We start from the raw sequence: 57671 nt of genomic DNA on the forward strand, positions 1-57671 counted from the left end.
GGGCGCCCTTGGGGGTTCCGGTGGTACCGGAGGTTGCGACGACCAGACCGACAGTGTCGGCGATCGGTTCGCCGGGGTGCAGTGCGTCGGTGAGGCGGCGGATCTCCCGGTGGTCGCCGGCGGGAACCGGCAGTAGGGGAGGGCCCTGGCCGTCGAGCATGCGCCGTAGCGCGGGGACGATGTCGTGGATGCGGTCGCCGGACGGAACTTCGAGGACCGCGAGGTTCGCGCTCACAGGTCGTGCCCGGTGAGCGGCCAACCACCGGCCTCGAGGTGGACCCGGACCCGGTCGATGTCGTGTCCGAGAGGCATCTCGTTGGTGATCTTGGTGATCAGGACGGCGATGTCGGTCTTGCTGATCGGCAGATCGCCCTCGTCGACGAGGGCGTCGGCGACCTGATCGACTTCGTCGTCGGACAGGCGCCGCTTCAGGAGCGCGAACAGTGGCACGTAGTCCTGCTCGGGCACACCCTCCGGGTAACCGGCGCGCAACCATTCGATGATCGAGGCGAGGAACGGGGGAAGCATCGCCGATGCTCCTCAGTAAGTTCCGGTGTGCTGGTTGGCACCGGTCTCGTCGTCGCTGGCAGCGGTACCGTCCGTCTCGATGTCGCCGGGCTCTTCGTCGATTCCGACCACGGGCCATCCACCCGCGACGAGTTGTTCGGTGACGCGTTCGATGTCTTCGTCTGTCGGCTGCTCATGCAGCACCCCCGCGATGATCTTCCGGAGCGTGTCGTAGTCGACGTGCCGCTGTGGGTGCTCGTGTGCGGTCGCGACCGACAGTTCGAGGATCTCGGCGATGTCCTCGTCCGTCAGCCTGCGCCGCAGGACCGACAGCAAAGCGAAGTGGTCCTTGGGGGGGATTCCTTCGGGATAACCGGCCCGTAGCCAGTCCAGTACCGAGCGAAGGGAATGCCGAGGCAAGGTTATCGTTGGTCCTTCTCTTCGGTGATGATCAGAACAGTTGGATACCGACGCTGCTGGACAGGAAGTCCGCAGTCAACAGCAGTATCCCAGCAATGATCGCGACGACGACAACGGTGAAACATGCGATACCCCCGACGCGGCCCAGCGTCCGCCGACCGGGATCGACCGTGCCTGTGCTGTCGTGCCCGAGCGACCACGACCGCATCCCGAGGGCGAAGACGGTGGGCAGACCGGCTCCCAGAACGAGACCGACCAGCACGACCTGCCACAGGGAATCGAGCGTGGAAACCAACAGATTCACGGACGTCCTTCCTGGGAAACGGGGGTGACGGTCTCGATCTCGGCGTCGCCGTCACCTTCCCACGAGGCGTTGACGTTGGACGCGTCGATCGGCTGCAGGCGGGACCGTAGATACATGACGCCCGCGAGCGCGCAGAGAATCGCGAATACGACGAGAACACCCGGAAGGCCGCCGATCAGGTGGGCGATCAGCCAGCACACGGCACCGACCACGCCGGCGCACGGCAAGGTGATCAGCCACGCCACAGCCATTCGGCCGGCGATGCCCCAGCGAACCTCGGCGCCCTTCGTGCCCAGACCTGTGCCGAGGATCGAGCCGGTGGCCACGTGGGTGGTCGACAGCGGCAGCCCGAAATGGCTCGACGTGAGGATGATCGCAGCCGAGGAGGATTCCGCTGCCATGCCCTGTGGAGGTGTGATCTCGACCAGGCCCTTGCCGAGGGTGCGGATGATCCGCCAGCCTCCGAGATAGGTGCCGAGTGCAATCGCCACGGCGCACGTGAACTTGACCCAGAACGGCATCTCGGTGTCGGGGGTGATGGTTCCGTATGCCACGAGCGCCAGGAAGATCACGCCCATCGTCTTCTGTGCGTCGTTGGTGCCGTGCGCGAGTGAGACGAGTGATGCGGTGCCGATCTGGCCGATCTTGAAGCCCTTACCGCGGGATTCTTCGGGAATGTCGTGGGTCAGGCGATGAACCGCCCAGGTGCCCACTGTTGCGACCAGTGCAGCGACGACGGGTGCGAGCAGAGCGGGGATGATCACTTTGCCCAGGACGCCGTCCCACACCACACCGCTCATACCGAGGGCGGCGATGGCGGCGCCGATCAGGCCGCCGAACAAAGCGTGGGAGGAGCTCGATGGAAGGCCGAACAGCCAGGTCGCAAGGTTCCAGAGGATGCCGCCGACGAGTCCGGCGAACACGATGAGCAACAGAGCCGAGCCGCCGGTGTTGTCGAGATTGACGACCCCCTTGGCGACGGTCGCGGCGACCTCGACCGACAGGAACGCCCCGACGAGGTTGAGAACGGCCGACAGGCCGACGGCCACTTTCGGCTTCAGCGCCCCGGTGGCGATGGATGTGGCCATCGCGTTGCCCGTGTCGTGGAAGCCGTTCGTGAAATCGAATGCGAGGGCAGTGACGACCACTACCAATAGGACAACGAACTCTGCGGTCACGTCTTCCGATTGTGGGGTAAACGTGCGGTGAATGTACAGCTAATGGGACGTTTCCACGGGCCTCCCGAGAGGTATTGGCGCTGGAGCGGGAGGTCGGCGGTTCCACCGAGTGTGCAACGTCACGCCGGCGGCTCAGCGGAGATCGCGGCGGATCGGGTGATCTGCCGGTATCTGGACCAGAACCACGGGGATCCCGTCCGGATCATCGATCCACATCTCGTGCAGCCCCCACGGCTCCTGCTGTGCTGCCCGGGTGATGGGGACACCCGCCAGCGTGAGTTCTGTCTGCGCTGCGTACACGTCCCGGACCTGAAGCCACAGCGCGCCGTGGAAGCGCTGAGTGTCATCTCGTCCACCGTGTGCGGCGATCTCGATCAAGCCCTGGCCTGCGAAGAACACGGTGCCGCCCGGATACTCCCGGGCTATGGCAAGGCCCAGTGTCTCGCCGTAGAACTGCAGTGTGGCGTCGTAGTCGCGGGGACGCAGGATCGTCCGGCTGCTCAGGATCTCCATGTCTGTATCTTCGCCGACTGCATCTTCGCCGCGTCTTATCCGTCCTGCGCGGGGCGAGCCTCGTGCCCACGCCGACCTCGGGTACGGCGTGCCTCCTTCGACTCGGCCTCGAACAGGTGGCGGCGACCGGCGACCAGCATGTCGCGCACCTGCGCGTCGAGGGTGCGCAGCTCCGTCCAGTAGCCGTCGTCGAACTCCTCGACGAGCTGGAAGGTCCATCGTCCCTCGGCGACGTTGCGGCCGATGAGTTCGCGCTCGATCCGGGCCGCGAGATCGGGGTGCCCCGCGGCCCGGAGCATGTGTGCGGCCTGCTCGACCTGAAGATCGGCGTGGCCCATCAGCTGATGGAAGCTGTATAGGTGACCGCGTGCCCGCTCCACGGTTTCGAGTGCCTCCGACAGTTTTCCGACGGCCGCGACCGTCGAATCGGAGACTCCGTCCGGCCGGGTGTGCGAGGAATCGGGACTCTCGCGATCTGTCATGCGTCGAGTGTGCCCGACCCGACGCGCTGCCGGTCCGTCTCGGGCCGGTCGGAATCGTTGCGGGTGAGCAGTTCGAACGATGCCTTCCACAGCCACTCGACCGGACCCTGCCGGAAGCGACGTAGCCACAGTCGAGTTGCGATGACGAGGATCGTGCACACCGTGATGTACACGATGACCGTGAATTGTGTTCGGTATGCCGGGTCGATCCGCGCGGCGAGGCCGAATCCCCAGCCGTAGCAGATCACGGACGCAATGATGTTCTGCAGGATGTAGCAGCTCAGCGCAGCGCGGCCGATGCCCTCGAGCCACCCGCCGACGGTGCCGACATGGTCGCGAGTCGAGTACCACTGCGCGATCAGCGCCAGCAGTCCCACCGCCACGAACGGCGCGATCGCGTAGCGCGCCGCGAACAGACCCGCGGTGCCACCGAACAAGCCCACTCCGATATCGACGGGTGCCGCGACAGCGCCGATCAGCAACAGCCGACGGCGCAGTCGAACACCTCGCTCGTCGAAGATGCCTGCGCCGAACAGTGCGGCGCCGACGAGGAACATCGCGATCGTCAATGGCACCAGGAAGATCACTTCGGAGCGGAAGGCGAGGAAGTTTTCGGCGCGGAACACCACCAGGTCCCACCAGCTGCCCGTCGCGAATACGTCCGTCGGCTCGCTCGAGGAATCCCCCGAGGCAGGGGTCGCGGCGAGCGTGACCACGAGGGCGGTCACGAGCAGCATGTGCACGATGGCGGCGGTACCGGCAATCCACATACGTGTGCGGCGCGAGGACACGACCACGCCGCACAGGAGCATCGATACCACTGCATAGCCCATCAGGACGTCGAACTCGGCGACCAGGAAGTAGTGCACGAGCCCATCGATGAACAGCAGGAACGCGCGGGTCCGGTAGTTCCCCGGCCACGCGCGTCCCCCACGGCGGGCCGACGCCGCTTGGATCGCGAGACCTATCCCGAACATCAAGGTGAGAAGGCCGAGGAACTTGCCCTGTGCGAGTTGCATCAGGATGCGCTGCGGCCACGGATCCGATCCTGCGGTCTCGAGGTAGCCGACGATCCCGGCAGGGTCGGTGAAGATCCAGATGTTGGTTCCGAGCGTGCCCAGGATCGCGATCCCCCGGGCGACATCGAGCGCGGCGATCCGGGTGCGGGGCCTGGTGGAGCCGACGGTGGTCATACCCTCGACCCTGCTGCACCGCCCGCTGTCATTGCGTCGGGCAAAGGGACGACCGGTGGGTCATCACATCGGAGGATCCGGGAACGCTATCACGGCGATAATTGTGATGACTATCACGTCGAAATGTGGTCGACGTCTGATATCGGGATGTTTGAAGCCGCATACTCCTGGACATATCTACCGCCGAGGTGCGACAACGCACCGACGCCCCGGCCTTGGGGCGGGACATCGATGCCCCGCACGGACCAGGAGACCACGATGAGCACCGACTACGACGTCCGCCGCACCAACGAGCTCGTCGGCACCAGCACTGCGATCGACGAACTCGCGCTGAAGCCGACGACACATGCCGACGCCGACGAAGCCGAGGTCGTCGAATCGCCGGATCTGCCCGGTGCGGATTTGTCGGGCGAAGAACTCAGCGTGAACGTCGTGCCCATCCAGGAAGACGAGTTCACCTGTTACCGATGCTTTCTCGTGCAGCATCACAGCAGGAAGGCGTCGTCGCCGAACGAGAATCCGTACTGCCGCGACTGCGCTTGACCGGTCCGTCGCCGCGCCGAAAGTGACGACCGGGCCGAGGGAACCTCGACCCGGTCGGCATCTCAGTAGTAGTGCGGGTAGGGCGACCAGTCGGGGTCGCGCTTCTCGAGGAAGGCGTCGCGGCCCTCGACTGCTTCATCGGTCATGTACGCCAGGCGTGTGGCTTCACCGGCGAACAGCTGCTGGCCGACGAGGCCGTCGTCCTGCAGATTGAATGCGTACTTGAGCATCCGCTGCGCCTGCGGCGACTTGCCGTTGATCTTCTCGGCCCACTCGAGCGCGACATTCTCGAGCTCGACGTGGTCGACGACCCGGTTGACCGCGCCCATGTGGTGCATGTCCTCGGCGGTGTACGTGTCGCCGAGGAAGAAGATCTCGCGGGCGAACTTCTGTCCGACCATCTTCGCGAGATACGCGCTGCCGTAGCCGCCGTCGAAGCTGCCGACGTCGGCGTCGGTCTGCTTGAACCGGGCGTGTTCGCGCGACGCGAGTGTGAGGTCGCAGGTCACGTGCAGACTGTGCCCGCCACCCGCCGCCCAACCGTTGACGAGTGCGATCACCACCTTCGGCATGAACCGGATCAGGCGCTGCACCTCGAGAATGTGCAGACGCCCGGCGCGCGCCTTGTCGACGGTGTCGGCGGTCTCGCCGCTCGCGTACTGGTAGCCGCTGCGCCCGCGGATGCGCTGGTCGCCGCCCGAGCAGAACGCCCAGCCGCCGTCCTTGCTGCTCGGCCCGTTACCGGTCAGCAGCACCACGCCCACGTCGGACGTCGTCCGCGCATGGTCGAGTACGGCATACAGTTCGTCGACGGTGTGCGGGCGGAACGCATTGCGTACCTCGGGCCGATCGAACGCGACACGTACGGTGCCTTGCGTGACATGACGGTGGTAGGTGATATCGGTGAGGTTCTCGAACCCCGCAACGGGGCGCCACAGTTCAGGATTGAAGGTCACGTCGCCACCTTAAGGCCGGGTCGGACCACTGTGCGCGCGTCGGCCGGATAACGTGCAGGATCATGAGCGAGCAGAACAGCCGAGGCGGCGACGACGCGTACGAGCATCACGGCGGGTTCCCGGTGTACGAGCCGGTGAAGGCGGGGCCGAATTTCGGCCGCTTCGTCGACGTGTTCCGCAGGCTGCAGGATCTGGCGGTCTCCACGCATGCACCCGATGATGTCGTCGATCAGGCCATTGCGCAGGCAGAGGCTCTCGGGGACCTCCTCGAGCCTTACAAGGTCGGGGAAGGCAAGTCGCCGGCAGGATTCAACGTCGACATCCCCGGACGTGGCAGCCTGCTGCTCCCGCCGTGGACGATCGAGAAATTCGACGCCGACGGGGTGCGCGAACGAGGCCACTTCCGCCGCTACCACCTCGGGGGTAACGGCGCTGTGCACGGCGGCACCATTCCGTTGCTGTTCGACGACCTGTTCGGGATGGTCATCCACGCGTCCGGACGACCCATCGCCCGCACCGGATATCTGCACGTCAACTACCGCAAGATCACACCGCTGTGGGACGAACTCGTCGTCGAGGGCCGCGTGGACAGCGTCGACGGGCGAAAGGCGTTCTGCAGCGCAGAGCTGCGTGATCTGGACGGTACGGTGCTCGCCGACTCCGAGGCGTTGATGATCGAATTGCTTCCGGGACAGCCGTGACCTCGTACGGGCTCGAGGCGATCCCGCCACTCGAGGAGGTGCTGGCCACCGCGGTGGTCGTCTCGCTCCCGATGAGGGTGCGGTTCCGGGGTATCACCGAGCGCGAGGTCGTGCTCGTCGAGGGCCCGGCCGGGTGGGGCGAATTCGGACCGTTCCCCGAATACGACGACGCGGAGGCTGCCGAATGGCTACGCTCTGCGCTCGAATCGGCATGGCTCGACGACCCCGAGCCTCTGCGTTCGGACGTTCCCGTCAACGCCACGGTGCCTGCGGTCGATCCCGATCAGGTGGCCGGCATACTGGCGAGGTTTCCCGGCGCGCATACAGCGAAGGTGAAGGTCGCCGAACGCGGTCAGGATCTCGCTCAGGACGTCGCGCGGGTCCGCGCCGTGCATGCGCTGGTGCCTCACGTGCGGGTCGACGCGAACGGCGGGTGGAGCGTCGATGACGCGGTCACGGCTCTGACGGCGCTGGCAGCCGAGGCTCCCCTCGAATACGCCGAACAACCCTGCGCGACCGTGCCCGAACTCGTCGAGGTCCGTCGCAGACTGCAGGACGACATTCCGGGCGGCATCCGGATCGCGGCCGACGAGAGCATCAGGCGGGCAGGCGATCCGATGCGTGTGGTTCGGGCAGGCGGTGCGGACGTCGCGATCGTCAAGGTTGCTCCGCTCGGGGGCGTCCGCCGACTCCTGACACTGGCCGGAGAGCTCGCAGATCACGACGTGCCGGTCGTAGTGTCGAGCGCCCTCGACTCGGCGGTAGGTATGGGGGCCGGACTCGCGGCGGCTGCTGCGCTGCCGGATCTTCCGTTCGCATGCGGCCTCGGTACCGGCGGCTTTTTCACAGCGGATGTGGCAACCCCCCGCAGTATGTCGAACGGCACATTGACCGTCGGTAGGGTTGCGCCGAGCCGGTCCGGAATCGATGCTGTGCGTGTCGACGCGGAGCGGGAACGATGGTGGCTCGATCGCGTGCGCCGATGCCACTCGCTGCTCGGGTGACTGCGAAATAGGCGCGGTGTGCGTCGTCGTATATCGTTCGGGCGTCCCAACAGTCACATTCTTCACAAAACGGAGGCATGGAAGTGGTTGCAGCTCTCGGTGATGCCCTGCTCGGCGCCGAAAAACTCCCGGCGGTTCAGAGCGACGTCCTCGCGCTCATCGACGCTGAGGTGTCGGACAAGAAGGGTGCGTCGGGCCTCGCACTCAAGGGCGGATACGCCGCAGTGAAGAAGGTCGGTCCGTCGATCGTGCCTGGTGCCGTCGAAGGACTCCTGCCCGACTTCGTCGAGCGGCTCCAGCCGTTCTGGGCGGACTTCGCCGGCAATGGCTCGTTCGCCGAGTACCTCACCGCACGCGGCGACGAGGTCGCCAACGCGCTGCTGGGCGTGACCGACGACAAGATCGCGGGAACCGACAAGGCCGCCGTCAAGAAGGTCTACGAATCGCTCCGCGGTTCGGCGCAGAAGCACGTCGTCGAAGCTCTGCCGCGTCTGGGTGACCTCATCCAGAAGCACGCCGCATAGGCCTGGGCCTTTCGTCGACAGTGCCGCCGTGGGATTCGACCGCGGCGGCACCGTCGTGTTCCGGGGGAGGCGGGTCTGTCGTCAGGTTGTCGGGCGGGGGATGTTCCGGACGGCCGGAGTGAGGCCCCACTCGATCCGCCCGAGCCGGCTCGCGGGTGCGAGCAGCGCGAAATCGGGTGCATCGTCGTCGGCGAGAACCTCGGGACGGACGGTCACCGTGACCACGTCACCCATGACGACGAACGAATCGCCCACCTCGATCACCCGATGCAGCGTGCACTCGATCGACGCCGGCGACTGCGCGACCCGCGGCGGACGCACCCGCTCGCTCGCCTCCGCGTCGAGGCCCACCGCCGCGAACTCGTCGATGTTGTGTGCGAACGGGGCCGACGACGCGTTCACCTGGTCCATCAAGGGCACTGACGCGACGTTGACGACGAATTCGCCGGTCTCCTCGATGTTGCGCAGACTGTCCTTCCGCCCCACCGACGTGAACTGGACGACCGGCGGGGAGGTGCTCGTCACAGTGAAGAAGCTGTACGGAGCGACATTCGCGATGCCGTCGGCCGACATCGTCGACACCCACGCGATGGGGCGAGGCACGATTGTGGCGGTGAGCAGGCGATAGAACCGTCCGGCGCTGAAGTCGGAGGGATCGAAGACGGTGCGCATCCCACCATTCTCGGCTGCGCATGTGGGGATGTCCCTCCGGTGTCCTGGCGCGGGTTGCGACCGGGTCGCTGCGCGGTCCGCATTACCCTGGTCGTCGTGAACCCGTCCACCGCCCAGGCCACCGCTGTCGTCGACGAACTTGCTCGGGGCGGTGTCCGGGACGTCGTGTTGTGCCCCGGTTCGCGCAACGCGCCGCTGGCCTTCGCGCTTCAGGCTGCCGACAACGCCGGCCGCCTGCGGATACACATGCGTATCGACGAGCGGACGGCAGGATTCCTCGCACTCGGTCTGTCGCTCGCGTCCGGACGTCCGGTGCCTGTCGTCATGACTTCCGGCACTGCCGTGGCGAATCTGGGACCCGCGGTCCTCGAAGCGAACTACGCGCGGATCCCGCTCGTGGTGCTCTCCGCCAACCGGCCGTACGAGATGCTCGGATCAGGCGCGAATCAGACCATCGAGCAGCTCGGACTGTTCGGCAGCCAGGTCCGGGCGACCATAAGCCTCGGCCTGGCGGAGGGGATCGAACAGAACAGCCAGTGGCGTTCGGCAGTGAGTCGTGTCCTGGCCGCCGCTCGCGGAACCCGGTCCGGAAACGCCGGACCCGTGCACTTCGACATTCCGCTGCGTGAACCGCTGGTGCCCGATGCAGGTCCGCAAGGCGCTGTGCCCGAAGGGAGGCCCGACGACCAGGCCTGGACCACGACGGTGCACGCGACGCTCGACGTGCCTGTGGAGATCGATATCACGCCCGACACCGTCGTGGTATCCGGGCACGGCTCGGCGCTCCGGCCCGAACTCGCGGGCCTGCCTACTGTCGCCGAACCCACAGCACCGTTGCACGGCCTCCCGCTCCACCCCCTGGCCCTCACTCAGCTGGCACCGAAGCAGGCCATCATCACGGGTCGGCCCACCCTGCACCGGCCGGTGTCGCGTCTGCTCGCCGACCCCGACGTCGCGGTGTACGCGCTGACGACCGGTCCACGCTGGCCCGATGTCTCCGGAAACGTGCTGGCGACGGGGACCCGTGCGGTGGTCTCCGGCTCATCCGACGAGGCGTGGCTCGAACGGTGCCGCCAATTGTCCGCAGACACCGACAAGGCGGTGCGGACCCAACTCGACGTGCACCCGGACGCGACCGGTCTCCACGTTGCGGCAGTTGTGACCGACGCGCTGCGCGAGGGCGACCAGATGTTGTTCGGTGCTTCCAACCCGGTGCGCGATGCAGCTCTCGTGAGCTATCCGAAGCCGGGTGTGAAGGTCCTGTCCAACCGCGGTGTCGCGGGTATCGACGGGACGGTGTCGACAGCGGTCGGCGCAGCCCTCGCCTACGAGGAAGGGCGCACCATCGCGTTGATGGGCGACCTGACTTTCCTGCACGATGCTTCCGGCCTGCTCGTCGGTACGCCGGAACCTCGCCCGCGCGACCTGACGATCGTCGTCGCCAACGACGACGGCGGTGGGATCTTCGAACTGCTCGAGCAGGGCGATCCCCAGTACGCAGGCGTCTTCGAGCGCGTGTTCGGCACTCCGCACGGGATGGATCTGGGGGCGTTGTGCGCGGCGTATCGCGTGCCACACAGCCGTGTGGATCTCCACGGGCTCGCGCTCGCGCTCGCCGATGTCACGCCGCCCGTCGGAGGTATTCGGGTCGTCGAGGTCACGACCGATCGCGCAGGGCTGCGCGAACTTCACGCGGCGGTGCGGTCGCAGCTGTGACGACAGAGTCCGGCGCCGCGGGCGGGCGCGCAGCGGGTGGGAACGGCGCGGGCGGACGCGCAGCGGGTGGGAACGGCTCTGGCCGGAGTTCGGCGGTGGCTGTTGCGCGTGCCCGGCGCGTGATTCTTGCCGTCGCCATCGGGGTCTCTGCTCTGTCGGTGATACTGGTGCTCGGTGCGTGGCGCAACGATCACACGATCCGATCCGACATGGGTACCGCCACAGCCGAAGTGTTGTCGGCGGGATCGCTCCGATCGGCAGTGAGTTTCGTCACTCCGGATGGTGTGACGCACAACCCCGAACTCGGTGTGCTCTATCCCACGGATCTCACTACGGGGCAGCGCATCGCTGTCGAGTACGCGCGCAGCGATCCTGATCTGGTGCGGGTCACCGGTCGGGATGCTCGCATCGCGATCGTGCCGGCAGGATCGGTGATCGTCGCCACGTGGGTGATCGCCGGTGGGCTTCTTTTCTACCTGCGGAGCTTCTCCCGAGCAGAGCCGGAGTCGGCGCCCCTCGCGTGAGTGCGGAACCTCCCGAGCGTGAGATCTATCCGAGTGCGAAACGTTCGTGTGGGATTCGTCGGCTCGTCAACTCCTGCGCACCTCGTCGACCGGTGGGTCGTTCATGGTGGCGTGGTGCGAGTAGCCATCGTCGCGGAATCCTTCCTCCCGAACGTCAACGGCGTGACCAACTCGGTGTTGCGGGTGCTCGAGCATCTCGATCGCGGGGGTCACGACGCGATCATCGTGGCACCGGACACCGTTGCGGGTCTTGCTCCCGCCCCGACCGAGCATCTCGGTGTTCCCGTGTACCGGGTCCCCGCGGTGCGTGTGCCGAAGATCAGTTCGCTGCCGGTCGGGGTGCCTCGATTCGACATGGTCACCACGTTGCGCGCGTTCGGTCCCGATGTGATTCACCTCGCGTCGCCGTTCGTGCTCGGGGCCGGTGGCGTCGCGGCGGCGAAGAGGTTGCTCGTGCCGACGGTCGCGATCTATCAGACCGACGTCGCGGGTTTCGCGGAAAGCTACGGACTCGGGGTCGCGGCGCGCGTGTCGTGGCGATGGACGCGGCGACTCCACAACGGATGCGACCGCACCCTCGCCCCGTCATCGGCGGCAGTCGACGCGCTCGTCGCTCACGGCATCCCTCGCGTTCATCGGTGGGGTCGCGGTGTCGACATCGATCGGTTCGCGCCGTCGAAGAGGGACGACGTGCTTCGCGCGCAGTGGTCGCCGGACGGGCGACCGATCCTCGGGTTCGTCGGTCGTCTTGCGCCGGAGAAGCACGTCGAGCGACTCGCCGACGCCGCGCAGGGCGGTGCATTCCGGCTCGTCGTGGTGGGCGACGGTCCCGAGCGTGCTCGGCTCGAAGCGCTGATGCCGGAGGCGGTGTTCACCGGGCAGTTGGGGGGCGACGATCTGGCCCGGGCCTATGCGAGCCTCGATGTCTTCGTCCATCCGGGCGAGCACGAGACGTTCTGTCAGGCGGTGCAGGAAGCGCAGGCGAGCGGTCTGCCGGCCGTTGTGCCCGACGCGGGCGGTCCGCGGGATCTGGTCGCGCACTGCCGCAACGGGTATCGGCTTCCCACCGACCGGTTCGCCGAGTTACTGCCCGGTGCGCTCAGTGCACTCGTCAACGCGCAACTGCGGTCGGAATTCGGCCGTGCGGCTCGTCGCAGTGTGCTCGGTCGTACCTGGCCGGTGATCTGCGATCAGCTCCTCGAACACTACGAGGACGTGCAAGGAGCCGGCCACTCCAGGCTTCGTCGCACCGCGTAGCGGGTGAGTGGTCTCGGGGGGAAAGCGCTCTGCGCGGGAAGGTAACGTTTCGACCCGTGGCAAAAACTCACGGATCGCGCGCATTTCTCGACAAGGAGCCGCGCGAGGTCGCGTCCATGTTCGACGGGGTCGCCGCGCGTTACGACCTGACCAACACGGTGCTGACTTTCGGGCTGGACCGCGAGTGGCGTCGCGCCACCCGCGCGGCTCTCGATCTCGAACCGGGGGAGCGGGTGCTCGATCTCGCCGCCGGAACAGGTGTCTCGACGGTCGAACTCGGGCGGTCCGGAGCGTGGGTCGTTGCGACAGACTTCTCCAAGGGGATGCTCCACGCCGGTGAGTTCCGGAAGGTGCCCATGGTTGCGGGCGATGCGATGCGGCTGCCGTTCGCCGACGCCGTGTTCGATGCCGCCACCATCTCCTTCGGTCTGCGCAACGTCGCCGACACCGATGCGGCCCTGCGCGAGATCGCGCGCGTGACGAAGCCGGGTGGTCGACTCGTGATCTGTGAGTTCTCCACACCCGTTCGTGAGCCGTTGCGGTCGGTCTACATGCAAGTGGTCATGCGAGCGCTTCCGGGCGTGGCCCGGTTGGTGAGCAGCAACCCCGACGCGTACGTCTACCTTGCCGAATCGATCCGCGAGTGGCCCGCGCAGGAAGGTCTCGCGAAGCGCATCGAGGCTGCCGGGTGGAGCAACGTGCGGTGGCGCAACCTGACGGGTGGTATCACCGTGCTGCATCACGCGGTCCGGTAGCGGCCGGCCTCTCACGCGAAGAGCGGCTGTCGATCCCATCGCATCGACATGCGTCCACTGGTCCGCCACGCGCGGGCGACCAGGTCGTCGTCCTCGTCGGTGACGAGATTTCCCATCACCCGTATTGCGACCGTCATCAAGGCGCGTGAGCGCATCCCCACCGGGCCGGTCGAGGGAAGGAACCTCGGTCGTGTGAGCAGGCCGGCGAGTCGCCGGGCCGTGGAGAACGACCGACCGTAGTGCTCGCGCAGCATTGCCGGCCACATCTCGGTGAGGTCGTCGCAGTCCAGGGCCCCGGCTATCAGCCTGCCGCCCTCGAGCCCGTAGTCGATTCCTTCACCGTTGAGGGGATTCACGCAGGCTGCAGCATCCCCGATCAGTGCCCAGTTGCGGCCCGCGACACCGGAGACCGCACCGCCCATCGGGAGCAACGCGGACGCGACGCGGGTCACGTCGCCGAGTTCCCATTCGGGGCGGCGCTTCGTCGCGTACAGGTCGATCAACGGACGCAGCGACCCGTTCGCGGGGCGCGCGGCGGTCGCCAGGGTTCCTACGCCGAGGTTGACCTCGCCGGTTCCCAGCGGGAACACCCACCCGTATCCGGCCTGGAGGACGCCGGCATCGTCCCGAAGTTCGAGGTGTGACGTGATCCACGGATCGTGGCTGCGGGGTGAGGTCGCGTAAGCGCGGGCCGCGACGCCGTAGACGGTGTCGCGATGCCAGTTCCGGCCGAGCACCTTGCCGAGGGGAGAGCGGACACCGTCGGCGACGACGAGACGCCGGCAGGTGACAGTGCGTGGGCCGGCGTCCGTGCGGAAGACCACAGCGGTCACTCGATCGCCGTCGTGCTCCACGTCGACCGCTTTCGCGCCCTCGACCATCTGTGCGCCGGACTCCACGGCGGTACGCCGGATCCGATCGTCGAGTTCGGTGCGGGGGACCGCACTGCCCGACGACGGGAACGACCCGGATGGCCACGGAAGTTCGAAGCTGCCCCCGAATCCTTCCAAGCGCAATCCACGGTTGACGGTGCGTGTGCGCACCCACTCGCCCAGTCCGAGTCGATCGAGTTCGGCGACCGCCCTCGGGGTCAGACCGTCGCCACATGTCTTGTCGCGCGGGAACGTGGCCGCATCGACGAGCAGCACCTCGCGTCCGGATCGTGCCGCCCATGTTGCGGCCGACGACCCGGCCGGACCAGCGCCGATGACGAGCACGTCGGTACTGTCGGGCATGTAGGACAGGGATCGGTGCGGTTCTCCCGCGGAATTGTCGGCCACCACACGTCCATCTTCTCAGGCGTGGATGTGCGCCTCGGCGAGGTGGGCGACGAAACGAGCGGCTAGGTTCACTACCGTGGAGCCGAGCCGACAGACAGGATGGGTACTTCTGTGAGCACTGAGGGGACGGCGCCGGCCGCCGGCATGGTGTCGAACACCATGGTCGCAGGTGTGGAACTCGACGACCCGGTCCTGGCCGAGAACGTGCGGGACGGGTTGGCCGCGGTCGAGACGTTGATGGTCGAGGAACTGTCCGACGGTGAGGACTTCCTCACCGAAGCGGCACTGCATCTCGCGAAGGCCGGAGGTAAACGGTTCCGACCGCTGTTTGCCGTGCTCACCGGACAGTTGGGGCCCAAGCCGAACGATCCGTCGATCGTGACGGCTGCAACAGTGGTGGAGCTCGTCCACCTCGCCACTCTCTACCACGACGACGTCATGGACGAGGCGACCGTGCGCCGCGGAGCACCCAGCGCGAACGTGCGATGGGGCAACAGCGTGGCGATCCTTGCCGGGGACTACCTGTTTGCCCACGCCTCGCGGCTCACGTCCACACTCGGGCCGTCCGCAGTGGAGGTCATCGCGAAGACGTTCGCCGAGCTGGTCACGGGCCAGATGCGTGAAACCATCGGCGCGAGCGAGAAGAAGGACCCGATCGAGCACTACCTGCGTGTGGTGTGGGAGAAGACCGGGTCGCTGATCGCCGCTTCCGGCCGGTTCGGAGGTACTTTCTCGGGTGCCGACGACGATCAGATCGAGCGGCTCGAGCGGCTCGGTGACGCGGTCGGAGTCGCATTCCAGATCGTCGACGACATCATCGACATCGCGTCGGACACGACGGACTCGGGTAAGACTCCCGGAACAGACCTGCGCGAGGGTGTCCACACCCTGCCGGTGTTGTACGCCCTGAAGGGCGAGGGGCCCGACGCCGACCGTCTCCGTGAACTCCTCGTCGGTCCTCTCGAAGACGAGGAGCTGGTCGCGGAAGCTCTCGAACTGCTCAAACGGTCGTCGGGCATGGACGCCGCCAAGAAGACCCTGCAGACCTACGTCGATCAAGCGCACGCCGAGCTCGAGGCACTGCCGCAGGGCCCTGCCAACGAGGCACTTCGACGCCTGGTCGATTTCACCGTCGCTCGCGTGGGGTAGGCACCGGGAACCTCCGGATCTGCTCGTCCGTTGAACGGACAAGTAGACGGGACAGATATCGCCGGGTCGGGTATCCGAAGCGTTGTCCCCGGTCGAGCGATGTTGGGGAAGAGGGCGTGACGTGCACGGAAATGCCAACCGCCTGAAGACGGCAGCGTTGCTGATCGGGATGTCCGCGCTGATCGTGTTCATCGGCGCGTTGTTCCAGAACACCACGATCCTGGTGATCTCGGTTGTCATGGCCGTCGGTATGAACGCCTACGCGTATTTCAACAGCGACAAGCTCGCACTGCGGGCAATGCACGCTCAGCCGATCACCGAGGTGGAGGCGCCGCAGATCTATCGGATCGTGCGCGAACTCGCGACGACCGCACACCAGCCCATGCCGCGCCTGTACATCAGCCCTACCAACGCGCCCAACGCGTTCGCGACCGGACGGAACCCCCGTCACGCCGCTGTCTGCTGCACCTCCGGCATCCTGCAGATCCTCGATGAACGCGAACTCCGCGCGGTACTCGGGCACGAACTGTCGCACGTGTACAACCGCGACATCCTGATCTCGTCGGTCGCGGGTGCGATGGCCGCCGTGATCTCCGGCCTGGCGAATTTCGCTTTCTTCGCGAGTGCCTTCGGCGGAAACCGTGGGGGCGGTGCCAACCCCCTCGCGCTGCTGCTGGTCTCACTGCTCGGCCCTATCGCGGCGTCGGTCGTCAAACTGGCCGTATCGCGCTCACGGGAGTATCAGGCCGATCAATCCGGGGCCGAACTCACCGGCGACCCGCTCGCGCTGGCATCGGCGCTACGAAAGCTCGAACAGGGAACGCAGGCCGCACCGCTGCCACCGGAACCCAAGCTGGCCGCTCAGTCGCACATGATGATCGCGAACCCGTTCAGGGCCGGCGACAAGGTCGGCCGGCTGTTCTCGACCCACCCGCCGATGGCCGATCGGATCGAGCGGCTCGAACGCATGGCAGGCCTGCACTGAGCCTGTCGGCCCTGAGCCTGTCGACACTGAGCCTGTCGACACTGAGCCTGTCGACACTGAGCCTGTCGACACTGACAGGGGTGCCTTCCGTGAGTTCACGGAAGGCACCCCTGTCAGTGTCGAGACCGGAAGCGGATCCGGATCGATCTAGCGGTAGTTGACGAACTGCAGTGCGATGTCGAGATCTGCGTTCTTGAGCAGCGAGATCACCGCCTGGAGGTCGTCGCGCTTCTTGCTGCTCACCCGCAGTTCGTCGCCTTGGATCTGGGCCTTGACGCCCTTGGGGCCCTCGTCACGGATGAGCTTGGAGATCTTCTTCGCGTTCTCCTGCGAGATGCCCTCCACCAGCGAACCGGTGAGCTTGTAGGACTTTCCGGACTGGGCGGGCTCGCCCGCGTCGAACGCCTTGAGCGACAGGTCGCGGCGGATCAGCTTCTCCTTGAACACGTCGAGCGCTGCAATCACGCGGTCTTCCGTGTCGGCGGTGATCGTGATGGATTCCTCGCCTGCCCACACGATGGATGCGCCGGTGTTCCGGAAGTCGAAGCGATTCGAGATCTCCTTCGCTGCCTGGTTCAGGGCGTTGTCCACCTCCTGGCGATCGACCTTGCTCACCACATCGAAAGACGAATCAGCCACGTTGAGTATCTCCACTTCGGATCGGTCGGTTGGGGTCGTGTCCAGCCGACGGTAGCCCTTCGCGCAACCCTGTAACCACCCGGTTTGCAATTCAGGGGGGTCTGCGTTGTATATTTTCAAACGCATCGAGGACGCAATCCCGATCGCACCCGGCAGGTTGCCCGAGCGGCCAATGGGAGCGGACTGTAAATCCGTCGGCTTACGCCTACGTAGGTTCGAATCCTACACCTGCCACACAGAACAGCCCCGGTCTTCGGACCGGGGCTGTTCTGCTTTCCGGGGATTATTTCGTTCGGGTCGCCCCGCCGAGAGGTGCCGGCCTTGCCGGTACGCTCGGGGTCGGTCGCTGAGCGCGGTATCGTACCGCTGGTGCCCTGCAAAGGTGCGTTTTCACGCAACTACCTGCCGATTTTGTACTCACGGCGACTGTGTGTAATCTTTTGGAGGCCGCAGGGAGCAGAGATGCTCACGGTGGCCGCGCCCCCTTAGCTCAGTCGGCAGAGCGTTTCCATGGTAAGGAAAAGGTCGACGGTTCGATTCCGTCAGGGGGCTCGCTGGATTGGAGTGACGCCCTATACTTGCGACACTCGACACCGAGGCGGTGTAGCTCAGTTGGTAGAGCAAACGACTCATAATCGTTGCGTCGCCGGTTCAAGTCCGGTCACCGCTACCGAAGTAGAACGAACCACCCTGATCGGAAGCGATCAGATTCACGCGAAAGAAGGCATCCCGTGGCCTCCTCCACCGACGTTCGGCCGAAGATCACCCTGGCCTGCGAGGTGTGCAAGCACCGCAACTACATCACCAAGAAGAACCGTCGCAACGACCCCGACCGCCTCGAGCTGAAGAAGTTCTGCCCGAACTGCGGCACCCACCAGGCACATCGCGAGTCGAAGTAGTCTGTTCGGGATCGACGTCGACGCGTGAGCTCTCCGCAGTGCCGCCCACGCCGTTAGGCGTTGAGCGGAATTGCGGAGGTTTTGCGTATGACAGACATTCTCATGAATGAGCAACCCGTGGACGTGACCGAACGGGCCGGGATCCCGTTCGATGCCGCGGCTCACGCCGCGTCCATGGTCGGACACCACTACCGTGTCGACGATTTCTACGAGGTCGGCCGAGAGAAGGTCCGTGAATACGCCCGGGCTGTGCTCGACTCCCACCCCGCGCATCACAACGAAGAAGCAGCCAAAGGTCTCGGGTACGACGGCCTGATTGCGCCGCTGACCTTCGTATCGATCGTCGGGATGATCGCGCAGCGCAAGCTGTTCGAGGAGATCGTCACCGGATACGACCTCAGCCAGATCATGCAGACCGATCAGCGGCTGGTTTTCCACCGGCCGATCCAGGTCGGCGATCGGTTGTTCTGCGACGTGTTCCTCGACGACTTCCGCCAGGTGGCCGGCAGCGACATCATCACCACCAAGAACGTCATCACGGATCAGTACGACAATCTTGTTCTGACCACGTGGACCACGCTCGTCGGTCGCACGGGCGGTGAGGTCGACGCGAACATCGCGGAGGCCGTCAAGGATGTGATGATGCATGACGCTCCGTAGTTTCGATGATGTGGCTGTGGGTGAGGAACTTCCCTCACGGGTCGTGACGCTCACGCGTGGAAACCTGGTCAACTACGCCGGTGTGTCGGGTGATCCCAACCCGATCCACTGGAGCGACAAGGTTGCCGAACTCGCCGGTTTGCGCAACGTGGTCGGACACGGCATGCTCTCCATGGGCATCGCCGCCGGCTTCGTCACCGACTGGCTCGGCGATCCGGGTGCTGTGAACGAATACAACGTCCGCTTCACGAGCCCGGTGTTCGTGGAGGCCGACAAGGCCGCCGCACTCGAGTTCACCGGCAAGGTCAAGTCGGTGGACCCGGACAGCAAGACAGCAGTGGTCGCGATCGTGGCGAAGTCCGAAGGACGTAAGATCTTCGGACGGGCCACGGCAACGGTCCGCCTGGCCTGAGGGTCGAGCGGATTGGGTGGTCCCGGGGCAATGAAGTACACTAGGGCTTCTGGGATCGCATAGCGCAGCGCGCTGCTCTTCGGTACTTGGATGTACCGGTGGAGTGGCGCGCGTGTCATGTGATCGCAGATCGGCCGATCGGCGAGGTGTCGAGGATTCGACGCCGATGATCGGCCAAAGGGGCGTAGCTCAATTGGCAGAGCAGCGGTCTCCAAAACCGCAGGTTGCAGGTTCAAGTCCTGTCGCCCCTGCACCCGGACTGCCCAGCGACCGAGAGGAACGATGTGAGCGAGGAGCGCGGTAGGCGCGACGGCGACACCGGAGAGTTTGCACCCGGTGACGCTGGAACGGAAACCGGCGCAACCCCCGACGCTTCCTCTTCGGTTTCGCGTCCGAGTGGTAAGCGCGCAGTTCGCCGATCCGGCGCAGCGCAGACATCTCCCTCTGTAGAGGAGGGCTCGCGTGGACGCCGGTCCGCGGTCGAATCGACCGACCGGCCCGCTCAGCAGAAGTCCGAGAACATCTTCAAGCGCCTGCGTCGATTCTTCCGCGAGGTCATCGCGGAACTTCGCAAGGTGATCTGGCCGAATCGCAAGCAGCTGACGACCTACACACTCGTCGTCATTGCATTCGTGACCGTCATGACTGCGCTCATCTTCGGATTGGATCTGGCGTTCGCGCAGGGCGTCAACTGGTTGTTCGGCTAGCGCGTACGCGCGCCGGCAAATTGTGATCGACGAGAGGAAAGTGCCCCGGTGAGCACCCCCGAGAACGACTCCTACGAGCCCTCGGCCGACGAGCGCGTTTCGGACGAGGTCGTTGTCGACGAGCGCGTCTCGGACGAGATCGCTGTCGACCAGGAGGTCGTCGACGACCCCGCGACCGAAGAGTCGGTGGAGGCGGGCGTTCCTGCCGAAGCCGAGCCCGCCGACGATGTCGATCCTGCGGAAGCGCTCGAGAAGCAGCTGCGTCTCGAACCGGGCGACTGGTACGTGATTCATTCGTACGCCGGCTACGAGAACAAGGTGAAGGCGAACCTCGAGACCCGCGTGCAGAACCTCGACCTGAGCGAGTACATCTTCCAGGTCGAGGTGCCCACCGAAGAGGTCACCGAGATCAAGAACGGTCAGCGTAAGCAGGTCAACCGCAAGGTGCTGCCCGGCTACATCCTGGTGCGCATGGAGCTGAACGACGAATCGTGGGGCGCGGTGCGCAACACGCCCGGTGTCACGGGATTCGTCGGTGCCACGTCTCGACCGTCGCCGCTGACGATCAAGGAGGTCGTGAAGTTCCTCCTTCCGCAGCAGGCGAAGAAGAAGCCCGCCGCAGGTACACCCGCGGCAGGCGAGCAGGCGCCCGCAGCCACCAGCAAGCCGGCCATCGAGGTCGACTTCGAGGTCGGCGAGTCGGTCACCGTCATGGATGGTCCGTTCGCCACGCTTCCCGCATCGATCAGCGAGGTCAACGCCGAGCAGCAGAAGCTCAAGGTCCTGGTGTCGATCTTCGGTCGTGAGACCCCCGTGGAGCTGTCCTTCACTCAGGTCTCGAAGCTCTGATCCGCTGATCGTTTCGACACACGAAAGCTTGCAGTAGGAATACGCAAGAACCACACCGAGCAAGAAACTAGGAATAGAGATGCCCCCCAAGAAGAAGAAGATCGCCGGGCTCATCAAGCTCCAGATCCAGGCCGGCCAGGCCAACCCGGCTCCGCCGGTCGGCCCCGCGCTGGGTCAGCACGGCGTCAACATCATGGAGTTCTGCAAGGCCTACAACGCGGCGACCGAGTCGCAGCGCGGCAATGTAGTGCCGGTCGAGATCACGGTCTACGAAGATCGCTCGTTCGATTTCAAGCTGAAGACTCCTCCGGCCGCCAAGCTGCTGCTCAAGGCTGCTGGTGTGCAGAAGGGCTCCGGCGAGCCGCACAAGACCAAGGTCGCCAAGGTGACGATGGATCAGGTGCGTGAGATCGCGAAGACCAAGCAGGAAGACCTCAACGCGAACGACATCGAGGCCGCCGCGAAGATCATCGCGGGCACGGCACGCTCGATGGGCATCACCGTCGAGGGCTGACCCTGGCGGCGTCGCCCGCCGCGTCGACGCAGCAAGCAAGCGTGGGAGGGCCGGCCAGGCCCGCACCACTCCCGAACCATTCACCTATCGGTGAGAAGTTAGGAAACAACATGGCAAAGCGCAGCAAGGCTTACCTCGCCGCCGCCGAGAAGATCGACCCGGACAACCTCTACAGCCCGCTCGAAGCAGCGAAGCTGGTCGAGGAGACGACGTCCAAGAACTACGACGCCACGGTCGAGGTCGCGATGCGCCTCGGTGTGGACCCGCGCAAGGCGGACCAGATGGTCCGCGGCACGGTGAACCTGCCGCATGGCACGGGTAAGACCGCCCGCGTGGTCGTCTTCGCTGTCGGCGAGAAGGCCGCAGAGGCCGAGGCTGCCGGCGCGGATGTCGTCGGTGCCGAGGACCTGATCGAGCGGATCCAGGGTGGATGGACGGACTTCGACGCCGCTATCGCGACCCCGGATCAGATGGCCAAGGTCGGCCGCATCGCGCGTGTTCTGGGCCCGCGCGGTCTCATGCCGAACCCGAAGACCGGAACCGTCACCCCGGACGTTGCGAAGGCTGTGACGGACATCAAGGGCGGCAAGATCAACTTCCGCGTGGACAAGAACTCGAACCTGCACTTCGTGATCGGCAAGGCGTCGTTCGGCGAGACCAAGCTGGTCGAGAACTACGCTGCTGCCCTCGACGAGGTGCTTCGTGCGAAGCCGTCGAGCGCGAAGGGGCGCTACATCAAGAAGGTCACGATCGCGACGACCACCGGACCGGGCATCCCGGTGGATCCGGCGCGTACGCGTAACCTCCTCGAGGTCGCCGAATAAGCTGCGATCGTTCTACGAACGCATCGAACGCATCGAACGGTCGGCACGGATTCCTCCGTGCCGACCGTTTTGCATTCCGGCGGTTCCATCCGCTAGTCTGTACCACGTAGTTCGGCATTGTGTCGATCTTCACCCCGATCATGTTCTACCCAAGACCGTTGGTCACCTTTTCCGCGTGCGGAATCGGTTGAAGGTCCGGATTTGTCCGGCGGCCCACGCAGGAGGACGAGGTTAGGGGAGATGCGAGAGAATTGCATCGAGTCTTCGAACTCGAGCCGGATTCACCGCCTTCTCCTTATATGCCCCGTGTGCCCTGCGCCGGGGCGTTCGTCGTTTCTCGGCCCAACGCCTGTCGCAGGTGGGACGTCCCGTTCGGGACGTCGGGAAAACGACTGAAACTGAGAGGAGGCGAAGTATGGCAAAGCCCGAGAAGGTCTCCGCAGTTGAGGAGATCACCGAGCAGTTCAAGACCTCGACGGCCGCTGTGGTCACGGAATACCGTGGCCTGTCGGTGGGAAATCTGACCGAGCTGCGTCGCGCGCTCGGAGAGGGTGCGACCTACTCCGTCGCCAAGAACACCCTGGTCAAGCGTGCCGCCGCTGAGGCGGGCGTCGAGGGTCTCGACGATCTGTTCGTCGGTCCGACCGCCATCGCGTTCGTCAAGGGCGAGCCGGTGGACGCTGCGAAGGCTCTCAAGGCCTTCGCGAAGGACAACAAGGCACTCGTCATCAAGGGCGGGTACATGGACGGCGACGTGCTGTCCGTGGACCAGGTCAACAAGATCGCGGACCTCGAGTCCCGCGAGGTTCTGTTGGCCAAGCTCGCCGGCGCGATGAAGGGCAACTTGGCAAAGGCCGCGGGCCTGTTCAATGCTCCCGCTTCCCAGGTGGCTCGCCTCGCGGCCGCCCTGCAGGAGAAGAAGGCGGCAGAAGAAGCCGCCTGACGCTGATCCGCATCACCGCGAATCTGCATCACCGCGAAAACAGATACATCCACGCGTGCTCCGGCATGCACACTCCCAACCGGTCGCGGATCAGCGACATGGGACTTATGAGGAAGGACCGCCACCATGGCGAAGCTCACCACCGAAGAGCTGCTCGACGCTTTCAAGGAACTGACCCTGCTCGAGCTCTCGGAGTTCGTGAAGGCGTTCGAGGAGACCTTCGAGGTCACCGCTGCTGCTCCGGTTGCCGTTGCTGCTGCGGGCGCTCCGGCCGCTGCTGCTGAGGCCGAGGCCGAGCAGGACGAGTTCGACGTCGTCCTCGAAGGTGCCGGCGAGAAGAAGATCCAGGTCATCAAGGTCGTGCGCGAGCTCGTCTCCGGCCTGGGCCTGAAGGAAGCCAAGGACCTCGTCGAGGGTGCTCCGAAGCCGATCCTCGAGAAGGTCGCCAAGGATGCTGCCGACGCTGCCAAGGCCAAGCTCGAAGAGGCCGGCGCCAAGGTCACCGTCAAGTAGGACAGCTCTTCCCACTCGCGCGGGAGTCACTCCCGCGTAGGGGCGTAAGCGCGAAGCCGCCCCCACGGATGTCGAATCCGTGGGGGCGGCTTTCGTCGTTCGTGCCGAATCTGTTTCCGATTCGGAATCGCCAGCGTGTTCCGGCACATCCGGGGAGCTTTCCGAATACCGTACTCACTGTGCATCTGTGCAGGTCATGGCATAAGTCCCCCTATGCGAGAGGCATTGATTTGCCAACTTACTCGTTAGTAGTATTCACTGTCACAGGTAACACTTCGATGCGATAGAGTGGCCCAACCCACAGGGGTGGATGGCGTCGAAACAGTGTGGAGGTAATCGTGGGCGTAGAGGTTTCTGTCGAGGGATTGACCAAGTCCTTCGGCTCGCAACGGATCTGGCAGGACGTGTCGCTGACGCTTCCGGCAGGTGAGGTCAGTGCGCTGCTCGGTCCGTCCGGCACGGGTAAGTCGGTGTTCCTCAAGTCGCTGATCGGTCTGCTGAGGCCCGAGCAGGGCTCGATCATCATCGACGGCACCGACATCCTGCAGTGCTCGAGCAAGGATCTGTACGAGATCCGGAAGCTGTTCGGCGTGCTGTTCCAGGACGGTGCTCTGTTCGGGTCGATGAACCTGTACGACAACGTGGCCTTCCCGCTGCGCGAACACACCAAGAAGTCCGAGTCGGATATCCGCAAGATCGTGATGAGCAAGCTCGAGTTGGTCGGTTTGCTCGGTGCCGAGGACAAGCTTCCCGGTGAGATCTCCGGTGGTATGCGCAAGCGTGCCGGACTGGCGCGTGCGCTGGTTCTCGATCCGGAGATCATCCTTGTGGACGAGCCGGACTCGGGTCTCGATCCAGTGCGTACGACGTACATCTCGCAGACTTTGATCGATATCAATGCCGAGATCGACGCGACGATTCTGATCGTGTCGCACAACATCAATCTTGCTCGTACGGTGCCGGACAACATCGGAATGTTGTTCCGCCGGCAGTTGGTGATGTTCGGTCCGCGCGAGGTGCTGCTCACCTCGGATGAGCCGGTGGTCAAGCAGTTCCTCAACGGCACGATGATCGGTCCGATCGGTATGTCGGAGGAGAAGGACGAGGCGCAGATGGCTCACGAGCAGGCGCTCGTTGATGCCGGACACCACGCCGGTGGTGTCGAGGATGTGGAGGGCATCGTTCCGCAGATGCAGGCGACGCCGGGTATGCCATTGCGTCAGGCGGTGGGGCGGCGCCAGGATCGCGTCCGTCAGATCCTGCACACGCTCCCGCCGGCAGCCCAGGCCGCGATCGTCGAATCGCTCGAGGGGGAGGGCTCGGCGTCGGCCTACCCCGAGCACGAGTACCGCCACGACAACCGCGACGACGACACCCAGGTGATTCCCGCGTACTCGCCCGAAGGATACGACCAGCCTCACGGCCTTAAGTAGGAGAATAGATGGGGGGAAGTACCTCGCTCGTGCGCCCCGTGCACGGCGCGCTCACCCAAGCCGGAAACATCTTCGAGCTGTTCGTCGACGTCGTCCGCAACACCTTCCGACGTCCCTTCCAGTTCAGGGAATTCATCGAACAGGCCTGGTTCATCGCCAGTGTCACGATCCTGCCCACCGCGCTGGTGGCGATCCCGTTCGGTGCTGTCGTGTCGCTGCAGACCGGGTCGCTGATCAAGCAGCTCGGCGCGGAATCGTTCACCGGTGCAGCGAGTGTGCTCGCAGTGATCCAGCAGGGCAGTCCGATCGTGACCGCGTTGCTGATCGCGGGTGCGGCGGGTTCGGCGGTCACGGCCGATCTCGGATCTCGCACCATCCGCGAGGAGATCGACGCGATGAAAGTGCTGGGTATCGACCCGATTCAGCGCCTGGTGGTGCCGCGTGTGCTCGCGATGGTGCTGGTGGCCCTGCTTCTGAACGGACTGGTTTCGGTCGTCGGTATCGCGGGCGGGTACTTCTTCAACGTCATCCTCCAGGACGGAACCCCTGGCGCGTACCTCGCGTCCTTCTCCGCCCTGGCGCAGCTTCCCGACCTCTACGTGGCGGAGCTCAAAGCCGCAGTCTTCGGCGTCATCGCCGGCGTTGTGGCGTCGTACAAGGGACTGAACCCGGGGCCCGGGCCGAAGGGCGTCGGTGAAGCGGTGAACCAGACCGTCGTCATCACGTTCCTGCTGCTGTTCTTTGCAAACCTGATCCTGACGATGGTGTATCTGCAGGTCGTTCCGGCGAAGGGGTCCTGAACCGATGACAATCGCCAAGGGTCGCGGGGATCTCGTTCTGATCCGTGGCCGGAGAGTGCTGCGTGCACCACTGAACATGCTCGACCGCGCGGGCGAGCAGATGTCGTTCTACGCGCGGGCCGTCGGGTGGATTCCGCGGACGATCACGCACTACCGCAAGGAAGTGCTTCGGCTCCTCGCCGAGGTCACCTTCGGCAGCGGTGCCCTGGCCGTGATCGGCGGCACCATCGGCGTCATTGCGATGATGTCCGGGTTCACCGGCGTCGTCGTGGGCCTGCAGGGGTATGCGGCTCTCGAACAGCTCGGATCGTCGGTGCTCACCGGCTTCCTGTCGGCCTACGTCAACACTCGTGAGCTCGCACCGATCGTCGCGGCACTCGCATTGTCGGCGACCGTGGGCTGTGGTTTCACGGCCCAGCTCGGTGCGATGCGGATCAGCGAGGAGATCGATGCCCTCGAGGTGATGGCCGTCCCGTCGATGCCGTTCCTCGTGACCACCCGGATGATCGCCGGCTTCGTCGCGGTCATTCCCCTCTACATCGTCGGCCTGCTCGCCGCGTATCTCATGACACGGGTGATCAGCACCCTGTTCAACGGGCAGTCGCCGGGATCGTACGACCACTATTTCAACTTGTTCCTCCCACCGGAGGACGTGCTCTATTCGTTCGCGAAAGTGCTGGTATTCGCGTTCGTACTGATCCTCATCCACTGCTACTACGGATTCCACGCGAGCGGCGGACCCGCGGGCGTCGGTGTGGCCGTCGGGCGTGCGGTCCGGACCGCGATCGTCACCATCGCGGTGCTCGACTTCTTCCTGAGTCTTGCGATCTGGGGTACGAGCACGACGGTGAGGGTGGCCGGATGAGCGACACATCGACTTTGCGGCGGCGCACGCTCGGTCTGGTCTTCTTCCTCGTTCTCGCATTGTTCGTAGGTGGCACCATCGCGATCTACAACAAGACCTTCACGAAGGTCGTCGAGGTCGAACTGCTCACCGACAGCGTCGGCAACGCACTGCCCAAGAACGCCGACGTCAAGGTGCGCGGTGTGATCGTGGGGGAGGTGCGGTCGACGAGCGTCTCGGGCGGCCAGGTCTCCGCGCACCTCGCGATCGACCCGGACCAGGCCGATCTCATCCCGGCCGACGCAACGGGTCAGCTCCTGCCGAAGACGCTCTTCGGTGAGCGGTACGTGTCGCTGATCATCCCCGACGACCCCGGCCGTTCGCTGCAGGCCGGTGACGTCCTCGTGCAGGACACCAGCGAGAAGACCGCCGAGCTCGGCGAGGTGCTCGACGGCCTGCTCCCGCTGCTGCAGGCGATTCCACCGCAGGACCTCGCGAACACCCTCGGTGCACTCGCCCAGGGACTCAGTGGTCGAGGTGAGACCCTGGGCCGGACAGTCGACAACCTCGAGCGGATTTTCCGAGAGGTCAACGTGGAACTACCGACTCTGCAGGAAGACCTGCGCGGACTCGCCGATTTCACTCAGACCTACTCCGAGGCGGCTCCGGATCTCATCAACGCACTCGACAACCTCCGGACCACCGGCACGACCATCGTCGAGGAGCAGAACCAGATCCAGACCCTGCTGGCCAGCGCGACCAGTGCATCCGCGTCGACCGCAGATTTCCTGCAGACCAACGCGAACTCCCTGATCAGCATCGCCGCAGATTCCAAGGAAGCATTGCAGTTGCTCGCTCGGTACTCGCCGTCGTTCCAGTGCACGTTCCGGGGTTTCGCCGAAGCCAAGCCCGCCGCGGTGGAACTGCTCGCCGCCGACGACCCGTTCCCCGCCGCGCGCGCGAACATCCAGTTCACCAACCCCAAGGGGCGCTACCTGCCGAATCAGGACGAACCGCGTCTGCTCGACACCCGCGGTCCCGCCTGCTACGACCAGGTGACCGAGCCGGGCAGGCATTTCCCGCAGTACCCAGGTGGTTCGATCAACGATGGTTCCTACCAGGTGCCCTCCCGTAACCGGGGCCCCGAATCGATCCCGATGTTCCCTGCTCCTGAAGGCTCGGGCGTGCCCGACGACGTGAGCGCCATCATCGGACTTTCCGGGTCCGACTCCGCGACCCCGGTCTCGTACGAAGGCTCGCGTGCCGAGCAGGACACCCTCGACGTGATCTACGGCCAGGCCACCGGAATTGCACCGCAGGACGTCCCGGCGTGGACGACACGGCTGGGTGCCCCCGCACTTCGTGGCACGGAGGTGAGCTTCCAGTGAGAGGTCTCGCTGCACCACTGATCAAACTGATCGTGTTCGCCGTGGTCACCATCCTCGCGACCGGTGTACTCGCTGCCACCATCGCGAGCGTCGGAGGACGAGGAGGAACGAAGTTCCACGCCGTGTTCTCCGACGTGACCTCACTCAACGAGGGCGACGACGTGCGCATCGCCGGCGTCAAGGTCGGGCAGGTCGACGACATCGCGATCGTCAACGAACGCGAGGCCCGCGTGACGTTCTCGGTCGATCAGCGCGACTGGCTTCCTGCGACATCGACTGCAGCCCTGCGTTTCCGCAATCTGGTCGGTCAGCGCTACATCGCGCTGGGACAGGGGGAGGGAGACCAGGGTCTGCGCATGACGGAAGGGGAGACCATCCCCATCGAACGGACGAGGCCGGCCGTCAACCTCACAACGCTGTTCGACGGATTCCGCCCGCTGTTCCAGACGCTCAGCGCCGACGACGTCAACAAGCTGTCGTTCCAGATCATCCAGGTTTTCCAAGGCGAAACGGGAACGATCGACGATCTCGTGCGCAGCACTGCAAGCCTGACGAACACGATCGCCGACAAGGACGCGGTGATCGGTGCTGTCATCGACAACCTGAACACCGTCCTCACCACGATCGACGAGCGCGACGAACAACTCGACTCGCTGCTGGTGAACACCCAGGCGCTCGTCAGTGGTCTCGCCGCGGATCGCGACACGGTGGGTTCGTCGGTGCAGTCCCTCGCGGGCCTGACCGATGCGGTGGCGGACGTGCTGGAGCCGACCCGCTCGTCGGTCACCCAGTCGATCACCGCGCTGGACGAGCTGACCGGCAATCTCAACGCGAACAGCGGTGAGGTGAACGATGTGCTCGCCAACCTGCCCGTCAAACTCGAGAAACTCGGCCGTGTCGCCAGCTACGGGTCGTGGTTCCAGTTCTACCTGTGCGGTATCGACATCATCGCCGGGCCCGGCTCGGTGCCCTACCTGAACCTCCCCACAGGGCTACCCACCGTGAACCAGCCCATCTATACGAATGCGGCGCAGCGATGCACGCAGGAGGGGATGCAGGAGTTGCAGGGACGATGAGTAAACGCCGCAGTCCGGCAGCCGCCGGTGCCCTGGGCATCGTCGTGATTCTGCTGGCGACACTGTCCGCATTCTTCCTCGATTCGCTGCCGATCATCGGTGCCGGGGCGACGTACAAGGCCGAGTTCAGCGAGGCTGCAGGGCTCAAGCCCACCAACGAGGTCCGCATCGCCGGCGTCAAGGTCGGCACCGTCAGCGCCGTCGAACTCGAAGGTGATCGCGTCGTCGTGTCCTTCCGGGTTCAGGACGCGTGGGTCGGCGACAACACCTCGGCCTCGATCCAGATCAAGACGATCCTGGGACAGAAGTACCTCGCGCTGAACCCGAGTGGCGCCGAGGTCCTCGACCCGGACGACCGGATTCCGCTGGACCGCACGGTCTCGCCGTACGATGTGATCGAGGCGTTCTCGTCTGCGGCCACGACGCTCGGCGACATCGACTCCGACCAGCTCGCAACGAGTTTCGAGACCCTGGCAAGCGCGTTCTCCGAGACCCCCGACGACATCCGCGCGTCACTAGACGGCGTGAGCAGGTTGTCGGAGACGATCGCGAGCCGCGACAAGGAACTCAAGCGGCTCCTCGAAGCAACGGGCAACGTGTCGCAGATCCTTGCCGACCGGAACACCGAGTTCAATCGTCTCCTCAGCGACGGAGCTCTGCTGATCACCGAGCTCAACAACCGTCAGCAGGCCATCTCACAGCTGCTCGACGGGACGAAGCGGCTCTCGACCGAGCTCTCGGCGCTGGTGGTCGAGAACCAGGAACAGATCGGTCCTGCCCTCGAGAACCTGCGGGGGGTCGTACAGATCCTGCAGGACAACAACGACAACCTCGACAGGGCCATGAAGCTGTATGAGCCGTTCGTGCGTCTGTATGCCAACGTCGTCGGCAACGGGCGCTGGTTCGACCAGGTGGTCGTGAATCTCACGCCGCCGGGTCTGCCCGAGATTCCGGGATACCGCGAGCCGGGTCGCACCCTGGGAGAGGGGAACTGATGGCACACGCAGAAAACGCCGATTCCCCGAAACAGGGCGGTCGCGGGCGCATTGCGCTCATTGCTCTCGCAGTGGCTGCGGCGCTCGTGGTCGTAGGCGCGTTGTGGTGGGTGTTCACCCGTGCCGGAACGACGACGGTCACTGCATATTTCGACAAGGCCGTCGGCATCTACGAAGGATCCGACGTCCGGGTTCTCGGTGTCCAGGTCGGCAGCGTCACCTCGGTCGAACCTCAGGGAGAGCTCGTCAAGGTCGACCTACGCGTCGATCGCGGGGTGGACATCCCGGCAGACGCCAGGGCAGTGCAGATCACGCCTTCCGTGGTCGCCGACCGTTATGTTCAGCTCACCCCCGCATACTCCGGTGGCGAGACGATGGGCGACGGCGCCGTCATCGATCTCGAACGCACGGCTACTCCCGTCGAGGTCGACGAACTGTATGCGAGCATCGACGAACTGGCCCGGGCACTCGGGCCGGAGGGCGCGAACGCCAACGGTGCGCTGACCGATTTCGTGGAGGTCGGAGCCGAGAACCTCGAAGGCAACGGTGCGGCTCTCGGCCAGAGCATCGACGAGTTGTCCGCTGCCGCACGCACGCTCAACGAATCGCGCGGTGACCTCTTCGGAACCATAGAGAACCTGCAGATCTTCGTGAGTGCACTCGCGGCCAACGATCAGCAGGTACGGCAGTTCAACACTCAGCTCGCCGACTTGTCCGGCTTCCTCGCCGGGGAACGCCAGAACCTCGGTGAAGCCCTCGAGCAGCTCTCCCTGACCCTCGGGGACGTCACCACGTTCGTGCGCGACAACCAGGACGCGGTCAAGGACAACGTCGACGCCTTGGTTCCTGTCACGGAGAACCTGGCGAACAATCGTCAGTCCCTCGTGGATTCCCTGACGCTGCTGCCGCTCGCAGTGAGCAACCTCGTCAACTCGTACGACGCGGAATCGGGCTCGTTGTCGTCGCGCCTGGTCCTGCCGGATCTGGAGGATCCCGCCGCGGTCCTCTGCAAGCTCATCGACGTGGGCCAGCTGATGCCCGGCGATCCCGAATTCGAAGCGCTGGGACGGCAGATGCAGCCTGTGATCGACCGCTGCGGCGACATCATGGGACAGATCACCGAGGACACCAGGTCACCGGATCTGATCCTGCCGTTCGGGATCATGAGCGGTGAGAACATCCAGCGGCAGGTCGTCCCGGGCACGGTACCGGGAGTCGTGTCGCCGCGGCTGGACGTGAGCGGAGAGGGAGGCGGCCAGTGAGGCGCACGGTGGCTCATGGACGGACGAGCCTGCCGCGTTCGGCGCTCGTCGGTGTGGGGGCATGTGTCGTCGCGGTGACGATCTCGGGTTGCGGTGGCATCTATGATGTTCCGCTGCCCGGCGGCGCCGATCTCGGCGACGATCCGATCCGCGTCAGCATCGAATTCGACGATGTCCTCGATCTGGTGCCGCAGTCGACCGTCAAGGTCGACGGCGTGCCGATGGGCCGCGTCCAATCGATCAACGTGGCGGGGGAGGGGTGGACCGCTGACGTCGAGATCGTCCTCAACTCGGCGGCGGACCTGCCCGCCAACACGTTCGCTGTCGTCGAGCAGAGCAGTCTGCTGGGCGAGAAGTTCGTGCAGCTCGCGCCGCCGTCGGACGAGCCTGCGACGGGCGAACTCGTGGACGGCGCCACCATTCCCCTCGAACGGACACGGCACGCGACGGAGATCGAACCGGTGCTCGGAGCCCTGTCGTTGCTGCTCAACGGTGGCGGTGTCGGTCAGCTCGCCCCGGTGATCGAAGAGTTGTCGACGGCATTCGACGGTCGCGAGGGCACCACGCGCAGCCTCATCGAGGAGGCCGAATCCCTCATCACCGGACTCGATCAGCAACGAGAGGACATCACCCGCGCGATCGATGGACTCGACGCGCTGTCCGAACGGGTCGCAGCTCAGAACGATCAGGTCGCCGCGATCCTCGACGACCTTCCGGTGGCGACAGAGGTGCTCGAGCAACAGCGACCGGAGCTCACACAACTCCTGGTGCAGCTCGATCGGCTGGGAACGGTCGGCACGGATATTCTCGATCAGTCCAAGGACGATCTCATCGCCGACCTGCTCGCGCTGCGTCCGACTCTTCAGGCGCTCGCGGCGTCGGGAGATGATCTCGTGCAGTCCCTGGCGTTCGTCCCGACGGTGCCGTTCCCGGACAGCGTCGAGGACATCATCGTCGGCGGATCCATGAACCTGTTCCTCATCGTCGACCTGCAGATCGGCGACGCGCTCGCCTCGCTCGGTGTGGGACAGGGAGAGCCTGTGTACCGGCAGCCGAAGTTCGGAAATCCGAAGCCTGTCGTCGACCCGTCCAATCCGTACTACGACGGAAACGGACCGCACGTGGGGTGGCCGACGGTGTCGTTGCTACCGGTCCTGCCCGCTCCGACGTTCCCCGATCTCCTGACCCTTCCCGAAGGTGTCGCGCTGCCCGAGGGCATCGAAATTCCCGGCATCGGTGAGGCCGGCTCACAGCGTGCGCCCGCACCGCCCCCGCCGCCCGATCCGCTGGAGGGTCTGATGGATCAGCTCGGAATCGGGGGTGGCCGATGAGATCGCGGCTGGTGAGGATTCAGCTCGTGGCATTCGTCGTCATCGCGCTGCTCGGCGTGGTGTACGTCGGCGCCCGCTACGTCCGGCTGGACAATCTCATGGGCTTCGGCCAATACACCGTCAACGCCCGATTCCCCAGTTCGGGTGGTGTATTCAAGAATGCGGAAGTCACCTACCGAGGTGTCCCTGTCGGCCGGGTGGGCACCCTCTCGCTGACCAGCGACGGCATCGACGTCGAACTGAAACTCGATGACGGCGCGCCGAAGATTCCTGCGTCGGCTCGGGCCGTGGTCGCGAACCGATCGGCGATCGGCGAGCAGTACGTCGATCTGCGGCCACCCACCGACGAAGGTCCGTACCTCGTCGACGGTTCGGTGATCGAATCGACGGCCGACGACCTTCCGGTGCCCGTCGAAGACCTGCTGGTGAGCACCAACGAACTGACACGGTCGATTCCGACGGATGCGCTGCACACGGTGGTCACCGAACTCGGCGATGCCTTCGACGGCCGCGGCGACGAACTGCAGGTACTCGTCGATTCGCTCGCACAGCTCAGTGACTCGGGTGTCGAATACCTGCCGCAGACCGTCACGTTGATCCGCGACAGCCGGACCGTGCTCGACACCCAGTCCGAGCAGTCGTCCGCGATCATGCAATTCAGCTCCGATCTCGACCTCATCACCGCGCAACTGCGCGACAGCGACCCCGACATCCGCCGGCTCATCGAGACCGGAACCTCCGCGAGCGATGAGCTGAACCGGCTGATCGCCGATTCGGGTCCGGGACTGACTGCGAACCTGACCAACCTCGCCGCGCTCGGCGAGACCCTCGCACCTCAGGCGATTGCACTGCAACCGCTGCTGGCGTTCCTTCCTGCTGTGGCGGCCAGCGCCGGAACCGTCGCCCCGGGCGACGGTACGGTGAGGCAGGGCATCGTGCTGGAGACGAACAACCCGCCGTCGTGCACGCTCGGATACGAGGGAACCCACGAGATCATCGAGCAGATGCGTGCGGAGAACCCGAACTTCGATGATCACGCGCAGGACTTCCCGTTCAACACGGAGGCTTCGTGTGAGGCGCCGCAAGGAAGCGTGACCGGCGTGCGCAGCGCGAACCGGATCGTGTTCGCCGATCCTGCGACGATCCAGCCGTGGGATTTCACGCCGAAGAAGGACCCCGACAAGCTCAATCTGAATCCGGTGGCGACGCAGTTGGCGCCGCTTCTCGGAGTCACCCCGAAGTGAGCAGTGAGTAGGTTATTGGAGTGAGAGCAAGAACCGTCGCCCTGTCGATCGTGAGCGCATTGGCGGTGGTCGCCCTCGTGGCCGTCGCGTGGTTCGGATTCGGCTGGGCGAAGGCACTGATCGTCGATCGCTCGGTGGCCGACACGCGCGATGCCGCGTTGGCCGGCGCGTTCCAGGCGGCGATCAACCTCAACAGTGTCGATGCGCAGAATGTCGATTCCTCCCTCGACAACATGCGCTCCTCGATCACCGGTGATGCGTTGCGCAACGATCTCGCCGCGACCGAGCAACAGATCCGCGACCAGGTCGCCGCGACCGGCACCAGCATGTCGGCGGAGGTGCTCTTCGGATCGTTGACCGAACTGAACACCGATGACGATCAGGCGAAAGCGCTCGTCGTGCTCGCGGTACGCACGACCACCCCCGAGTACTTCACCGTCAACAAGGTCTCGCTGAACGCCTCGATGGCGAAGGACGGCGACGTCTGGAAAGCGGTGACGATCGAGCCGCTCGGGTCGGTCGGGATGGAGGAGGGCCTGGTCCCGGGTGCACAGCCGGCGCCGGAAGGTGATGCGCCTGCCGAAGCTGTGCCCGTCGAACCTGGGCCCGCAGAATCTGTACCAGAGGGTGTTGCGACACCGTGACCTGCAACAACTTTTCGATCAGCAGTGACGGCTCGAACAGCAGCAGTAGCGAGCCGACGAAGGAGAACGTCTAGTGCCACCGCAGCGCCGCAACCCCGGGCCGCCGCGCCGTCGACCGAAGATCGCCGGCGGATCCCGTCGGACCGAGTCGACCACCGGTCCGGTCACACCGAGCCCGGTTTCTCCGAGTAGTGAGTCCGATCAGGTCGATCAGGGCGACGCGGTCGGTGCGCCCGGCCCGGCAGCCGAGGGCTCTGACAGTGCGGTCGACTCCGGTCGGTCGGGAGGCGTCGACGAGAACGCCGAGCCGGTCGAGAGGGCGGAGCCGGTCGCGAACGAGAAGGCCGAGCCCCCTGCGACGGCCGCGCCGGAGGAGAAGTCCGAGGCCGAATCGGCCGATCCTGAAGCGACATCCGTCCCGGGACCGGGCGAGCCCTCGCTCCGGACCGACCTGCCCTCCCAAGCCGTTGAGGTGACAAGATCGGGATCGAGTTGGATGCCGGTACTCGCGGTGGCAGTGGTCGCCGTGGTGCTGGGTGCGCTCGCGGTAGTAGCGGCCCTTCGACCCGGAGCGTCGGACAGCAATATCGCGTGGGTCGACCAGGGAGCGACCGTTGCGGTGACCGACGCTGCCACGCACGCGATCGAGGCGATGCACGGGTACAACTTCGAGACGATCGACGAGGATTTCGCCGAGATCCGCGAACTGCTCACAGACGAACGCCGCGCGGAATTCGACTCGACCGCGCAGGTCACCAAGGACGCCGCAGTACAGACCCGTACCGTGACGGAAGTGAATGTGGCGCATATCGGCGCACGGATGATCGATGAGTCCCACGCCGAGGTCGCTGCGTACATCAACGTCAGCGCGACCGGTGACGGAGTGGCGCAGGGAAGTGCGGCGGCGCCGTTGCTGGTGCGGATGGAGAAGGCGGATGGCCGCTGGCTGGTCTCGGAGATCCGTGATCAGTAGGCCTGTCGTGCCAGGCCGGTGGTCGCGTTGCGGGTGTGACACCGGGGACCGATGACTCTTGACGAGAACGGCGGGAGACGTCACTCTATCGGTACGCCTGTGCGATACCGACTCCGTGACGTCGCCTCGAGGTTTCTTTGAGGCACCCCTGTGGACATTTTCGTGTGTTCGGTGTAAGTTGGTTCTTTGCGCTGGCTGCCTCCTGTCCACACCTCGACCTGTGAGCCCGTGAATCGTTCGTCGAGAGCGACTTCATCGGATTCTTCGGTGGGGTTTCAGTTCGGGTTGCGACCAGCCGAAACGCCCCACATGAAGAAGCAGGTACAGCGGCGGTCGCACCGGTTGGAGCGACCCGCGTGAGGTGCTGGAAGGACGCATCTTGGCAGTCTCTAGCCAGACCAAGGCAGTTGCCGGAATCCCCGGAGCCCCGAAGAGGGTTTCGTTCGCGAAAATTCGCGAACCACTCGAAGTTCCCGGGCTCCTCGATCTACAGACAGATTCCTTCGAATGGTTGATCGGGTCGGAGCGCTGGCGCGCGAAGGCTGCTGATCGCGGTGACGGCAGCGTCGCCGGTGGTCTCGAAGAGATCCTCGCCGAGCTTTCGCCGATCGAGGACTTCTCGGGCTCGATGTCCCTCTCCTTCTCCGACCCGCGCTTCGACGAGGTCAAGGCCTCCGTCGAGGAGTGCAAGGACAAGGACATGACGTACGCGGCTCCGCTGTTCGTCACCGCCGAGTTCATCAACAACAACACCGGCGAGATCAAGAGCCAGACGGTCTTCATGGGTGACTTCCCGATGATGACCGGCAAGGGCACCTTCATCATCAACGGCACCGAGCGTGTCGTCGTGTCGCAGCTCGTGCGTTCGCCCGGTGTGTACTTCGACAAGTCCGTCGACAAGAGCACCGAGAAGGACCTGCACAGCGTCAAGGTCATCCCCGGTCGCGGTGCATGGCTCGAGTTCGACGTCGACAAGCGCGACACCGTCGGTGTGCGCATCGACCGCAAGCGCCGTCAGCCCGTTACCGTGCTGCTCAAGGCGCTCGGTTGGTCCACCGAACAGATCGTGGAGCGCTTCGGCTTCTCCGAGATCATGATGTCCACGCTCGAGAAGGACAACACCGCCGGGACCGACGAGGCGCTCCTCGACATCTACCGCAAGCTTCGTCCGGGCGAGCCGCCGACGAAGGAGAGCGCACAGACGCTCCTCGAGAACCTCTTCTTCAAGGACAAGCGCTACGACTTGGCGCGCGTGGGTCGTTACAAGATCAACAAGAAGCTGGGGCTGAACACCGGCCAGCCGATCGAAGCGTCGACCCTCACCGAGGAAGACATCGTCGCGACCATCGAATACCTCGTGCGTCTGCACGCGGGCGAGAATTGGATGACCGCTCCGGAGGGCGTCGAGGTTCCGGTCGAGGTCGACGACATCGACCACTTCGGCAACCGCCGCCTGCGCACCGTCGGCGAGCTCATTCAGAACCAGATCCGCGTGGGCCTGTCCCGCATGGAGCGCGTCGTTCGTGAGCGCATGACGACTCAGGACGTCGAGGCGATCACGCCGCAGACCCTGATCAACATCCGTCCGGTCGTGGCCGCGATCAAGGAGTTCTTCGGAACTTCGCAGCTGTCGCAGTTCATGGACCAGAACAACCCGCTGTCGGGTCTGACGCACAAGCGTCGCCTTTCGGCACTCGGCCCCGGCGGTCTGTCGCGTGAGCGTGCCGGCCTCGAGGTCCGTGACGTTCACCCGTCGCACTACGGCCGCATGTGCCCGATCGAGACCCCTGAAGGCCCGAACATCGGCCTGATCGGTTCGCTGTCGGTGTACGCGCGGGTCAACCCGTTCGGTTTCATCGAGACCCCGTACCGCCGGGTCGTCGACGGTGTCGTCACCGACCAGGTCGACTACCTCACGGCAGACGAAGAAGACCGCTTCCTCATCGCGCAGGCGAACTCGCCGATCGCAGCGGACAACACGTTCGCCGAGGATCGCGTGCTCGTCCGTAAGAAGGGCGCGGAGATCGAGTACGTCGGCGCCGACGCCGTCGAGTACATGGACGTCTCGCCGCGCCAGATGGTGTCCGTCGCGACGGCCATGATCCCGTTCCTCGAGCACGACGACGCCAACCGTGCCCTCATGGGCGCAAACATGCAGCGTCAGGCTGTACCGCTGATCCGCAGCGAGGCTCCGGTCGTCGGTACCGGCATGGAGCTGCGTGCAGCAGTGGACGCCGGCGACGTCATCGTCACCGAGAAGCCCGGTGTGGTCGAGGAGGTGTCGGCCGACTTCATCACGGTGATGGCCGACGACGGCACCCGCCGAACCTACCGTCTGCGCAAGTTCGACCGGTCGAACCAGGGCACCTGCTCGAACCAGCGCCCGATCATCGACGAGGGTCAGCGTGTCGAGGCCGGCCAGGTTCTGGCCGACGGCCCCTGCACCGAGAACGGTGAGATGGCGCTGGGCAAGAACTTGCTCCTCGCGATCATGCCGTGGGAAGGCCACAACTACGAGGACGCGATCATCCTGTCGCAGCGCCTCGTGGAAGAGGACGTCCTGACCTCGATCCACATCGAGGAGCACGAGATCGATGCCCGCGACACCAAGCTCGGTGCCGAGGAGATCACTCGCGATATCCCGAACGTCTCCGACGAGGTCCTGGCAGACCTCGACGAGCGAGGCATCGTTCGTATCGGTGCCGAGGTCCGCGACGGCGACATCCTGGTCGGCAAGGTCACTCCCAAGGGCGAGACCGAGCTCACCCCGGAGGAGCGGCTCCTCCGAGCGATCTTCGGTGAGAAGGCTCGCGAGGTCCGCGACACGTCGCTCAAGGTTCCTCACGGCGAGACCGGCAAGGTCATCGGGGTCCGCGTGTTCTCCCGCGAGGACGACGACGATCTGCCTCCGGGCGTCAACGAGCTCGTCCGCGTGTACGTGGCGCAGAAGCGCAAGATCCAGGACGGCGACAAGCTCGCCGGCCGCCACGGCAACAAGGGCGTCATCGGCAAGATCCTCCCGCAGGAGGACATGCCGTTCCTGCCCGACGGCACGCCCATCGACATCATCCTGAACACGCACGGTGTTCCGCGTCGTATGAACATCGGCCAGATCCTCGAGACTCACCTCGGCTGGATCGGCAAGGCCGGTTGGAACGTGCAGATCGCCGATGACGGGTCGCGCCCCGACTGGGCACAGAACCTGCCCGAGGAGATGCTCGCTGCCGAGTCCGACTCGAACATCGCAACGCCGGTGTTCGACGGTGCTCGCGAAGAGGAGCTCACGGGTCTGCTGTCGTCGACGCTGCCGAACCGCGACGGCGAGGTCATGGTCGGCCCCGACGGCAAGGCGACGCTGTTCGACGGTCGTTCGGGCGAGCCGTTCCCGTACCCGGTGGCGGTCGGCTACATGTACATCATCAAGCTGCACCACTTGGTCGACGACAAGATCCACGCGCGTTCGACGGGTCCGTACTCGATGATCACGCAGCAGCCTCTCGGTGGTAAGGCCCAGTTCGGTGGTCAGCGCTTCGGTGAGATGGAGTGCTGGGCCATGCAGGCCTACGGTGCCGCATACACGCTGCAGGAGCTGCTCACCATCAAGTCCGACGACGTCGTGGGTCGCGTGAAGGTGTACGAGGCGATCGTCAAGGGTGAGAACATCCCCGAGCCCGGCATCCCGGAGTCGTTCAAGGTGCTCCTGAAGGAACTCCAGTCCCTCTGCCTCAACGTGGAGGTGCTGTCCAGCGACGGCGCTGCAATTGCAATGGCAGACAGCGACGACGAGGACCTGGAGCGGGCAGCAGCCAATCTGGGCATCAACCTTTCCCGCAACGAGTCGGCCACGGTCGACGACCTCGCGAACTAGGAGCCGAACCGATGCGGTACGCCACCGAGTACACCGGGCGCGTACCGCATCGGGCCCCGGCAGCGATAGCGACAACTAGCAGCAACAAAGCCCGCACAGGGGAAAGGAAGTTACGTGCTCGACGTCAACTTCTTCGATGAACTCCGGATCGGTCTGGCCACTGCGGCCGACATCCGTAATTGGTCGTACGGCGAGGTCAAGAAGCCGGAGACCATCAACTACCGCACACTCAAGCCCGAGAAGGACGGCCTCTTCTGCGAGAAGATCTTCGGCCCCACGCGGGACTGGGAGTGCTACTGCGGCAAGTACAAGCGTGTCCGCTTCAAGGGCATCATCTGCGAGCGCTGCGGCGTCGAGGTGACCCGCGCCAAGGTGCGCCGCGAGCGGATGGGCCACATCGAACTGGCCGCGCCCGTCACACACATCTGGTACTTCAAGGGCGTGCCGAGCCGTCTCGGCTACCTGCTCGACCTCGCTCCGAAGGATCTCGAGAAGATCATCTACTTCGCTGCGTACGTCATCACGTCGGTCGACGACGAGCTCCGTCACAACGAGCTGTCGACGCTCGAGGCCGAGATGGAGGTCGAGAAGAAGGGTGTCGCCGATCAGCGCGACGCCGACCTCGAGGCCCGCGCGCAGAAGCTCGAAGCCGACCTGGCCGAGCTCGAGGCCGAAGGCGCGAAGTCGGATGTCCGCCGCAAGGTCAAGGACGGCGGCGAGCGCGAGATGCGTCAGCTGCGCGACCGCGCTCAGCGTGAGCTCGATCGTCTCGACGAGATCTGGACGACCTTCACGAAGCTCGCTCCCAAGCAGCTGATCGTCGACGAGCTGATCTACCGCGAGTTGCAGGACCGTTACGGTGAGTACTTCACCGGCGCGATGGGTGCAGAGGCGATCCAGAAGCTCATCGAGACCTTCGACATCGACGCCGAGGCCGAGCTGCTGCGCGAGATCATCCGCAGCGGCAAGGGACAGAAGAAGCTCCGCGCGCTCAAGCGTCTCAAGGTCGTGGCGGCGTTCGCGCAGTCCGGCAACTCGCCGATGGGCATGGTCCTCGACGCTGTTCCGGTGATCCCGCCGGAGCTGCGTCCGATGGTGCAGCTCGACGGTGGCCGCTTCGCGACCTCCGATCTCAACGACCTGTACCGCCGTGTCATCAACCGGAACAACCGCCTCAAGCGGCTGATCGACCTCGGTGCTCCCGAGATCATCGTCAACAACGAGAAGCGGATGCTCCAGGAGTCCGTCGACGCGTTGTTCGACAACGGTCGTCGCGGCCGGCCGGTGACGGGTCCGGGCAACCGCCCACTCAAGTCGCTGTCCGACCTGCTCAAGGGCAAGCAGGGTCGTTTCCGTCAGAACCTGCTCGGTAAGCGCGTCGACTACTCGGGCCGTTCGGTCATCGTCGTCGGCCCGCAGCTCAAGCTGCACCAGTGCGGTCTGCCGAAGCTCATGGCTCTCGAGCTGTTCAAGCCGTTCGTGATGAAGCGTCTCGTGGACCTGAACCACGCGCAGAACATCAAGTCGGCCAAGCGCATGGTCGAGCGTCAGCGCCCGCAGGTGTGGGACGTCCTCGAAGAGGTCATCAACGAGCACCCGGTGCTGCTGAACCGTGCACCTACGCTGCACCGTCTCGGCATCCAGGCGTTCGAGCCGCAGCTCGTCGAGGGTAAGGCCATCCAGCTGCACCCGCTCGTGTGTGAGGCCTTCAACGCCGACTTCGACGGTGACCAGATGGCCGTTCACCTGCCGCTGTCGGCAGAGGCTCAGGCCGAGGCACGCATCCTGATGCTGTCGTCGAACAACATCCTGTCGCCGGCATCGGGCCGTCCGCTCGCTATGCCGCGTCTGGACATGGTGACGGGTCTGTACCACTTGACCCGCCTCGTCGAGGACGCGGTGGGTGCGTACAAGCCTGCCTCGGCCGACGAGCCGGAGCAGGGTGTGTACTCGTCGCCGTCCGAGGCCATCATGGCCGTCGACCGCGGTGTGCTCTCGGTGCAGGCCCCCATCCGGGTGCGGCTGTCCCAGCAGCGTCCGCCGCGCGAGATCGAGAACGAGCTGTTCCCAGAAGGCTGGCGCTACGGCGAGGAGTGGCTCGCCGAGACCACCCTCGGTCGCGTGATGTTCAACGAGCTGCTGCCCGTGAACTACGGCTTCGTCAACGACATCATGCCGAAGAAGCGTCAGGCCGGGATCATCAACGATCTCGCCGAGCGCTACCCGATGATCGTCGTCGCACAGACCGTCGACAAGCTCAAGGACGCAGGCTTCTACTGGGCCACGCGTTCGGGTGTCACCATCGCGATGTCGGACGTTCTGGTTCCGCCGGAGAAGAAGGAGATCCTCGAGCGTTACGAGGGTCAGGCCGACTCGATCCAGCGGCAGTACGACCGAGGCAAGCTGTCCGAGGACGAGCGTCGCGATTCGCTCGTCAAGCTGTGGCAGGAAGCGACCGAAGAGGTCGGCCAGGTCATGGAGGCGCACTACCCGGACGACAACCCGATCCCGACGATCGTGAAGTCCGGCGCTGCGGGCAACATGACCCAGATCCGCTCGCTGGCGGGTATGAAGGGCCTGGTGACGAACCCGAAGGGCGAGTTCATTCCTCGCCCGATCAAGTCCTCGTTCCGTGAGGGCCTGACCGTCGCCGAGTACTTCATCAACACTCACGGTGCGCGTAAGGGTCTGGCCGATACCGCTCTGCGTACCGCCGACTCGGGTTACCTGACCCGTCGTCTGGTGGACGTCTCGCAGGACGTCATCGTCCGCGAGGTCGACTGTGGCACGCCGCGTGGCATCGAGATGGTCATCGCCGAACCCGAGCGCGACGCACAGGGCAACGAGACCGGCAAGCTGGTTCGCGACGCTCATATCGAGACGAGCACGTACGCCCGCACGCTGGCGACGGACGCAATCGACGCCGCCGGCAACGTCGTCGTCGAGCGCGGCTCCGACCTCGGCGATCCCGCGATCGAGGCCCTCCTCGAGGCCGGTATCCAGAAGGTCAAGGTCCGCTCGGTCCTCACCTGCGACACCGGCACCGGTGTCTGCGCGACCTGCTACGGCCGATCGATGGCGACGGGCAAGCTCGTCGACATCGGCGAGGCCGTCGGTATCGTCGCCGCTCAGTCGATCGGTGAGCCCGGTACGCAGCTGACGATGCGTACGTTCCACCAGGGTGGTGTCGGTGAGGACATCACCGGCGGTCTCCCGCGTGTCCAGGAGCTGTTCGAGGCCCGCGTCCCGAAGGGCAAGGCTCCGATCGCCGACGTCTCCGGACGTATCCGCCTCGAGGACGACGATCGTTTCTACAAGATCACGATCATCCCCGACGACGGTGGCGAAGAGGTCGTCTACGACAAGCTGTCGAAGCGTCAGCGTCTGCACGTGATCCGCAAGGCCGACGGCACCGAGGGTGTCCTGGGCGACGGCGACCACGTGGATGTCGGTCAGCAGCTCCTCGAAGGTGCTGCCGATCCGCACGAGGTGCTGCGCGTGATGGGTCCCCGCCAGGTTCAGATCCACTTGGTCCACGAGGTCCAGGAGGTCTACCGGAGTCAGGGCGTGTCGATTCACGACAAGCACATCGAGACGATCGTGCGTCAGATGCTGCGTCGCGTGACGATCATCGATTCGGGCTCGACGGAGTTCCTGCCCGGTTCGCTCGTCGAGCGCAGCGAGTTCGAGGCTGCCAACCGTCGTGTGGTCCAGGAAGGTGGCGAGCCGGCCGCCGGTCGCCCCGTCCTCATGGGCATCACGAAGGCATCGCTGGCCACCGACTCGTGGCTGTCGGCGGCCTCGTTCCAGGAGACCACTCGCGTGCTGACCGATGCGGCCATCAACTGCCGCTCGGACAAGCTGATCGGTCTCAAGGAGAACGTGATCATCGGCAAGCTGATCCCGGCCGGTACCGGCATCAACAAGTACCGGAACATCCAGGTTCAGCCGACCGAGGAGGCTCGTGCTGCCGCATACGCCATCCCGGCGTACGACGATCAGTACTACTCGCCGGACGGCTTCGGCCAGAACACCGGTGCTGCAGTGCCTCTGGATGACTACGGTTACTCCAACGACTACCGGTAGCTCGCTGCCGTAGTCACAAAGGTCCCGCCCTCTCTCTTCAGGGCGGGACCTTTGTGGTTTCCGAGGTATGTCGTAGGGAAGTGCCGCTCAGCGCGCTGTCGTGAATGCGCCGCTCAGCGCGCTGTTTTGAATGCGCCGCTCAGCGCGCTGTTTTGAATGCGCCGCTCAGCGCGCGATGTGAAAGTCGGTGAGTTCGGCACGGCCCGGCTCGAGGTCGTCCCAGCTGCCTCGAACGGTGAGGACCGCGAGCGCTGAGGTCGGAAACTTCTCGGAGAGTTGGTGGGCGATGTCGCTGCTGTGGTCGGTGGCCAGGCTCAATGCCGTCTCGGACAGTGACGGCTCGTGCCCGACCACGAGCAGAGTGTGAACATTCGGGTCCACCGAGCCGATCTCCGCGATGACGCCTGCGGGAGTGGCTCCGTAGAGTGCCGCGCGGTAGTCGACGGGTGCGTCGATCGTCGCTTCGGCGAGGGTCTTGCGCGTGCGTGTCGCGTCGGAGCACAGCACTGCGTCGATCTCAGGCAGGTTGGCTCGTATCCATCGACCGGCGAGACCTGCTTCTCGTCGGCCGCGTGGAGAGAGGGGGCGCTCGTGATCGTCCACGTCGTCCGGATACGCGGACTTCCCGTGGCGCAGCAAGATCAGGGTGCGGGTCATTGTTCCACCGTAGGGGCTGCATGCCCGAACCGGAACGCCGACGTCGACTTCCCGCTGCCCGCGCATCCCGTAGCACCTTGCGGAGCACACGAATGCGCGGCTACAGTCTAAGTAAATGTTACTGAGTGTTACATGAAACTTGGTTGCCGAGCCCGCACCGGAGGACATCGCCATGGCCTACGTCATCACCCAGACGTGCTGCAACGACGCGAGTTGCGTCGCCGTCTGCCCGGTCAATTGCATTCATCCGACCCCCGAAGAGCGTGAGTTCGGGGCGGCCGAGATGCTGCATATCGATCCGCAGACCTGCATCGACTGCGGTGCGTGCGCCGACGCCTGCCCGGTCGAAGCGATCCTTCCGGACGACAAGCTCGAACCCTCCCAGGCCCGCTTCCTCGAGATCAACGCCGACTACTATCGGACGCACCCCATGCCGGACGGCTGGAATCCTCTCGTGCCGACACCGGCTGCGCCGCGGGATCGCGGAACGTTGCGGGTCGCCGTCGTCGGCGCGGGCCCCGCAGCCTGTTACGCGGCGCAGGAACTGCTCGAGCGATCCGATGTCGAGGTCGAGATGTTCGATCGGCTGCCGACACCGTTCGGTCTGGTCCGCGCCGGCGTCGCGCCCGACCATCCCGGCACGAAGTCCGTCACCGAGTCGTTCGAGTGGTCCTTCCGCCGCGAAGCCTTCGCGCTGCACCTCGACACCGAGATCGGTCGTGACCTCACCCACGCGGAACTGCTCGACCACCACCACGCGGTGGTATACGCGGTGGGCGCCTCCTCCGACCGTCGTCTCGGCATTCCGGGCGAAGATCTCGCGGGGAGCCACGCCGCCACCGAGTTCGTCGCCTGGTACAACGGCCACCCCGACTACGCGGACCGCACCTTCGATCTGTCGGGCGAGCGCGCCGTCATAGTCGGCAACGGCAACGTCGCGATCGATGTCGCCCGCATCCTCACGATGGACGTCGACGAGCTCGCGCACACCGACATCGCCGACCACGCACTGGAGGCGCTGCGGCACAGCAAGATCCGCGAGGTCGTCCTCCTCGGTCGTCGAGGGCCCGCGCAAGCCGCGTACAGCAACCCCGAATTCCTCGCGCTCGGCGACCTGTCGGGGGTGGACGTCGTCATCGACGAATCCGACCTGGATCTCGACGAGGCCAGCGAACGTGCCGTCGCGGGCGATCCCGCCGTGGCGATGCGCGTGCAGCTCGCACGCGAGTACGCGGCGCGCGAGGTGCGGGAGGGCAATCGACGCATCGTCTTCCGCTACCACGCCGTCCCGGACGAGGTGCTCGGTGAGAACCGCGTGGACGGCATCCGTGTCGCGCGTACCGAGCTGGTCGAGAACTCCGAGGGTGCGCTCGTGGCGCTGGCGACGGACGACGTCGACGATGTGGATGCCGGCCTCGTGCTCCGGTCGATCGGCTATCGGGGCGTGCCCGTTCCCGGTCTGCCGTTCGACGACCGGCGCGCTGTCGTCCCCAATACCGAGGGCCGAGTCGAGACCGGCGTCTACGTCACGGGTTGGATCAAACGTGGACCGAGCGGCGTCATCGGCACCAACAAGGGGTGCGCAAAGGAGACCGTGGCCGCGCTGCTGGCCGATTTCGACTCCGGACGGCTGACGCAGCCGAAGGGTGACCGTCGGAGTCTCGGGAAACTTCTGGCCGCTCGGCGTCCCGACCGCGTCGACCTCGACGGGTGGCGGGCCATCGACGCTGCGGAACGCGCCGCCGGCCGCGCGAGCGATCGCCCCCGCATCAAGATCACGAACCGGGCGGCGCTCGTCGAACTCGGTCGTCGCCGTCGTCGCCTTCCCCTGATCGGAGCCGTGCGGCGATAAATCCGTTGGGCGCGTTGGCGCATCGTCGTTAAGATTGGCAAACGGTGCGCACGCGTTCCGGTATCTGCCACGACCACCGGCGCTCTCTCGCGCGGGCCTGCCACCTCGAATCCCGTCAGGCGGAAGCCTTTGCATTCATCGGAGTAGCCCATGACAGCGCCACCTGCAGGTTCTTCGGCCTCGGACACGAAACTCGACGCTGCAGTCCTGAAAATTGCGTCGGTGGTGGTGCTCGGTGCCATCATGTCGATCCTCGACGTCACCGTCGTCTCCGTCGCGCTTCCGACCTTCATGTCGGAATTCCAGGCGAGCTACGCGACGGTCGCATGGACGATGACCGGCTACACCCTCGCCCTTGCCAGTGTGATTCCTCTCACTGGATGGGCGGCCGATCGGTTCGGTACCAAGCGCCTCTACCTCACCGCTCTCGTTCTGTTCGTGGCCGGCTCGGTTCTGTGCAGCCTCGCGTGGGATGTCACCTCGCTGATCGGATTCCGCGTCCTCCAGGGCTTCGGCGGCGGCATGCTCATGCCCCTGGGCATGACGATCATGACGCGGGCAGCGGGGCCACAGCGCGTCGGTCGCGTCATGGCGGTCCTCGGTATCCCGATGCTCCTCGGTCCCATCGGCGGCCCCATCCTCGGTGGCTGGCTCATCGACGTGGCGAGCTGGCACTGGATCTTCCTCATCAACCTCCCGATCGGTGCCGTCGCGCTGATCACGGCCTTCGTCGTGCTCCCGAAGGATTCGCCGAAGAAGTCCGAATCGTTCGACTTCGTCGGCATGCTGTTGTTGTCGCCGGGCCTTGCGCTGTTCCTCTTCGGTGTGTCGTCGCTGCCGGAGACCGGCACGGCCGCGTCGGCTCGGGTCCTCGTCCCCGGCATCGTCGGGGTCGCGCTCATCGCCGCGTTCGTGTACCACGCGGTACGCACCGACCATCCGCTCATCGACCTGAGGTTGTTCAAGAACCGGCAGCTCACCTTCGCGGTGCTCACCATGACGGTGTTCGCGATCGGCTTCTTCGGTGCCGGACTGCTGTTCCCGAGCTACTTCTTGCAGGTGCACGGTGAAACCACACTCATGGCCGGACTCCTGCTCGCTCCGCAGGGCCTCGGTGCGATGCTCACGATGCCCATCGCCGGACAGCTCGTCGACCGCATCGGGCCGGGCAAGATCGTGCTCGTCGGCCTCGTGCTCATCATCGCGGGTATGTCGGTGTTCACGCAGGTCGGCGTCGACACCGGCTACCCGCTCCTGCTCGGGGCACTGTTCGTCATGGGTATGGGAATGGGCTGCACCATGATGCCGACGATGACAGCGGCCTTGCAGACGCTCACCGATCACAGCATCGCGCGTGGTTCGACGTTGATGAACATCGTTCAGCAGGCGGCGGGGTCGATCGGTACGGCCACGATGTCCGTGATCCTCACCAGCCGGATCATCGCTCCCGAGGGGGCACCGGAAGGAACGACCGGTCAGCCCGACGCAGAGATGCTCGCGCAGCTCCCGCCGGAGGTGCAACAGAGCGTCCTCGGTTCACTCGCCGATGCCTTCGGGGACACCTTCCTGGTGGCGATGCTCGTCATGGTGGTTGCGTTGATTCCCGCGGCGTTCCTGCCGCGCACGAAGTCGGCGCAGCCGACCGATCCGACGGCTGTCTCGATGCACTGAGTCGTGTACGAGGTGGACGGGGCCGTGACGCACGTCGCGGCCCCGTCGCGGTTGCGAGACTACCCTGAGCCGGGACATGTCAGCGATCGGAACGGACAGTGTGAATGAGTAGCGACCTCGCCCCGATGTCCCGGCGAGCCGTATTGTCGAGCGCAGGTACCGCCGTGGCGGCAGGGGCGCTGACCGCGTGCGGCGCGTCGACGTCGCAGGCGCCGGTGTCGGAGACCGTCGCGACCACGACCGTGCCGCCCGGACCGGACGCGGAGGTCGTCGCCGCCGCGGCCGACGTGCCCGTCGGCAGTGGTGTGTTCCTGGAAGGGAAGCGGCTCGTCGTCACCCAGCCGACGGCAGGCGATTTCCACGCGTTCGTCGCCATCTGCACCCATCAGGGGTGCAACATCACCGACGTCGAGGACGACCTGATCGTCTGCCGATGTCACGGCAGCAAATTCGCGCTCGACGGGGTCCCGGTGGCAGGGCCCGCTCAGAAACCGTTGAAGTCGCGTCCCGCGCAGATGCGTGGCACGGATGTGGTCGTCGGCTGAAGGGTCGCCGCGAGGTTGGGTGAACCGGAACCGGCTAGAGTCCGCCGTGTGAGACCGATACGACGAAACCGAAGGCCGCGGGCCCTGCGCGAGGGTATCGATCCGGACCCGCGGTTCACACTGGCCAACGAACGCACCTTTCTCGCGTGGATTCGGACCGCTCTCGGCCTCATTGCCGCGGCAGTGGCGCTCGAAACCTTCGCCGGCGAAGTCATCGATCCGGTTCTGCGCACGGTGCTCACGTGCGTGTTGCTGGTGTTCGCCGTCGTGCTCGTCGTGGCCGCGGTGATGCGCTGGATCCGCGTGGAGAGCGCGATGCGCTCGGGCCTGGCATTGCCGTTCCCCTGGATCGCGTATCTGCTCGCCGGGTTGCTGGCAGTTGCCGGGATCGTTCTGGCCGTGGCGATCGTGGTGTGATCGCGCGTGCGGCATGATGATCCAGGCCTTCAGCCCGAACGCAGTTCCCTCGCGTGGCTGCGCACGGAGGTCGTCCTCGGTGCGATCATCCTGGGTTTCATGCGACTGGCTCCGGGGCCGGGGCCAGTGGTGGCGACGATCGGGCTGGTGTGCCTGGTGCCGGTGCTGGTGCTGTTGTTCACCGCGCGGGAAGGGCACCACGCGCGAGTGCGCGCAATGGAGCGCGGCAGCGGCACCTATTTTCTGTGGCGCAACCTGCTGCTCGCCGGCACTGTTGCAGCGCTCGGGAGTTGTGCTCTGGCCCTGATACTGCTCTCAGCGTGAAACCTCGATCAGCCGGGCGCCGCCCTGGGCCGCCGCGCACACCTTCTCGGAGCCGTCCTCTGCGACCACGACGATCTCGCATCGGCACAGTCCTTGGCGTTTCGTGGATTCCACGACGTGGGCGTGGGCGCGCAGCAGAGTGCCCTGTGCGGGACGCAGATAGTCGATGGTGAAGCCCGTCGTGACGATCGACGGTCCGAGCGCGGTGCCGGCGGCGAACGTGATCGCGTTGTCCGCTGCATACGACAGGACTCCGCCGTGTGCGAACCCGAACTGCTGAAGCAGTTCGGATCGCAGCGGTATCTCGAGCGACACCCCGTCCGGGCCGTAGGCCGACAGGCGTGCGCCGATCAGCGTGCTGAACGGTTGCGCGGCGAGGACGTCCCGGGCCTGGTCGATACCGAATGACGACATGCCCGCATTCTGCCTCAGAGGCCTAGCCCTGACATATCGTTCCTGTATGACCGAATGGCCGGATCTCGCAGCACTGGAGCTTCTCGTCGGCATCGACGACCACGGAGGCCTCGGGGCAGCGGCCCGAACGGTGGGGATCGCACAACCGAATGCGACGCGATCGGTCCGGCGTCTCGAGAAGCAATTGGGTGCCGTGCTCGTGAAGCGCGGCCGGTCCGGGTCGGTCCTCACCCCGGAGGGCACGGTGGTCGCGCACTGGGCCAGGGAGGTTCTCACCGGCGCGCACCGACTGCTCGACGCGGCTGCGGCCTTGAGCGCCGAACATCATCCCGAACTCGTCGTCGCGTCCTCGATGACCGTCGCGGAACACCTGATCCCGCGATGGCTCGGTGCGTTCCGCGCGGTCCATGATGACGTTCAGATCCAACTGCAGGTGCACAACTCGATGCAGGTGTGCGACATCGCGGCGGCCGGGGGGTGCGACGTCGGGTTCGTCGAAGGGCCCAGCGTCCCCACCGGCCTGCAGAGTGTGGAAGTCGCGCGCGACGAGCTGGTCGTCGTGGTGGCACCGGGTCATCCGTGGGCGCGTCGCCGTCGACCGCTCACCGTGGCCGAACTCGCCGCAACACCGTTGGTGGTCCGTGAAGAGGGATCCGGCACGCGCCGCACACTCGATCTCGCACTGCAGGAGTACACACGACCGGCCCCGCTGCTCGAACTCGGCAGCGGCGCAGCGGTGCGGACGAGTGCGCTCGGCGGCGTCGGGCCCGCGGTGCTCAGCAACCTTGCCGTCGCCGACCATGTCGAGACGGGCCAATTGAGGGTGGTGGCGGTCGAGGAACTCGACCTGTCCCGGGTACTGCGTGCGGTGTGGCGACCTCCACGCGTGCTCGAGGGACTCGCCGGCGAACTCCTGCGCATGATCGTCCGATCCCGGCAGGCCGGACCAGTTCGGGGCCGCACCACCGGAACGTGACGTGCGGCCGTTCCGGACTGCCGGCAGGAATGACCGCTGTGCGGGACTCGCTCTCGATACCCGCTGATCGGTCGGTACGTTCACGGCAGCTCGCATCGACCGCAATCGAGAGGATGCTGCATGGAGAACGGCGAGAGTCCTCGGAGGACCGTACTGGTGACCGGCGGGACGGGTGGGATCGGCGCGGAGATCTGCCGCTCGTTCGCTGCCGATGGGTATGACGTCGCCTTCACATTTCGTAGTCGGGCCCAGATCGCCGAGCGGCTGGCCGGAGACCTCACCGATCTCGGAGCGACGGTCGCATATGACTCTCTGGATCTGACAGATCCGGACGCGACTGCCCGGTGGGTCGGCTCCGCGACGGAGAGTTTCGGCGGATTCGACACGATCGTGCACAGTGCGGGACCGCATATTCCGATGGTGCACCTGTCGGTGGTGTCGCCTGCTCGGTTCGGCGCGGCCGTCGATGCCGAGGCGAAGGCCTTTTTCAATCTGATCTTCGCGGCGCTGCCCGAGCTCCGTCGATCGTCCGGATCTGTCGTCGCGGTGACGACGGCGGCGACGACCCGCTACCCGGTGCGCGATGGGCTGTCCGCGGGTCCGAAGGCCGCGGTCGAGTCGCTCATACGCGGATTCGCCGCAGAGGAAGGGCGCTTCGGAGTCCGCTTCAACTGCGTCGGGCCGGGCATGCTGGTCGACGGGATGGCCGATCGACTCATCTCCTCGGGCGAGCTCGACGACCACGCCCTCGACGTGGCCAAGGCCGACATCCCCCTACGCAGATTCGGGACGGCCATCGATATCGCCGAGGCGGTGCTGTTCCTCGCGTCGGAGAAGGCCGGGTTCATCACCGGTCAGAAGCTCGATGTGGACGGCGGCTACGGAGTCTGACAGTGGCAGGGGTGAGATGATCACTTCCCACAAAACAATCATGCGTGCTTGATTTTATGGATGCGGCATGTGACGCTGATCGCATGGCGGACTTGCCCGAACTCTTCGACGATCTGCGCGCCGAAGGTGCTGCCCTCGACGCCCTCGTGGCCGACCTGTCCGACGACGACTGGCGGCGCCCCACCCCGGCGGCCGGATGGACCGTGGCGCACCAGATAGGCCACCTGCTGTGGACCGACCGCGCGGCACTCACCGCGGTCGACACCCCCGACTCTTTCGTCGCCGAACTCGAAAACGTCACCGACCCCACTGCATTCGTGGACGAAGGTGCCGCCGAGTATGCTGCGCTGCCGCCTCAGGAGTTACTCGCCGACTGGCGTCGGTGTCGCGAATCCCTCGGCCGTGCTCTCTCCGAGGTCTCGGCGGGGGTGAAGATTCCGTGGTACGGACCACCCATGTCGGCGGCCTCGATGGCGACGGCGCGGCTCATGGAGACCTGGGCGCACGCAGGTGATGTCGCGGCTGCGCTCGGGGCGGCGCCCCGGCCGACACGGCGCCTGCGGCACGTCGCGCACCTCGGTGTCCGCACCCGCGACTTCGCCTTCGTGATCAACGATCGTGCGGTTCCGGTCGAGCCGTTCCACGTCGAACTCGCCGCACCCGACGGTGGCACCTGGGAGTGGGGGCCGGCCGATGCCGCGCAATCGGTGACCGGGCCCGCTGAGGACTTCTGCCTGCTCGTCACCCAGCGCGTGCACCGCACCGACACCGCGCTCGTCGCGCACGGCCCGGACGCCGATGCCTGGCTCGACATCGCGCAGGCATTCGCAGGGCCGCCAGGGTCCGGACGCGAACAGGGTGGGGGAGCGCAATGAACCGGCAGCGACCCGCCGTGGTGCGGATCGGTAACTGCTCCGGCTTCTACGGAGACCGCCTGTCGGCGATGCGCGAGATGCTCGAGGGCGGCGAACTCGACTATCTCACCGGCGACTATCTCGCGGAACTGACCATGCTGATTCTCGGCCGCGACCGCATGAAGGATCCCGCGGCGGGCTACGCCAAGACCTTCCTGCGCCAAGCCGAGGAGTGCATGGGTCTCGCGCTGGACAAGGGTGTCCGCCTCGTCGCGAATGCAGGCGGCCTCAACCCCGCGGGTCTCGCTGCCGCGTTGCGAGATCTCGCGGGCACGCTCGGTCTCGCTCCGCGCATCGCCCACGTCGAAGGTGACGACCTCATCGCCCGCGTCGACGAACTCGGCCTGACCACCGATCCTCCGCCGCTCACCGCGAACGCGTATCTCGGTGCGTGGGGGATCGTCGACTGCCTGAACGCGGGCGCCGACATCATCGTTACCGGACGCGTCACCGACGCCTCCGTCATCGTCGGTCCCGCCGCGGCCCACTTCGATTGGGCACGAGACGAGTTCGATGCGCTCGCGGGCGCCGTTGCTGCGGGACACGTCATCGAGTGCGGTACCCAGGCGACCGGCGGCAACTACGCATTCTTCACCGGAATCGACAACCTCGACCGCCCGGGATTCCCGATCGCCGAGATCGAGGCGGACGGCTCGTCGACAATCACCAAACACCCCGGAACCGGTGGCGCTGTCACCGTGGGAACTGTCACAGCGCAATTGCTGTACGAGGTCACGGGCGGACGCTACGCGGGGCCGGATGTGACCACGCGCATCGACACTGTCCACCTCGAACAGGTCGGATCCGACCGCGTGAAGCTCACGGGAGTGCGGGGCGAGGCGCCGCCTCCCACGCTCAAGGTGTGCCTCAACGCGCTCGCGGGATTCCACAACCAGGTCGAGTTCGTCCTCACCGGCCTCGACGTCGAAGCCAAGGCACAACTCATGCGGCGCCAGGTGGAGGCGAACCTGCCGACCCGCCCCGCTGAAGTGGAATGGGCGCTCGCCCGCACCGACCACCCCGATGCGGACACCGAGGAAGCTGCGAGTGCGCTGCTGCGCTGCACGGTGCGTGATCCCGACCCGAAGGTCGTCGGACGCGGATTCACTGCGACTGCGGTGGAGTTCGCCCTCGCCGGGTATCCCGGATTGTCGCTGACTGCGCCCCCCGGCCCCGGAAGTGCCTACGGCGTGTACACCGCGGGGTACGTCGATGCCGCCGATGTTCCGCATGTGGCCGTGCTACCGGACGACACCCGCGTCGAGGTGCCGCCGGCCGACCGGACCAGCGCACTCGACGCACTCGTCGCCCCCGACCTGCCCACTCCCTGGCCGGATGGCCCCACCCGCCGCGGACCGCTCGGAGCGGTGGCAGGTGCGCGCAGTGGAGACAAGGGTGGCGACGCCAACATCGGTGTGTGGGTACGCAGTGAGGACGAATGGCGTTGGTTGGCAAACACTCTCACCGTCGACCTCATCAAGACTCTCCTTCCCGAAACCGCACCGCTGAACGTCACGCGCCACCTGCTGCCGAATCTGCGGGCCGTCAACTTCGTGATCGAAGGCATCCTCGGCCGCGGTGTGGCATCCCGCGCGAGATTCGACCCGCAGGCCAAGGGGCTCGGCGAATGGCTGCGGGCGCGCCACCTCGAAATCCCGATCGACTTCCTGGAGGAACACACGTGAGCATCTGGAACAGTCCCGAGCGCCGTGCATTGCGCGAGACCGTCACCGGCTTCGTCGAACGCGACGTCCTGCCGCATCTCGACGAATGGGAGCGCGACGGCGAACTTCCCCGTGAACTCCACAAGAAGGCGGCTGCGCTCGGGCTACTCGGCGTCGGCTTTCCCGAAGAGGTCGGTGGCTCCGGCGGAGACAGCGCCGACACCCTCACCGTGTGCGAGGCATTCCACGAGGCCGGAGCCTCCGGCGGCGCATTCGCGTCGTTGTTCACCTGTGGTATCGCTCTACCCCATCTGATCGCCGCAGGTGACCCGGACCAGATCGACCGATGGGTGAAGCCCACGCTCGCGGGTGAGCTCATCGGGTCGCTCGCAATCACCGAGCCCGGCGGCGGCTCCGACGTCGGGAACCTGACCACCACCGCGGTGCGCGACGGCGACCACTACATCGTCAACGGCGCGAAGACGTACATCACGTCCGGCTGCCGCGCCGACTTCGTCGTCACCGCCGTCCGGACCGGCGGACCGGGTGCTGGTGGCGTCTCACTGCTCGTGGTCGAAAAGGGAACACCGGGCTTCACGGTCTCCCGCAAACTCGACAAGATGGGCTGGCGCGCCTCCGACACGGCCGAACTGTCCTTCGTCGACGTTCGCGTATCGGCTACCAACCTCGTGGGCGCCGAGAACTCGGGCTTCGTCCAGATCGCCCAGGGCTTCGTGTCCGAGCGCATCGCGCTTGCCGCCCAGGCATACTCGGGCGCCCAGCGGTGCCTCGACCTCACGGTCGCGTGGTGCCGCGACCGGGAGACGTTCGGTCGACCGTTGATCACCCGGCAAGCAGTGCAGCGCACCCTGTCCGACATGACGCGCCGGATCGACGTCGCCCGGGTCTACTCACGGGTAGTCGTGGAGCGGGCGCTCGGAGGAGACCAGGACCTCATCGCCGAGGTGTGCTTCGCGAAGAACACCTCGGTCGAAGCAGGGGAGTGGGTGGCACACCAGGCGGTCCAATTGTTCGGCGGGCTCGGCTACATGGCCGAGTCCGAAGTGGAACGCCAATACCGCGACATGCGTATTCTCGGCATCGGCGGTGGCACCAGCGAGATCCTCATCGAACTCGCCGCGAAACGATTGCGGTACCACGGATGAGTACATCGGCCTCCATTGTCGACCCCAGGTCCGCCGACTACGGTGCTGCCGCCGACGCGATGCGCGCCCGGCTCGTCGAGATCGATGGCGAACACGCCAAGGCGCTCGCGGGCGGTGGCGAGAAGTACGTCCGACGCCACCACGATCGCGGCAAGCTCCTGGCGCGAGAGCGGATCGAGCTGCTGATCGACCCCGACTCGCCGTTCCTCGAACTCTCGCCTCTTGCGGCCTGGGGAACCGAATTTCCCGTGGGCGCCGGCGTGGTCACGGGTATCGGCGTCGTCGAGGGTGTCGAATGTGTGATCGTCGCCAACGACCCGACCGTGCGTGGCGGCACCAGCAACCCGTGGACCCTTCGGAAGAGCTTGCGTGCCAACGATATCGCGCTGCAGAACCGAATGCCCCTGATTTCGCTGGTGGAATCGGGTGGTGCAGATCTGCCCACACAGAAGGAGGTGTTCATCCCCGGTGGACGCCTCTTCCGTGATCTCACCCGGCTGTCCGCCGCCGGTATCCCGACCGTCGCCCTGGTCTTCGGCAACTCCACTGCGGGCGGTGCCTACATCCCGGGCATGTCGGATCACGTCGTCATGATCAAGGAACGCTCGAAGGTGTTCCTGGCGGGGCCTCCGCTCGTGAAGATGGCCACGGGCGAGGAATCGGACGACGAGACACTCGGTGGCGCCGAGATGCACGCCCGCACGTCCGGCCTCGCCGACTACTTCGCGGTCGACGAACACGACGCGCTACGAATCGGGCGCAGTATCGTGCGGCGGCTCAACCACCGCAAGCAGGGCCCCGCGGCCGTGCCGAACGTGCCCGAACCCCGGTACGACGCCGAGGAACTGCTCGGGATCGTCCCCGACGACCTCAAGCGCCCCTTCGATCCACGCGAGGTGATCGCCCGGATCGTCGACGACTCCGACTTCGACGAGTTCAAACCCCTGTACGGGTCGTCGCTCGTGACAGGGTGGGCGCAACTGCACGGATTCCCTGTGGGCATCCTCGCCAACGCCCGCGGCGTGCTGTTCAGTGAGGAATCGCAGAAGGCCGCGCAGTTCATCCAACTCGCCAACCGCGCGAACACGCCACTGTTGTTCCTGCACAACACCACCGGCTACATGGTGGGCCGGGAGTACGAGGAACGCGGGATGATCAAACACGGCGCGATGATGATCAACGCGGTCGCCAACTCGACCGTGCCGCATATCTCGATCCTGCTCGGCGCCTCGTACGGCGCGGGGCACTACGGGATGTGCGGTCGCGCCTTCGACCCACGGTTCCTCTTCGCATGGCCGAGTGCGCGGTCCGCGGTGATGGGTGGCGCACAACTCGCCGGTGTCATCTCGATCGTCGGCCGCGCCGCTGCCGAGGCCCGCGGCCAGGCGTTCGACGAGGCGGCGGACGCCGCGATGCGCGCCGCGATCGAGAATCAGATCGAGGCCGAATCGCTGCCGATGTTCCTGTCGGGCCGCCTGTACGACGACGGGATAATCGATCCGCGCGACACCCGCACCGTGGTGGGCATGTGCCTCTCGGCCATCGCCACCGCACCGATCGAAGGCGCCGACGGCTTCGGCGTCTTCCGGATGTGAGGCAGACAGTGCGAGATGTGAAACACACAGGGAACGACACGACCTTCGACACCGTGCTCGTAGCCAACCGAGGAGAGATCGCCCGCCGGGTGTTCGTGTCGTGCCGTCGCGCGGGTCTCAGCACCGTCGCGGTGTTCTCCGACGCCGACTCCGGGAGTCCGCACGTCGCCGATGCCGACGCCGCAGTCCGGCTTCCGGGCGTCGCACCGTCCGAGACGTATCTGCGGGGCGATGCCGTCATCGCCGCCGCGCACGCAGCGGGAGCGGACGCGATCCATCCCGGATACGGATTCCTCTCCGAGAACTCCGATTTCGCGCAGTCGGTCGTCGACGCAGGTCTGGTGTGGATCGGACCGCGCCCCGACTCCATTTCCAGGATGGGGTCGAAGGTCGAGGCGAAGAAGCTCATGGCCGACGCCGGGGTCCCGGTCCTCGCGGAACTCGACCCGGCCCGAGTCACCGACGCCGATCTGCCGGTGCTCATCAAGGCCTCCGCCGGTGGTGGCGGACGCGGCATGCGGATCGTGCGGTCGGCGGATGAACTGTCCGCGCAACTCGACGCCGCCCGCCGTGAAGCGGAATCGGCATTCGGCGATCCGACGGTGTTCTGCGAGCGCTATCTCGAAACCGGCCGGCACATCGAGGTGCAGGTTCTCGCCGATCGGTACGGTACCGTGTGGACCGTCGGTGAGCGGGAATGTTCCATTCAGCGCAGGCACCAGAAGGTCGTCGAGGAAGCGCCTTCTCCACTGGTCGACTCGGTTCCGGGCATGCGCGAGAACCTCTTCGCCGCCGCCCGCCGCGCCGCCGAAGCCATCGGCTACGAAGGTGCGGGCACTGTCGAGTTCCTCGCATCCGGTGAATCGGGGGAGTTCTACTTCCTCGAGATGAACACCCGCCTGCAGGTCGAGCACCCCGTCACAGAATGCGTGACCGGCCTCGACCTGGTCGACCTGCAACTGCAGATCGCCGCAGGAGGTCGACTCGCTCCAGAACCGCCCCCGGTCCGTGGGTATTC

The 57671-nt window shown here is 65.6% G+C and carries 58 protein-coding genes and 4 tRNA genes (2 of these 62 cut by a window edge); 48 read left to right on the forward strand and 14 right to left on the reverse strand.

The genetic code is table 11. From position 1 onward, the window contains the following. From menE to Q7514_RS18005, 8 genes are all read right to left on the reverse strand, one after another. Positions 1-235, reverse strand: partial view of an o-succinylbenzoate--CoA ligase gene (gene menE / locus Q7514_RS17970; protein ID WP_330134639.1) — the 5' portion only. 914 nt of this gene lie to the left of the window's left edge; only the first 235 of its 1149 coding nucleotides appear in the window; it begins with the start codon at positions 233-235; its stop codon lies off the left edge, out of view. Beyond that, positions 232-528, reverse strand: coding sequence for a DUF3349 domain-containing protein (locus tag Q7514_RS17975; protein WP_054718026.1), 297 nt, complete (start codon positions 526-528; stop codon positions 232-234). The genes menE and Q7514_RS17975 overlap by 4 nt, the downstream gene beginning before the upstream one ends. A 12-nt stretch (positions 529-540) precedes the next feature. Further along, the gene (locus Q7514_RS17980; protein WP_330134640.1) at positions 541-927 is read right to left on the reverse strand and encodes a DUF3349 domain-containing protein; all 387 of its coding nucleotides are present in this window, start codon (positions 925-927) and stop codon (positions 541-543) included. Positions 928-958: 31 nt separating this feature from the next. After that, entirely contained in the window at positions 959-1231 is a 273-nt protein-coding gene (locus Q7514_RS17985) for a hypothetical protein (protein ID WP_330134641.1), read from the reverse strand. Continuing rightward, positions 1228-2409, reverse strand: coding sequence for an inorganic phosphate transporter (locus Q7514_RS17990; protein ID WP_330134642.1), 1182 nt, complete (start codon positions 2407-2409; stop codon positions 1228-1230). Before Q7514_RS17990 ends, Q7514_RS17985 begins: the two co-directional genes overlap by 4 nt. A gap of 132 nt (positions 2410-2541) precedes the next feature. Further along, the gene (locus tag Q7514_RS17995; protein WP_330134643.1) at positions 2542-2922 is read right to left on the reverse strand and encodes a VOC family protein; all 381 of its coding nucleotides are present in this window, start codon (positions 2920-2922) and stop codon (positions 2542-2544) included. A gap of 35 nt (positions 2923-2957) precedes the next feature. Beyond that, positions 2958-3404, reverse strand: a complete 447-nt coding sequence (locus tag Q7514_RS18000; RefSeq protein ID WP_330134644.1) for a hypothetical protein — start codon at positions 3402-3404, stop codon at positions 2958-2960. Continuing rightward, positions 3401-4597: a DUF418 domain-containing protein gene (locus tag Q7514_RS18005; protein WP_330134645.1), complete on the reverse strand. Its 1197-nt coding sequence runs from the start codon at positions 4595-4597 to the stop codon at positions 3401-3403. The genes Q7514_RS18000 and Q7514_RS18005 overlap by 4 nt, the downstream gene beginning before the upstream one ends. 258 nt (positions 4598-4855) lie before the next feature. On the opposite strand from Q7514_RS18005, the gene Q7514_RS18010 reads away from it, so the two are divergent. Then, positions 4856-5140 carry a DUF4193 domain-containing protein gene (locus tag Q7514_RS18010; RefSeq protein WP_330134646.1) on the forward strand — a complete coding sequence of 95 codons (285 nt, stop codon included), beginning with the start codon at positions 4856-4858 and terminating at the stop codon, positions 5138-5140. A gap of 62 nt (positions 5141-5202) precedes the next feature. On the opposite strand, the gene Q7514_RS18015 is transcribed toward Q7514_RS18010, so the two are convergent. After that, positions 5203-6096, reverse strand: a complete 894-nt coding sequence (locus tag Q7514_RS18015; RefSeq protein WP_330134647.1) for a 1,4-dihydroxy-2-naphthoyl-CoA synthase — start codon at positions 6094-6096, stop codon at positions 5203-5205. A 62-nt stretch (positions 6097-6158) separates the two neighbouring features. Here Q7514_RS18015 and Q7514_RS18020 point away from each other — a divergent pair, with 62 nt between their 5' ends. From Q7514_RS18020 to Q7514_RS18030, 3 genes are all read left to right on the forward strand, one after another. Then, a complete protein-coding gene (locus tag Q7514_RS18020; RefSeq protein WP_330134648.1) occupies positions 6159-6797 on the forward strand; it encodes a PaaI family thioesterase in 639 nt (212 codons plus the stop codon). 71 nt (positions 6798-6868) lie between these two features. After that, the gene (locus Q7514_RS18025) at positions 6869-7801 is read left to right on the forward strand and encodes an o-succinylbenzoate synthase (protein WP_408016130.1); all 933 of its coding nucleotides are present in this window, start codon (positions 6869-6871) and stop codon (positions 7799-7801) included. An 83-nt stretch (positions 7802-7884) separates the two neighbouring features. Continuing rightward, positions 7885-8325 carry a DUF6918 family protein gene (locus tag Q7514_RS18030; RefSeq protein ID WP_330134755.1) on the forward strand — a complete coding sequence of 147 codons (441 nt, stop codon included), beginning with the start codon at positions 7885-7887 and terminating at the stop codon, positions 8323-8325. Between the two features lie 81 nt (positions 8326-8406). Here Q7514_RS18030 and Q7514_RS18035 read toward each other — a convergent pair whose 3' ends face one another. Then, positions 8407-8997, reverse strand: a complete 591-nt coding sequence (locus Q7514_RS18035) for a flavin reductase family protein (protein WP_330134650.1) — start codon at positions 8995-8997, stop codon at positions 8407-8409. Positions 8998-9093: 96 nt separating this feature from the next. Between Q7514_RS18035 and menD the strand changes: the two genes are divergently transcribed. From menD to Q7514_RS18055, 4 genes are all read left to right on the forward strand, one after another. Continuing rightward, positions 9094-10713 carry a 2-succinyl-5-enolpyruvyl-6-hydroxy-3-cyclohexene-1-carboxylic-acid synthase gene (menD, locus tag Q7514_RS18040; protein ID WP_330134651.1) on the forward strand — a complete coding sequence of 540 codons (1620 nt, stop codon included), beginning with the start codon at positions 9094-9096 and terminating at the stop codon, positions 10711-10713. A 95-nt stretch (positions 10714-10808) separates the two neighbouring features. Further along, complete coding sequence (locus tag Q7514_RS18045; RefSeq protein ID WP_330134756.1) at positions 10809-11237, forward strand: DUF3592 domain-containing protein; 429 nt, start codon at positions 10809-10811, stop codon at positions 11235-11237. Positions 11238-11351: 114 nt separating this feature from the next. Then, positions 11352-12494, forward strand: a complete 1143-nt coding sequence (locus tag Q7514_RS18050; RefSeq protein ID WP_330134652.1) for a glycosyltransferase family 4 protein — start codon at positions 11352-11354, stop codon at positions 12492-12494. A gap of 56 nt (positions 12495-12550) precedes the next feature. Then, positions 12551-13249: a demethylmenaquinone methyltransferase gene (locus Q7514_RS18055; protein ID WP_330134653.1), complete on the forward strand. Its 699-nt coding sequence runs from the start codon at positions 12551-12553 to the stop codon at positions 13247-13249. Between the two features lie 11 nt (positions 13250-13260). On the opposite strand, the gene Q7514_RS18060 is transcribed toward Q7514_RS18055, so the two are convergent. Further along, complete coding sequence (locus tag Q7514_RS18060) at positions 13261-14484, reverse strand: geranylgeranyl reductase family protein (RefSeq protein ID WP_330134757.1); 1224 nt, start codon at positions 14482-14484, stop codon at positions 13261-13263. Positions 14485-14628: 144 nt separating this feature from the next. Here Q7514_RS18060 and Q7514_RS18065 point away from each other — a divergent pair, with 144 nt between their 5' ends. Together Q7514_RS18065 and htpX are read left to right on the forward strand one after the other, a co-directional pair. Beyond that, entirely contained in the window at positions 14629-15678 is a 1050-nt protein-coding gene (locus Q7514_RS18065; RefSeq protein WP_330134654.1) for a polyprenyl synthetase family protein, read from the forward strand. A 121-nt stretch (positions 15679-15799) separates the two neighbouring features. Then, the gene (htpX, locus tag Q7514_RS18070; RefSeq protein WP_330134655.1) at positions 15800-16663 is read left to right on the forward strand and encodes a zinc metalloprotease HtpX; all 864 of its coding nucleotides are present in this window, start codon (positions 15800-15802) and stop codon (positions 16661-16663) included. Positions 16664-16810: 147 nt separating this feature from the next. On the opposite strand, the gene Q7514_RS18075 is transcribed toward htpX, so the two are convergent. Next, positions 16811-17302: a YajQ family cyclic di-GMP-binding protein gene (locus Q7514_RS18075; RefSeq protein WP_330134656.1), complete on the reverse strand. Its 492-nt coding sequence runs from the start codon at positions 17300-17302 to the stop codon at positions 16811-16813. Positions 17303-17453: 151 nt separating this feature from the next. On the opposite strand from Q7514_RS18075, the gene Q7514_RS18080 reads away from it, so the two are divergent. The 26 genes from Q7514_RS18080 to Q7514_RS18205 all read left to right on the forward strand — a co-directional run bounded on the left by Q7514_RS18080 (position 17454) and on the right by Q7514_RS18205 (position 43567). Further along, positions 17454-17536 (forward strand) — tRNA-Tyr (locus Q7514_RS18080). A 245-nt stretch (positions 17537-17781) separates the two neighbouring features. Then, positions 17782-17854: transfer RNA gene (locus Q7514_RS18085), tRNA-Thr, on the forward strand. A 45-nt stretch (positions 17855-17899) separates the two neighbouring features. Further along, a tRNA-Met gene (locus tag Q7514_RS18090) sits at positions 17900-17972 on the forward strand. A gap of 61 nt (positions 17973-18033) precedes the next feature. Continuing rightward, a complete protein-coding gene (rpmG, locus tag Q7514_RS18095) occupies positions 18034-18201 on the forward strand; it encodes a 50S ribosomal protein L33 (RefSeq protein ID WP_031937658.1) in 168 nt (55 codons plus the stop codon). A gap of 87 nt (positions 18202-18288) precedes the next feature. Then, a complete protein-coding gene (gene hadA, locus Q7514_RS18100; protein ID WP_330134657.1) occupies positions 18289-18861 on the forward strand; it encodes a (3R)-hydroxyacyl-ACP dehydratase subunit HadA in 573 nt (190 codons plus the stop codon). Beyond that, entirely contained in the window at positions 18848-19273 is a 426-nt protein-coding gene (hadB, locus tag Q7514_RS18105) for a (3R)-hydroxyacyl-ACP dehydratase subunit HadB (protein ID WP_330134658.1), read from the forward strand. Before hadA ends, hadB begins: the two co-directional genes overlap by 14 nt. 178 nt (positions 19274-19451) lie before the next feature. Further along, positions 19452-19524 (forward strand) — tRNA-Trp (locus Q7514_RS18110). A 33-nt stretch (positions 19525-19557) separates the two neighbouring features. After that, positions 19558-19980, forward strand: a complete 423-nt coding sequence (gene secE, locus Q7514_RS18115) for a preprotein translocase subunit SecE (protein ID WP_330134659.1) — start codon at positions 19558-19560, stop codon at positions 19978-19980. A 48-nt stretch (positions 19981-20028) separates the two neighbouring features. After that, complete coding sequence (nusG, locus tag Q7514_RS18120) at positions 20029-20829, forward strand: transcription termination/antitermination protein NusG (RefSeq protein ID WP_330134660.1); 801 nt, start codon at positions 20029-20031, stop codon at positions 20827-20829. 79 nt (positions 20830-20908) lie between these two features. Continuing rightward, on the forward strand, positions 20909-21343 hold the full coding sequence (gene rplK, locus Q7514_RS18125) for a 50S ribosomal protein L11 (protein WP_006552290.1): 435 nt from the start codon (positions 20909-20911) through the stop codon (positions 21341-21343). Positions 21344-21453: 110 nt separating this feature from the next. Then, positions 21454-22167, forward strand: a complete 714-nt coding sequence (gene rplA, locus Q7514_RS18130) for a 50S ribosomal protein L1 (protein ID WP_330134661.1) — start codon at positions 21454-21456, stop codon at positions 22165-22167. 415 nt (positions 22168-22582) lie between these two features. After that, on the forward strand, positions 22583-23110 hold the full coding sequence (rplJ, locus tag Q7514_RS18135; protein WP_330134662.1) for a 50S ribosomal protein L10: 528 nt from the start codon (positions 22583-22585) through the stop codon (positions 23108-23110). Between the two features lie 126 nt (positions 23111-23236). Continuing rightward, positions 23237-23623, forward strand: coding sequence for a 50S ribosomal protein L7/L12 (gene rplL / locus Q7514_RS18140; protein WP_054713319.1), 387 nt, complete (start codon positions 23237-23239; stop codon positions 23621-23623). A 335-nt stretch (positions 23624-23958) separates the two neighbouring features. Beyond that, positions 23959-25056: an ABC transporter ATP-binding protein gene (locus Q7514_RS18145; RefSeq protein ID WP_330134758.1), complete on the forward strand. Its 1098-nt coding sequence runs from the start codon at positions 23959-23961 to the stop codon at positions 25054-25056. 8 nt (positions 25057-25064) lie between these two features. After that, the gene (locus Q7514_RS18150; protein ID WP_132471730.1) at positions 25065-25856 is read left to right on the forward strand and encodes an MlaE family ABC transporter permease; all 792 of its coding nucleotides are present in this window, start codon (positions 25065-25067) and stop codon (positions 25854-25856) included. Between the two features lie 4 nt (positions 25857-25860). Further along, a complete protein-coding gene (locus Q7514_RS18155; RefSeq protein WP_054713320.1) occupies positions 25861-26721 on the forward strand; it encodes an MlaE family ABC transporter permease in 861 nt (286 codons plus the stop codon). Beyond that, positions 26718-28088 carry an MCE family protein gene (locus Q7514_RS18160; RefSeq protein ID WP_330134663.1) on the forward strand — a complete coding sequence of 457 codons (1371 nt, stop codon included), beginning with the start codon at positions 26718-26720 and terminating at the stop codon, positions 28086-28088. The genes Q7514_RS18155 and Q7514_RS18160 overlap by 4 nt, the downstream gene beginning before the upstream one ends. Then, positions 28085-29164, forward strand: a complete 1080-nt coding sequence (locus Q7514_RS18165) for an MCE family protein (protein ID WP_330134664.1) — start codon at positions 28085-28087, stop codon at positions 29162-29164. The genes Q7514_RS18160 and Q7514_RS18165 overlap by 4 nt, the downstream gene beginning before the upstream one ends. Then, positions 29161-30159, forward strand: coding sequence for an MCE family protein (locus Q7514_RS18170; RefSeq protein ID WP_132471727.1), 999 nt, complete (start codon positions 29161-29163; stop codon positions 30157-30159). The genes Q7514_RS18165 and Q7514_RS18170 overlap by 4 nt, the downstream gene beginning before the upstream one ends. Continuing rightward, entirely contained in the window at positions 30159-31421 is a 1263-nt protein-coding gene (locus tag Q7514_RS18175; RefSeq protein WP_330134665.1) for an MCE family protein, read from the forward strand. The genes Q7514_RS18170 and Q7514_RS18175 overlap by 1 nt, the downstream gene beginning before the upstream one ends. Positions 31422-31450: 29 nt before the next feature. After that, on the forward strand, positions 31451-32752 hold the full coding sequence (locus tag Q7514_RS18180; protein ID WP_330134759.1) for an MCE family protein: 1302 nt from the start codon (positions 31451-31453) through the stop codon (positions 32750-32752). Continuing rightward, positions 32749-33996: an MlaD family protein gene (locus Q7514_RS18185; protein WP_330134666.1), complete on the forward strand. Its 1248-nt coding sequence runs from the start codon at positions 32749-32751 to the stop codon at positions 33994-33996. The genes Q7514_RS18180 and Q7514_RS18185 overlap by 4 nt, the downstream gene beginning before the upstream one ends. Positions 33997-34043: 47 nt before the next feature. Then, positions 34044-34640 carry a hypothetical protein gene (locus Q7514_RS18190; RefSeq protein ID WP_330134760.1) on the forward strand — a complete coding sequence of 199 codons (597 nt, stop codon included), beginning with the start codon at positions 34044-34046 and terminating at the stop codon, positions 34638-34640. A 73-nt stretch (positions 34641-34713) separates the two neighbouring features. Beyond that, positions 34714-35613, forward strand: coding sequence for an ICP22 family protein (locus Q7514_RS18195; RefSeq protein WP_330134667.1), 900 nt, complete (start codon positions 34714-34716; stop codon positions 35611-35613). 361 nt (positions 35614-35974) lie between these two features. After that, positions 35975-39481 carry a DNA-directed RNA polymerase subunit beta gene (rpoB, locus tag Q7514_RS18200; protein ID WP_330134668.1) on the forward strand — a complete coding sequence of 1169 codons (3507 nt, stop codon included), beginning with the start codon at positions 35975-35977 and terminating at the stop codon, positions 39479-39481. A gap of 114 nt (positions 39482-39595) precedes the next feature. Continuing rightward, positions 39596-43567: a DNA-directed RNA polymerase subunit beta' gene (locus Q7514_RS18205; protein ID WP_330134669.1), complete on the forward strand. Its 3972-nt coding sequence runs from the start codon at positions 39596-39598 to the stop codon at positions 43565-43567. Positions 43568-43732: 165 nt separating this feature from the next. Here Q7514_RS18205 and Q7514_RS18210 read toward each other — a convergent pair whose 3' ends face one another. Next, complete coding sequence (locus tag Q7514_RS18210) at positions 43733-44224, reverse strand: SixA phosphatase family protein (RefSeq protein WP_330134670.1); 492 nt, start codon at positions 44222-44224, stop codon at positions 43733-43735. A 172-nt stretch (positions 44225-44396) separates the two neighbouring features. Here Q7514_RS18210 and Q7514_RS18215 point away from each other — a divergent pair, with 172 nt between their 5' ends. From Q7514_RS18215 to Q7514_RS18235, 5 genes are all read left to right on the forward strand, one after another. Further along, on the forward strand, positions 44397-46076 hold the full coding sequence (locus tag Q7514_RS18215) for an FAD-dependent oxidoreductase (protein WP_330134761.1): 1680 nt from the start codon (positions 44397-44399) through the stop codon (positions 46074-46076). A 150-nt stretch (positions 46077-46226) separates the two neighbouring features. After that, on the forward strand, positions 46227-47747 hold the full coding sequence (locus Q7514_RS18220; RefSeq protein ID WP_330134671.1) for a DHA2 family efflux MFS transporter permease subunit: 1521 nt from the start codon (positions 46227-46229) through the stop codon (positions 47745-47747). A gap of 104 nt (positions 47748-47851) precedes the next feature. Further along, positions 47852-48292 (forward strand): Rieske (2Fe-2S) protein, encoded by a 441-nt coding sequence (locus Q7514_RS18225; protein ID WP_330134672.1) that lies wholly within the window; start codon positions 47852-47854, stop codon positions 48290-48292. Positions 48293-48340: 48 nt separating this feature from the next. Beyond that, positions 48341-48709: a YidH family protein gene (locus Q7514_RS18230; protein WP_330134673.1), complete on the forward strand. Its 369-nt coding sequence runs from the start codon at positions 48341-48343 to the stop codon at positions 48707-48709. Between the two features lie 6 nt (positions 48710-48715). Continuing rightward, positions 48716-49033: a DUF202 domain-containing protein gene (locus Q7514_RS18235; RefSeq protein ID WP_330134674.1), complete on the forward strand. Its 318-nt coding sequence runs from the start codon at positions 48716-48718 to the stop codon at positions 49031-49033. On the opposite strand, the gene Q7514_RS18240 is transcribed toward Q7514_RS18235, so the two are convergent. Further along, positions 49025-49447, reverse strand: coding sequence for a PaaI family thioesterase (locus Q7514_RS18240; RefSeq protein ID WP_330134675.1), 423 nt, complete (start codon positions 49445-49447; stop codon positions 49025-49027). The two genes, Q7514_RS18235 and Q7514_RS18240, sit on opposite strands and share 9 nt — an antisense overlap. A 46-nt stretch (positions 49448-49493) precedes the next feature. On the opposite strand from Q7514_RS18240, the gene Q7514_RS18245 reads away from it, so the two are divergent. From Q7514_RS18245 to Q7514_RS18275, 7 genes are all read left to right on the forward strand, one after another. Next, complete coding sequence (locus tag Q7514_RS18245; protein WP_330134676.1) at positions 49494-50423, forward strand: LysR family transcriptional regulator; 930 nt, start codon at positions 49494-49496, stop codon at positions 50421-50423. 120 nt (positions 50424-50543) lie between these two features. Further along, positions 50544-51314, forward strand: a complete 771-nt coding sequence (locus Q7514_RS18250; protein ID WP_330134677.1) for an SDR family NAD(P)-dependent oxidoreductase — start codon at positions 50544-50546, stop codon at positions 51312-51314. An 83-nt stretch (positions 51315-51397) separates the two neighbouring features. After that, entirely contained in the window at positions 51398-52189 is a 792-nt protein-coding gene (locus tag Q7514_RS18255) for a TIGR03084 family metal-binding protein (RefSeq protein ID WP_330134678.1), read from the forward strand. Further along, positions 52186-53913, forward strand: coding sequence for an acyclic terpene utilization AtuA family protein (locus Q7514_RS18260; protein WP_330134679.1), 1728 nt, complete (start codon positions 52186-52188; stop codon positions 53911-53913). Before Q7514_RS18255 ends, Q7514_RS18260 begins: the two co-directional genes overlap by 4 nt. After that, positions 53910-55058, forward strand: coding sequence for an acyl-CoA dehydrogenase family protein (locus Q7514_RS18265; RefSeq protein ID WP_330134680.1), 1149 nt, complete (start codon positions 53910-53912; stop codon positions 55056-55058). The genes Q7514_RS18260 and Q7514_RS18265 overlap by 4 nt, the downstream gene beginning before the upstream one ends. Then, positions 55055-56653 carry an acyl-CoA carboxylase subunit beta gene (locus Q7514_RS18270; RefSeq protein WP_330134681.1) on the forward strand — a complete coding sequence of 533 codons (1599 nt, stop codon included), beginning with the start codon at positions 55055-55057 and terminating at the stop codon, positions 56651-56653. Before Q7514_RS18265 ends, Q7514_RS18270 begins: the two co-directional genes overlap by 4 nt. A 17-nt stretch (positions 56654-56670) precedes the next feature. Continuing rightward, on the forward strand, positions 56671-57671 hold the beginning of the coding sequence (locus Q7514_RS18275) for an acetyl/propionyl/methylcrotonyl-CoA carboxylase subunit alpha (RefSeq protein ID WP_330134682.1). It continues 1036 nt past the right edge of the window; only the first 1001 of its 2037 coding nucleotides appear in the window; it begins with the start codon at positions 56671-56673; its stop codon lies beyond the right edge, outside the window.

It is taken from the genome of Rhodococcus artemisiae (assembly GCF_036327795.1).
GTDB lineage: Bacteria > Actinomycetota > Actinomycetes > Mycobacteriales > Mycobacteriaceae > Rhodococcus > Rhodococcus artemisiae.

Bases quoted from the DNA above. Each gene is read 5' to 3' on its own strand.
- Q7514_RS18225 (WP_330134672.1), top strand. From the start codon at position 47,852: ATGAGTAGCGACCTCGCCCCGATGTCCCGGCGAGCCGTATTGTCGAGC.
- Q7514_RS17995 (WP_330134643.1), bottom strand. From the start codon at position 2,922: ATGGAGATCCTGAGCAGCCGGACGATCCTGCGTCCCCGCGACTACGAC.
- Q7514_RS18020 (WP_330134648.1), top strand. From the start codon at position 6,159: ATGAGCGAGCAGAACAGCCGAGGCGGCGACGACGCGTACGAGCATCAC.
- Q7514_RS18000 (WP_330134644.1), bottom strand. From the start codon at position 3,404: ATGACAGATCGCGAGAGTCCCGATTCCTCGCACACCCGGCCGGACGGA.
- Q7514_RS18245 (WP_330134676.1), top strand. From the start codon at position 49,494: ATGACCGAATGGCCGGATCTCGCAGCACTGGAGCTTCTCGTCGGCATC.
- Q7514_RS18025 (WP_408016130.1), top strand. From the start codon at position 6,869: ATGAGGGTGCGGTTCCGGGGTATCACCGAGCGCGAGGTCGTGCTCGTC.
- Q7514_RS18060 (WP_330134757.1), bottom strand. From the start codon at position 14,484: ATGCCCGACAGTACCGACGTGCTCGTCATCGGCGCTGGTCCGGCCGGG.
- Q7514_RS18250 (WP_330134677.1), top strand. From the start codon at position 50,544: ATGGAGAACGGCGAGAGTCCTCGGAGGACCGTACTGGTGACCGGCGGG.
- Q7514_RS18155 (WP_054713320.1), top strand. From the start codon at position 25,861: ATGACAATCGCCAAGGGTCGCGGGGATCTCGTTCTGATCCGTGGCCGG.
- Q7514_RS18035 (WP_330134650.1), bottom strand. From the start codon at position 8,997: ATGCGCACCGTCTTCGATCCCTCCGACTTCAGCGCCGGACGGTTCTAT.
- rplK (WP_006552290.1), top strand. From the start codon at position 20,909: ATGCCCCCCAAGAAGAAGAAGATCGCCGGGCTCATCAAGCTCCAGATC.
- Q7514_RS18065 (WP_330134654.1), top strand. From the start codon at position 14,629: ATGGGTACTTCTGTGAGCACTGAGGGGACGGCGCCGGCCGCCGGCATG.
- Q7514_RS18010 (WP_330134646.1), top strand. From the start codon at position 4,856: ATGAGCACCGACTACGACGTCCGCCGCACCAACGAGCTCGTCGGCACC.
- rplA (WP_330134661.1), top strand. From the start codon at position 21,454: ATGGCAAAGCGCAGCAAGGCTTACCTCGCCGCCGCCGAGAAGATCGAC.
- Q7514_RS18260 (WP_330134679.1), top strand. From the start codon at position 52,186: ATGAACCGGCAGCGACCCGCCGTGGTGCGGATCGGTAACTGCTCCGGC.
- rplL (WP_054713319.1), top strand. From the start codon at position 23,237: ATGGCGAAGCTCACCACCGAAGAGCTGCTCGACGCTTTCAAGGAACTG.
- rplJ (WP_330134662.1), top strand. From the start codon at position 22,583: ATGGCAAAGCCCGAGAAGGTCTCCGCAGTTGAGGAGATCACCGAGCAG.
- Q7514_RS18240 (WP_330134675.1), bottom strand. From the start codon at position 49,447: ATGTCGTCATTCGGTATCGACCAGGCCCGGGACGTCCTCGCCGCGCAA.
- Q7514_RS18270 (WP_330134681.1), top strand. From the start codon at position 55,055: ATGAGTACATCGGCCTCCATTGTCGACCCCAGGTCCGCCGACTACGGT.
- Q7514_RS17975 (WP_054718026.1), bottom strand. From the start codon at position 528: ATGCTTCCCCCGTTCCTCGCCTCGATCATCGAATGGTTGCGCGCCGGT.
- Q7514_RS18170 (WP_132471727.1), top strand. From the start codon at position 29,161: ATGAGTAAACGCCGCAGTCCGGCAGCCGCCGGTGCCCTGGGCATCGTC.
- Q7514_RS18210 (WP_330134670.1), bottom strand. From the start codon at position 44,224: ATGACCCGCACCCTGATCTTGCTGCGCCACGGGAAGTCCGCGTATCCG.
- hadA (WP_330134657.1), top strand. From the start codon at position 18,289: ATGACAGACATTCTCATGAATGAGCAACCCGTGGACGTGACCGAACGG.
- Q7514_RS18150 (WP_132471730.1), top strand. From the start codon at position 25,065: ATGGGGGGAAGTACCTCGCTCGTGCGCCCCGTGCACGGCGCGCTCACC.
- Q7514_RS18160 (WP_330134663.1), top strand. From the start codon at position 26,718: ATGAGCGACACATCGACTTTGCGGCGGCGCACGCTCGGTCTGGTCTTC.
- Q7514_RS18005 (WP_330134645.1), bottom strand. From the start codon at position 4,597: ATGACCACCGTCGGCTCCACCAGGCCCCGCACCCGGATCGCCGCGCTC.
- Q7514_RS18215 (WP_330134761.1), top strand. From the start codon at position 44,397: ATGGCCTACGTCATCACCCAGACGTGCTGCAACGACGCGAGTTGCGTC.
- Q7514_RS18175 (WP_330134665.1), top strand. From the start codon at position 30,159: ATGGCACACGCAGAAAACGCCGATTCCCCGAAACAGGGCGGTCGCGGG.
- Q7514_RS18220 (WP_330134671.1), top strand. From the start codon at position 46,227: ATGACAGCGCCACCTGCAGGTTCTTCGGCCTCGGACACGAAACTCGAC.
- hadB (WP_330134658.1), top strand. From the start codon at position 18,848: ATGACGCTCCGTAGTTTCGATGATGTGGCTGTGGGTGAGGAACTTCCC.
- Q7514_RS18255 (WP_330134678.1), top strand. From the start codon at position 51,398: ATGGCGGACTTGCCCGAACTCTTCGACGATCTGCGCGCCGAAGGTGCT.
- Q7514_RS18185 (WP_330134666.1), top strand. From the start codon at position 32,749: ATGAGATCGCGGCTGGTGAGGATTCAGCTCGTGGCATTCGTCGTCATC.